Source organism: Pseudoalteromonas luteoviolacea S2607 (assembly GCF_001625575.1).
Lineage (GTDB): Bacteria > Pseudomonadota > Gammaproteobacteria > Enterobacterales > Alteromonadaceae > Pseudoalteromonas > Pseudoalteromonas luteoviolacea_E.
This window is the reverse complement of record NZ_AUXV01000008.1, coordinates 57,672-115,342: the sequence shown is the minus strand read 5'-3', so window position 1 is coordinate 115,342 and position 57,671 is coordinate 57,672. Positions and strand designations below refer to the sequence as shown.

Here is a 57,671-nt window from a genome sequence, read left to right as displayed (position 1 = left end):
AAGGATTTTATTATATAAGCTCAGATTAAGGTGCTCATTCTCTAGTGATGTAGATTGGTTATCTGCGAAATAGAATTGATTTGGAAGTTCAGAAACGTGATTAACAATATCTTGATGTTTGGCGTTTGCTCTATGCACATCCATACACAGGTTGTGCGCTATTCTGCATAACCAAGCAAATTCGTTTTCAATTATAGCGCTGGAGCGAGTATAAGCTTTAAAAGCTTTTTCACAGGTTTGAGCGATAACGTCTTCTATTTTATCACTATCATTCCTCAGCCAACGATAACAACAACTTAATAATTTCTCTTTATTTTCTAACCAGAGTCTCCAAAACTCACTATGTCCTTCTAGCTGCTTTTGTTCTGCTGCAACTAACTCCCCTGTATGTAACATCATTTCTCCAATAAAAAAATTTATATCGGAGGAAAGACGGGGTCTCAAAGGCTCTGTGAAAACAAAATTAACACATTTTGTAAACCATTGTATCTATAAGTACCAACATTTATATAAATAAATACAATAAATTAAAAGAAAAACATAATCCTACCATCAAAACAAGGTAGTAAATACTCTAGTTGAGATGAGTTTTCGTATGGCAAAAACCTTTAAAAGCAAGCTACCTCCTTGCTATCACCTCTAAAGAAAGTATAAAAACTCACACCATTATTTTCTGTAGTGTGCAAACTTAAGCGTACTTATTTAATCGATAAGATATTCGCTTCTATCGCACTCATATAGTCAGAGATATCATCACCTCTATGCGCAAAAGAAACCCTTAATTTTTGCCTATACGTGCTCACCACAACCGCTAAACCAGCAGGTGGTAAAGGCACGCTAAAGTTATAGACATCGACAATTTCATACTTTCCTACATGGCTCAAGTCAAAATCTACCACGCCTAAATTTGAAAGAATTACATTCCCCTTTAAAAATAACCGTTTATATATTCTAACTAACGTCTTTAATGCTGTTCTAGGTAGTAAGTTAATTGATAGAGCTTGAATTTCTTGTTGAGCTTGAAAGGCTCTATAACCTTCACGCTTAAGCTGTTGTAGATGTCTAGCATACTCGTCAACCCAATTATTACTTCCGCCAATATATGATTCAAAAACAATGACTAAATTGTTATAGGCGTATTCGAGCGGCTGCTTAGATATGTCTCTAACTGACATCGTTTCTAGCACACTTAAACTGCGATCGCAGCAAAGCGACTCACTCAATACATAATTAAGGGCGACGTTCACAGAGCAGCCACGCTGTTTTGACCATTCAACTAGGTTTTTTGTCGCCCTCTCTCCCAGATCGACATACTCCATCTGGCACTGATTTGAATTCCCCTTGCTCAATGCAACCTTTGAGCAAGGCCTGACTAAATTGCACACTAGCTGTTTAACCGCGGTTAGATAAGCTTTCGTGCCACAAGAATCAAATAGTGTTGCTTCTCGCTCAAAGCTATTATCCACCACTGCGATAGGCTCCGAATTAAGATAAGCACTCAGTTGCTTAAATAATAGGTAACCGCTACTCCCATCCGATGCGATATGCGATGATAGAATTAACAGAGCAAAATACTCTCTATACTGAATGCAAATAAACTTAACTGGCGATGAGTTGAATGGATCAACGATGTCTTTAAATAAATGATTGCGCAACGCACTGTGCCATAATTCAAAACTGTCGAATTCATCAGACCAATCTAAAAACTCCTTTTCGGGCAGTAGATGTGTGTCAAATTGCCAATAATAGCGCAAGCTTTTGCGTACAATTCGACTTTGCATAATTGGGTGAGTCTTGGCTATTTTGTCGATAGCCCCTGAAAGATCCCGTTGATCAGGGCTCCCCTTCAAAATAACTAAGTCACACGAATTACCGTTGTCATTGGCATCTGCCAAAGCTAGAAAGTTGAGCGCTCGCGCACTAAGTGGAATAAGAGGATATGGTTGTTTCATGGCAGTTCCTTTTTTAAAAACAAACATTAAACAAGAATTATTACCATGTCCACAAACTGTTGCCAATTCGGATATAAATTCAATTGCAATTGTAATTTTTTGTCTGTTTTGCGTATTAAGTAGTGTGACAAATTTTGTTCTAGCGCAATAAAATCGTCATGTAAATTCAATAATATGAGGCCAATTAAGATGTATCGTTAAGGACTAAAAATGGCATCAATGAATTTACACCGCGTCTACATTCCCACAAATGCACGAAATAATCACTATATTTTGGCTGAGTTTAAACCAGAAGAGTCGTTTTACACCTGTTTTGATGATATCGAAAGTGCCTACCAAAGGCTCGCAAGAAAATTGTTTGCCCTATGTGATGAGTTTGAGTTGTATAACGTACAATTGATAGTCAATGATAAACTACCTGTAGTTCGCTATCATGAAGAGGCTTACAACCTGCAAACCGATAAGCAGATTTTATTTTTCTATAACCCTAAGTACCATGAAGCACATAAAATCTACAGTGATAAAGGCCATAAAGCGCGTAAAATCCGTTTGTTGTTTCTTGCGACAGGTGATGAACTACGTGCAAATGCAGCCGCTTTTCATAGCAAAGTAAAGCGAACACTCGATGCGCTACAATCACAATACGCTGAGCTAGGTTTGCATTTTAGAGTTCGAGATCACCAACATCTCACTTATGATATTTTTTCTAAAATCAAAGGCCACAGGGAAACCTATGGATACAAGCTTCGCAGCCTATATCCAAGGTATCAAGCAAGAAACTGTACATTGCCAGAAGCGCACAGCGAAATAACTTATGTCAGTTTCTCAATCCCTATCACGCGCGCTATAAAAACTGAGTATCAACATCTATTGAGGCCCGGTGACTATGCGTCTTTTTACCAGTCGGTTGAAGATAAATTGCTGACAATGTGTAGTCAGTTGCAATTGAGCCATGTTGGCTTTGTTGCAGATGGCAGAATGCCGATTGTTAGAAGCAGTCAAATTGACAAATCCGATCACAATAGAGAGCTGCAAAAGTTGAGCTTTGATACCTCTTTGGAGGATGGGCAAACGCATACAATCTGGGATCCAAAACACTTGTGTGAAGCAATGCATTTTGTAATTGTTGCTAGCGATAAAGATAATAAAGATGCAGGGTACGGAAAATTTGTGAACAATGTTGAAACCATGGTGAGGCGATTTACCACTCAATTGCCAATAAACCCAGAAAAGCAAGATATAACAATGCGCTTCTTTCAGCATATTAGCTATACCTACTAAAGCCATCTCTGTTTATTCACCTGGGCAGTTCAAAATGCAACGACTTGTCCAGGTGCGTTTCTCTTTACATGAACCAAACGACTTTCCAATTCAGCAAATATATTGCCAAAATCTCCTTCTTCTGAGCAAATAAGTGCCCCCGAAAAACCAACGTCATCCAATAGATCTTGCTCAATAAGCGCTTGCTTAAAAGCAGCGAGTCGCTTCTGGAGCACGGCTTTTTTCATTCCTTCACACAAAATAACAAACTCTTCTTCACTCACCCTACACACTAAATCACCATCATCCCTAAATTGCTTTAAAATTAATTCAGCGGCAAGTTTGAGTTTAGCGTCTGTACTTTTATACCTCAGCTCTGAACTCCTGAGGCCATCTAGCTCTATGAGTGCCATGGCATAGTCTGCGGCACGATTAGAAACCACCTCAAATTGCTCAACAAAGTAACGCCGATTGTAAAGTCCTGTGCCAAAGTCTTTATAATTTAATAAAGCTGTTAAATTACTCTTAGAACGTCGGTAATAAGCCACCACTGCCATTAAGGTAATAACCAGTATTACGATGATTATATAGGCCTTTACTAAGTCGTGGCTTTTAGCTTGGTCATTGTTCAGGTTTGCCTCTATTCCAGTACCACCATTTGAAGAGGCGAGCTTAATCTTTTGTCGCTGTGCTTCTAACGCCCCCTGCGTTTCATATTCAACCTTGTTATTTGCCAAGGCATCATTTTCTTCCAAGAATTTAACGTAAGTCCGCAGTGAAGCGATTGTCTGAGGTAGGTCTCTTTTGGCTTGATAGACATCGGCTTCAATTTTTAAAGTTTGCCGTGTATACCGATTATTCAGTGAGTTCTGATAAGACTTTAATAATTCTTTAGAAGATGAAAGCTGCATCAATGCATTGTCGAACTGTTTAACTTCGGCATAAGCCAAAGCCAAGTTATTGTTTAAGACGATAAGATGCGCAGGGTTAATTATTGCATTTTCTTGAGCAGACTGAGCCTGCTTCAGATAATCAATAGCTTGGGAAAACTCTTTTTTACTTAAAGCGATTTTTCCAAGTCCCGAAAGCCCCCAAAACTCATATCGAGGCAAGTTTTTCGCGTGTGCGACTTCATGCATTTCTTGATAACAATGCTCAGCCTTATCATTCAGGTTTGCTCTGAGCAAGGCTAAACAAAGGTTATATTTTACGGGCAATCCATCTAGGATATTTGATGCTTCCAGCGCCAGATCCCTCGCCTGATAGGCATAACTCAAGGCTTTCACATAAAATTGTAGTGTTAAGTAATACGCCGTTAGGCTGTCATAAACCATTAATTTTGTAGTCCCGTCGATTTCAACTGCACTTCTCGAGATGTAGCTTTGCGCTGCCTGTAACGACTTGAGCGCTTGGCTATATTCTTCCCGCCATACAGCAATAATGGCTTCCATTGCATAGGTTCTGATCAGCAAATCTGACGCTTTTTGCTGAGTGAAACTCAACCTCGCCTGTTTGATATACTGTTTCGCTTTTTCAAGCTCTCCTTGCTCCACGGAGAAAAAGGCTCGATATAAATACCAATATCCAGAACTTAGACTCAAAGGACTTTCTTTTACATATAGTTTGGCGCGATCAAAGTGCTGTTTGGCAGCTTGAATATCGCCTTTAAAGAACGCTGAACGCGCCTTTAAGGTGAGCCAAAATGCTTGATTGACATACTCTGGTTTGTCTTGCGCTGTTAAGATTTCTAAAGGCGTTTTAATCGCTAGAGACTCGAATTCAAGCATCTGTTGCTTTGTCATAGCAACAGAAAAGCTTGAAAACATTAATAAAGACAAGATAATGAACGGTAAATTCAAAAAGTGAAATCCCAGCATTTTATACTAGTTTAAATGTAATCCTTTATTTTAAATTATACAATATTTGATGCGTTCACCTTGGCTGTTCAAGCAATTTCATGCTCACTGGTCACATTGCTTCGTTCTGCTGGCTTACTATTCTCTGCCAAATTTTGAGCATGGTTAAGCTGCGTTAATAGCACCCGTTTCTTATCACTAGGTAAGGCCATTTCATCAGCAATAAGCGAGAGCAACTGCTGATTTGTATTTTGCGCTATTGCCATGCTTTCTTTTAAATCTTTGTTTTGTTGATGCAGCTGTTCTGCTAAATCAGCTTGAGTAATTGTATTTTTAACTTGTTCTTTGGCTTTTTGGTCTGAGCTACCCAATAACTGATTGAATACATCAACTAGTCTATTTAGCACACTGTAAATCACATCTGCAGAAAAACCTCCTAATAGCGCAGCCAACGGTTTATGAAAGTCACTGATTGTTGGATTATTTTGTGCAAGATCAGCCGTGGGTATAAGTTCAGCAATCATCAAGCCAGCCATAAATCCCATAATAACCATAGACCAATAAGTTGAATCAAACTTTGGATCATAATTGCATTGGCGAATATAGTTACGAGATTTGTGCAAACACGCAAACGTAGCTCCTAAGCCTGCACAGCATAGCAAAAACAATTGATTCAACAGCAAAGTCTTTCCTTCAGAATTGAAGAGACCTTCATTGATGGTTTTTTGGTTCACTTCAGGGGAAATTGATAACCCAATAATTGAAAGTAAAAAGAAAATGGCCAATATGGACATATGCCTAACTAGCTTAACTGGACCTAGGAAGCGGATCCACCCTACTGATGTTGACTCTTTATCCATAATCGCTAGTGTGAGAGGCTTGGCTGGATAAACCAACACCGAAAGCTCTTTATGACATTTTGTTAGCTCAGATAACTCATGTTCATAGAACCCGATCCCTCCATCTACACTCTCGCCACCGGTCGCAATGACATCTTGCTTTCGTTGAAGTTGATAAACTGTGTTTGGCATGTAGCTGGGTATTGTTTTCCCCTGCCCTGACGCATAACGAATCATCACATCACACTCTATTAACAAGTGGCTTATGAAATCCTTTTGAGACATAGTCTTACCTATCAGTAAAATGGGAGATTGCGTTTATATCAGTTAACAATACTTAACTTCAAGTACATTTAGTTACGATTTCAAAAGAATTTTAGAGGTAAAAAGTAATAAAGGGGGATTTCTAAGAACAAATAAGTGTTTGGGAAAAATAACCTAATACGTTAATTTGAGAAGTACGCTCGGCTAACCGATGCGCCATTTGGAAAACGCGCCAACACGTTAACGACTTGTTTTCCCTAATGCAAGCTCACTTAAAATTGGGCTAACCTGATAATCAATATACAAAATAAAAACTAAAAAAGGCTCCATAAGGAGCCTTTTATCTGATTGGAAATCGTAGATTACCAGCCAGCTTTTTCTTTAAGTGCAGCACCGATCTCAGCTAGAGAACGAACAGTCTTAACGCCTGCTTCTTCTAGAGCTGCGAACTTCTCATCAGCAGTACCTTTACCACCTGAGATGATTGCACCAGCGTGACCCATACGCTTGCCCGGAGGAGCAGTAACACCAGCGATGTAAGATACAACTGGCTTAGTCACGTTGTGTTTGATGTACTCTGCTGCTTCTTCTTCAGCTGTACCACCGATCTCACCAATCATTACGATTGCTTCAGTCTTAGGATCGTTCTGGAACATTTCTAGTACGTCGATGAAGTTAGTACCTGGGATTGGGTCACCACCGATACCAACACATGTTGATTGACCGAAGCCAGCGTCAGTAGTTTGCTTAACTGCTTCGTAAGTAAGAGTACCTGAACGAGATACGATACCTACTTTACCAGGTAAGTGGATGTGACCAGGCATAATACCAATCTTACACTCACCCGGAGTGATAACACCTGGGCAGTTAGGACCGATCATACGAACGCCAGTTTCTTCAAGCTTCACTTTAACATCAACCATATCTAATGTAGGGATGCCTTCAGTGATACAAACGATTAGCTCGATGCCACCGTCAATCGCTTCTAAGATAGCGTCTTTACAGAATGCAGCTGGTACGTAGATTACAGTTGCAGTTGCGCCTGTCGCTTCTACAGCTTCACGTACAGTGTTGAAAACAGGAAGACCAAGGTGAGTTTGACCACCTTTACCTGGTGATACACCACCAACCATTTGCGTACCGTACTGGATAGCTTGCTCTGAGTGGAAAGTACCTTGACCACCAGTGAAACCCTGACAGATTACTTTAGTATCTTTATTAATTAGTACAGACATTATTTGCCCTCCGCAGCAGCAACTACTTTCTCTGCAGCATCAGTTAGTGATTCAGCAGCGATGATGTCAAGACCAGAGTTAGCTAGTACTTCACGGCCAGCTTCAGCGTTAGTACCTTCAAGACGTACAACTACTGGTACGCTTACACCAACTTCTTTAACTGCACCAATGATACCTTCAGCGATCATGTCACAACGAACGATACCACCGAAGATGTTTACTAGTACTGCTTTAACGTTGTCATCAGAAAGGATGATCTTGAACGCTTCAGATACACGCTCTTTAGTCGCGCCGCCACCAACGTCTAGGAAGTTAGCTGGCTTACCACCGTGTAGGTTTACGATGTCCATTGTACCCATTGCTAGGCCAGCACCGTTAACCATACAACCAACGTTACCGTCTAGAGCAACGTAGTTTAGTTCGAAGCTTGCAGCGTGTGCTTCACGTGCATCTTCTTGTGAAGGATCGTGGAATTCACGGATCTTAGGCTGACGGAATAGCGCGTTGCCATCAACACCAATCTTACCGTCTAGGCAGTGTAGGTTGTTTTCGTCAGTGATTACTAGAGGGTTGATCTCTAGTAGTGCGAAATCGTGATCGATGAACATGTTCGCAAGACCTAGGAAGATCTTAGTGAACTGTTTAATTTGAGCAGGGTTAAGACCAAGCTTGAAGCCTAGCTCACGACCTTGGTATGCCTGAGGGCCTACTAGTGGATCGATTTCTGCTTTGTGAATTAGTTCTGGTGTTTCTTCAGCAACTTGCTCGATTTCTACACCACCTTCAGTTGAAGCCATGAACACGATCTTACGTGAAGCACGGTCAACAACAGCACCAAGGTATAGCTCATTTGCAATATCAGTGCAGCTTTCTACTAAGATCTTAGCAACAGGCTGACCTTTTTCGTCAGTCTGATAAGTAACTAGGTTTTTACCTAACCAGTTTTCAGCAAATGCGCGGATCTCGTCTTTGCTATCAGCTAGCTTAACACCGCCAGCTTTACCACGGCCACCCGCGTGTACTTGACATTTAACGACCCACTTGTCGCCACCAATCTTACCAGCAGCTTCAACTGCTTCCTGAGGAGTGTCACAAGCGTAACCCTCAGATACAGGTAAACCATATTCGGCAAAAAGTTGTTTTGCCTGATACTCATGCAAATTCATGATGCTTTATCCAATTTTTTATACTAAAAAGGCTGAATATTTATGCAAATAATCAGCTATCCCAAATTGCGCCCATAGTATAGATCCCACGGCGTAGTAAGAAAACCCCAGTAAGACCAAAGGCGCAAAAAAAAAGCTGTATGTTGCTTTATTGCACTCATACAGCTTAAGATTTAATCTTTTGATTAAACGTCTAGAAGTAGACGTGTTGGATCTTCTAGTAATTCTTTAATTGTTACTAGGAAACCAACTGACTCTTTACCATCGATTTGACGGTGGTCATAAGAAAGCGCTAGGTACATCATCGGTAGAATTTCTACTTTACCGTTTACAGCCATCGGGCGTTCTTGGATTTTGTGCATACCAAGAATCGAAGACTGAGGTAGGTTAATGATAGGTGTAGATAGAAGTGAACCGAATACGCCACCGTTTGTGATAGTGAAGTTACCACCAGTCATGTCATCAACTGTAAGTTTACCGTCACGACCTTTAAGCGCTAGTTCACGGATACCCTTCTCGATTTCAGCAACTGAAAGTTTGTCACAGTCACGTAGAACTGGCGTTACTAGACCACGAGGCGTTGATACAGCAATACTGATATCAAAGTAGTTGTGGTAAACGATATCATCGCCATCGATTGATGCGTTTACTTCAGGGAAACGTTTAAGCGCTTCAGTTACCGCTTTTACGTAGAAAGACATGAAGCCAAGGCGAATGCCATGACGCTCTTCGAATACATCTTTATACTGCTTACGAAGATCCATGATTGGTTTCATGTTTACTTCGTTGAAAGTAGTAAGCATTGCAGTCGAGTTCTTCGCTTCAAGAAGACGGTTAGCAATTGTCTTACGAAGGCGCGTCATTGGTACACGTTTTTGTGTACGGTCACCAACAGGAGCCGCAGGTGCAGCCGCCGCTTTAGCAGGAGCCGCAGCAGGCTTAGCAGCTGGTGCTTTCAAGAACGCATCAACGTCTTCTTTTGTGATACGACCGCCTTTACCAGTACCTTTGATTTGTGAAGCATCAAGGCCCTTCTCAGCAATTAAGCGACGAACTGAAGGAGTAAGAACGTCAGCGTTCTCGTCAGATGCAGCAGGTGCTGCGTCAGATGCTGCCGGAGCTGCAGGTGCGCCACCTGCTGAAAGCTTACCGATTACTTGTTCGCCAAGTACTGTATCGCCTTCGGCATGTAGCTGCTCACCCATTACACCGTCTTCAGGTGCAACAACTTCAAGAACTACTTTATCAGTTTCGATGTCAACTAGGTTTTGATCACGGCTTACTGCCTCACCTGGTTGAACGTGCCAAGTTGCGATTGTAGCGTCTGCTACTGACTCTGGAAGTACTGGTACTTTAATGTCCACTTCTTTACCTTCTGATGCTGGCGCCGCTGCTGGCGCTGCTGGTTGTTCATTTGATTGAGCTGGTGCTGCACCGGCAGCACCTATTTGTGCGATTACTTGCTCGCCTAGTACAGTTGCGCCTTCTTCTTCAGAGATTGCAACAATTACACCATCTTCAGGTGCAACAACTTCCAAAACTACTTTGTCAGTTTCGATGTCAACTAGGTTTTGGTCACGGCTTACAGTGTCACCAACGCTTACGTGCCAAGTTGCAACTGTTGCGTCAGCAACTGACTCAGGAAGAACAGGAACCTTAATTTCGGTTGTCATCTCTTATTCCTTATTTCTTAATTGTTAATGCGTCAGCAATCAACGCGTTTTGTTCTTTAGTGTGGGTAGACATGTAACCACAAGCTGGAGCAGCAGAAGCCTGACGACCTGCATAAGTTAGTTTCGCTCCACTTGGGATAGCTTCCCAGAAATGGTGTTGAGAACAGTACCAAGCACCTTGGTTCTGCGGCTCTTCCTGACACCATACGAAATCTTTTACGTGCTGGTAACGCGCCATAATTTCATCCATTTCTTTGTGTGGGAATGGATATAGCTGCTCAACACGCACAATTGCGACGTTATTCAGTTCAAGCTTGCGACGCTCTTGTAGTAGCTCGTAGTAAACTTTACCACTACAGAACACAACACGTTCAACATTTTCTGGATTGATATCGTCAATCTCGTCGATCATGTTGTGGAATACACCATCAGAAAGCTCTTCTAGACTAGAAACCGCTAGCGGGTGACGTAGCAATGATTTAGGCGTCATAACAATCAGAGGACGACGCAGAGGACGTACAGATTGGCGACGAAGCATTGCATAAACCTGTGCAGGCGTCGTAGGAACACACACTTGCATATTATGGTCGGCACATAGCTGAAGGTAACGTTCCATACGCGCAGAGCTGTGTTCAGGGCCTTGGCCTTCATAACCGTGTGGAAGTAATAATGTCAAGCCACACAAACGACCCCACTTTTGCTCGCCAGAACTTAAGAATTGGTCGAATACTACTTGGGCACCGTTTGCAAAGTCACCAAATTGTGCTTCCCAAAGTACCAAAGAAGTAGGCTCAGCTGTCGCATAACCGTATTCAAATGCAAGTACTGCTTCTTCAGAAAGTACCGAGTCGTAAACTTCAAAAGTACCTTGCTCTGGGCTGATATTTTGCAGTGGCAAATATGTTGACGCATCGTTCTGATTGTGAACAACTGCATGACGGTGGAAGAAAGTACCACGTCCTGAGTCCTGACCAGTCAAACGGATGTCAGTGCCTTGGTCAACCATCGTAGCGTATGCCAATGTTTCAGCCATACCCCAGTCTAGTAATTTGTCACCCTTCGCCATTGCTTTACGGTCATCGTATATTTTCTTAACACGAGACTGAGCTTTATGGTCTTCTGGGTAAGTCGCAACCTTTTCACCAAGCTCTTTCAGCTTTTCTACAGATACACCTGTTTCATACGGCGTATCCCAATCATGGCCAACATACTTTGACCACTCAGAAGAGTGCTTAGTTTCTGGTTGGATTTCATCAACAACACATACGCCATTGTCTAGGCCGTTACGATATTCGTCTGCAAGCTGCTTTGCTTCTTCCGCAGACAGAACACCTTCAGCAACTAGCTTATCAGAGTATAACTGGCGCGGTACTGGATGCTTTTTAATCTTCTGGTACATCAGAGGCTGAGTCGCATTAGGCTCGTCTGCTTCATTGTGACCGTGACGACGGTAACAAACTAAGTCGATAACAACATCGCGCTTAAACTTATTACGGAAATCTAGAGCAACTTGAGTTACTAAAGCAACAGCTTCTGGGTCGTCTGAGTTTACATGGAAGATTGGTGCTTGGACCATTTTAGCGATGTCAGTACAGTATTCTGTAGAGCGTGTATCTTCAGGCTTAGATGTCGTGAAACCGACTTGGTTGTTAACAACAATTCGTACCGTGCCGCCTACGCCGTATGCGCGGGTCTTAGACAGGTTAAATGTTTCTTGAACAACACCTTGACCTGCGATAGCTGAGTCACCGTGAATGGTAATTGGCAATGCTTTTGAGCCGCTTGCACAATTTAAACGGTCTAGACGTGCTCTTACAGAGCCCATAACCACTGGATTTACGATTTCTAAGTGAGACGGGTTAAACGCCAATGCCATGTGAACATCGCCGCCCTTAGTGCCGAAATCAGAAGAGAAACCCATGTGGTATTTAACATCACCAGAACCTGCAGACTCGCCATATTTGCCAGCGAACTCGTCAAATAGCTCTTGTGGATTTTTACCTAATACGTTAACAAGTACGTTAAGGCGACCACGGTGTGCCATACCAATAACGACTTCTTCTTGGCCGCTCTCGCCTGCTCTGTGAACAAGCTCTTTTAGCATTGGTACTAACGCGTCGCCACCTTCAAGTGAGAAACGCTTTGCACCAGGGAATTTCGCACCAAGGTATTTTTCTAGGCCATCAGCTGCAATCAAGCCTTGTAAAAGACGTAGTTTGTTTTCTTTGCTGAATTGAGTCTGTGAGAAACCAGCTTCTAAACGTTGTTGTAACCAGCGTTTTTCTTCTGTTGATGTGATGTGCATATACTCAGCGCCAACAGAGCCACAATATGTTGACTTAAGCGCTGCGTACAAATCTTTTAGTTTCATTGTCTCTTTGCCACAGGCAAAAGAGCCAACATTGAATTCTTTATCGAGATCTACATCATCTAGATTGTGGTAAGCCAAGTCGAGCTCTCTCACTCGCTCTCGCTGCCATAAACCCAATGGGTCTAGGTTGGCATTTTGGTGGCCCCTAAATCTAAATGCATTAATAAGCTGCAACACACGCACTTGTTTTGCATCTGCCGCACCTTCTGCAGAAACTACTACTTCTCTGTGTTTGTTCTTAGCAAGCTCAGCAAATTGTGCTCTTACATCCGAATGTTTAATATCAACATCAACACCTTCAACTTTAGGTAGTTGATCAAACACTTCTCGCCATTCTTCTGGCACTGAAGCCGCATCGTCAAGATACGCTTCATATAAATCTTCTACATACGCAACGTTGCCGCCGTATAAGTGAGAAGATTCTAGCCATGCCTTCATCACACCTTCGTGCATTTATTAGCCCTTTTCTCTAGCGCAGAAACTTTAACTTAAACGAAAACAAGATGGCATGCCCAGCATGCCATCTTAAGATAATTATGCTTTAAACCGAACGGTTTAATAGCATAGATTTAATGTGTCCAATTGCTTTGGTTGGATTCAAACCTTTTGGACAAACGCTAACACAGTTCATGATACTGTGACAACGGAATACGCTGAACGCGTCATCAAGACCAGCTAAACGCTCTTCAGTTGCTGTATCGCGGCTGTCTGCCAAGAAACGATATGCATGAAGAAGTCCAGCAGGACCGATAAATTTATCTGGATTCCACCAGAAAGATGGGCATGAAGTAGAACAACATGCACATAAAATACACTCATATAGGCCATCTAGCTTTTCACGATCTTCAACTGACTGAAGACGCTCTTCGCCACCTGTTGGCTTATCATTGATCAAGTAAGGTTTTACTTTCTCGTATTGAGTGTAGAACTGACTCATGTCAATTACCAAGTCACGAATAACAGGAAGACCTGGTAATGGACGGATGATAATTTTACCTTTGCCATTCTTTTGTAATGCTGACAACGGAGTAATACATGCTAGGCCATTTTTGCCGTTCATGTTTACGCCATCAGAACCACATACACCTTCACGACACGAACGACGGAATGAAAGAGTAGAGTCTTGCTCTTTCAGCATTAACAGTGCATCAAGCACCATCATGTCACGCCCTTCTTCAACCTCTAATTTGTATTCCTGCATACGAGGTGCAGTATCTACATCTGGGTTGTAACGATAAACAGAGAATTCTAAAGTTGCTGTTGCCATCGTTGAACTCCTAGTACGTACGAGCTTTAGGTGGGAATGCTTCACGAGTTGTCGGCGCAAAGTTTACATCACGCTTGGTCATTGACTCGCTCTCAGGGTGGTACATTGAGTGACATAGCCAGTTTTCGTCATCACGATCTGGGAAGTCAAATCTCGAGTGCGCACCACGGCTCTCAGTACGGAAGTTTGCAGCAACCGCTGTTGAGTATGCAGTTTCCATTAAGTTGTCTAATTCAAGACACTCGATACGTTGTGTATTGAATTCAGTTGACTTGTCGTCAAGGCGTGCATACTGAAGACGCTCACGGATTTCTTTAAGCTCTTTCAAGCCATCCGCCATTGAATCACCTTCACGGAAAACCGAGAAGTTAAGTTGCATACACTCTTGTAAGTCTTTCTTAATTTGTACCGGATCTTCGCCTTTACCAACTTCTGACGTTTCCCAACGGTTGTAGCGTGCAAATGCCGCATCAACGTCGTCTTTAGAAGCTTCACCAGTCGATTCGAAGTCTTTCAGGTAAGAACCTAAGAAGTTACCCGCAGCACGGCCGAATACAACTAAGTCTAACAGTGAGTTACCACCTAGACGGTTTGCACCATGTACAGATACACATGCGATTTCACCTACCGCGAATAAACCTTCTACGATACGCTCTTTGCCGTTCACATCAACGTCTAGTACCTGACCGTTAACGTTTGTTGGTACACCACCCATCATGTAGTGACAAGTTGGAATTACCGGAATTGGCTCTTTAGCTGGATCTACGTGTGCAAAAGTCTTTGACAGGTCACAAACACCTGGAAGACGAAGGTTAAGCATTTCCTCACCAAGGTGATCAAGCTTAAGTTTAATGTGAATACCCCAAGGGCCCTCACAACCGCGGCCTTCACGAATTTCGGTCATCATTGCACGTGCAACAACGTCACGACCCGCAAGGTCTTTCGCGTTAGGCGCATAACGTTCCATGAAACGCTCGCCATCTTTGTTTAAAAGGTAACCACCTTCACCACGACAACCTTCAGTTACTAGCGTACCAGCACCTGCGATACCCGTCGGGTGGAACTGCCACATTTCCATGTCTTGCATGCCGATGCCAGCGCGCACAGCCATACCAACACCGTCACCAGTATTGATGTGAGCATTTGTTGTAGATGCATAGATACGACCAGCACCACCAGTTGCAAGTACTACGGCTTTAGACTTGAAGTAAACAACTTCGCCAGTCTCGATTTCGATTGCAGTAACACCTACAACATCGCCCTTGTCGTTTTTAACTAAATCTAGTGCGTACCATTCAGAGAATACGTTAGTTTTGTTTTTAACGTTCTGTTGGTATAGACAGTGAAGAAGTGCGTGACCTGTACGGTCAGCAGCAGCAGCTGTACGTGCAGCCTGCTCGCCGCCAAAGTGCTTAGACTGACCACCGAAAGGACGCTGATAAACACGGCCATTTTCAAAACGAGAAAATGGTAGACCCATGTTTTCTAATTCAGTAATAGCTTCAGGACCTGTTTTAGTCATGTACTCGATAGCGTCTTGGTCCCCGATGTAATCAGAACCCTTAACAGTATCGTACATGTGCCATTCCCAGTTATCTTCGTGAGAATTACCTAGCGCAACAGTAATACCACCCTGCGCAGATACGGTATGAGAACGAGTTGGGAATACTTTTGAAATAAGCGCACATGTCTTACCAGACTCAGAAATCGCTAGTGCTGCACGCATGCCTGCACCACCGGCGCCAACAACTACAGCATCAAATTCACGGACATTATATTTCACTTAAACACCCCACAGAACAAACAAACCAACAGCAACATATGCAAGTGCCATTAGATTCAATACAAAGCCTAAAACTGTACGCATTGTTGAGCACTTAACGTAGTCAGTCAGTACTTGCCATAGGCCAATACGAGTATGAACCATTATACAAATTAAAGTAATAATAGTTGCCGCTTTCATTGCTAGGTTATCAAATAGCCCAGACCAAGCTTCATACGTTAATTCAGGAGTTAATGCTAGGTAGCCAACAATAAATACAGCGTAAGCTGCAATAATTAATGCTGTAGCGCGAAGTGATACATAATCTTGTACACCATCACGTTTAAGAGTTGCTTGATTTAAGACCATATCCACACTCCACCAAGGATAGCCACGATTACCCATAGAGCGATTGCAATGTTAGCACTTGCATTGCCAGACTCTAATTCTTCCCAGTGCCCCATGTCTTGGATCATGTGACGGATACCGCCAATGATGTGGTAAGACAATACAGCGAAGGTGCCCCACGCAATAAACTTCGCAACAAAGCTTGTCATAAGCTCTTTTACAAAGTTAAAACCTTCAGGAGAAGAGAGAGATTCAGACCACGCCCAAATGACAAATGTCAGCGCGAAGAACAACGCGACACCAGTGACACGATGTAATATCGACGCCTTTGCCGTTGGCGGCATAGATATAGTCGTAAGATCTAGATTTACAGGTCTTTGCTTTTTCACAGTTACTTGCCCATCTTTGCTCGATTAGAGCTTCATCTACTTGTTTTTATCAACCCACTTGCACGACATGCACAAATGGCACACTCTAGATAAACCTGTTTAAACACTTAAAAGATCACTTGCCTGTAAAACTTCGATGTAAAAATAGGTTTACCCACAGACGACACGGTATAAAACCGTTGACAGTATATAAGGCTATCCGTGTTTTTACAATTCTTGTTTAGTTTCGTACGCTTGCGAATTAGCCAATGGTATAATATTTAATCTGCTTAGAATATTTATTATACATTTTTGCATAATTCTGAGAAAAATTGACTTTTCACCCCAATTATAAGTTACAATGATCTGAATTTGCTTAACATTAGTATCACAACATAACAATCAGAATGTTGTTATTTCATAGGAGATAAGATAGATGGCAGATAAGAAAGCCACAGTCCATATTGATGGGCACGATCCAATCGAACTACCGATCCACTCTGGCACAGCTGGCCAAGACGTTATCGACGTTCGTACGTTAGGTGCTCACGGCTTCTTCACATACGACCCTGGTTTCATGTCGACTGGCTCTTGTGAATCATCTATTACTTACATTGATGGCGCCAAGGGTGTACTTCTACACCGTGGCTATCCAATCGAACAATTGGCTGAAAACTCAAATTATATTGAACTTTGCTACCTACTATTAAACGGTGAACTACCAAACAAAGAGCAGCTTGCAAGCTTCTCTGAAGAAATCACACGCAACACGATGATGCACGAGAAAATCGCTGCATTCTTCCAAGGTTTCCGCGTTGATTCTCACCCAATGGCAATGCTTTGTGGTGTAGTTGGTGCTCTATCATCTTTCTATCACGATGACTTAGACATCTCAGATGCAGAACAACGTATGCGTTGCGCAACTAAACTAGTTGCTAAGCTACCAACTATCGCAGCAATGGCTTACAAATATAACGTAGGTCAACCATTTGTATATCCTCGCAACGACCTTAGCTACGCAGAAAACTTCCTACATATGATGTTCTCTGTACCAGCTGAAGAGTACAAAGTAAGCCCTGTTTTAGCAAAAGCAATGGATCGTATTTTCATGCTTCACGCTGACCATGAGCAAAACGCATCGACGTCTACAGTTCGTTTAGCGGGCTCTTCTGGCGCAAACCCTTATGCATGTATCGCAGCTGGTATTGCGTCACTTTGGGGCCCTGCGCACGGTGGTGCAAACGAAGCATGTTTAAACATGCTTGAAGAGATTGGTTCGGTTGACCGTATCGACGAATTCGTAGCTAAAGCAAAAGACAAGAACGACCCGTTCCGTCTAATGGGCTTTGGTCACCGTGTATACAAAAACTTCGATCCACGTGCGACAGTAATGCGCCAGACTTGTCATGAAGTTTTAGAAGAGCTGAACATTCAAGACCCACTTCTAGACGTCGCAATGAAGCTAGAGCAAATTGCACTAGAAGACCCTTACTTCGTAGAAAAGAAACTATACCCTAACGTAGATTTCTACTCAGGTATCATCTTGAAAGCTATCGGTATTCCTACAAGTATGTTCACAGTTATCTTTGCTATGTCGCGTACAGTTGGCTGGATTTCACACTGGAACGAAATGCTGTCTCAAGCAGGCCATAAAATTGGTCGCCCACGTCAGCTATACACAGGCTACACAGCACGTGACTATGAGGATCAAGGCGAACGTTAATCATCGCTTTGGCAAAAAAAGGGCTCAAGAGCCCTTTTTTTTCGGCTTTTTTTTAGTCACCAAGTTAATTTGTACGCATTTCTTTACATTGATAGCCGTAGAAATATTTTTCCCAAATTTAGTAAATCTCAAAGCTAGAGTAGATTTCTTGGCCAATATTTACCTCTTTTACATGCTCAACGCTTGCCAACACTGGACCCTGCTGCAACCAACTGGCAAGTTTGTCAATGTCACCTTGCTCACCATACACGACAACTTCGACACTTTTGTCTGGTAAGTTTTTAGCAAATCCATACAGTCCTAATCTCGTTGCTTGTTGCCGAGTGTGATAACGAAAGCCAACGCCTTGTACTACGCCTGTCACAATGAATCTTGAACTTTTCATTTAGCTGAACTCGTTGATAACTCAAATAACAAGCTTAGTTCCCAAATTACTGGATTTGAAGGTTTTGAAAAAGGAACAATTGATATGACCGAAAGAGCAAACCTCGAGATTTGCAGAGCTGCATGTAAAAAGGCCCCTATGGGGCCCTTTAGATTTAAAACTGCTCGAAAAGCTGCGTTTATTTAAAATTTATAAGCAAACTTAACGTAAACTTGACGACCTAATATACTATGCGTCTTGTTATCTACACCCATAGACTCTGAAGGCGCAAATGGCGCTTCTTCGTTTGTCAGATTAGAAGCACCCAGCGTTGCTGTCAGTTTGTCAAAACCAACATATGTCACGCTAGTATCGATTGTAGTCCAGGAGTCTATTTCAAACTTGTTTCCTGAGCTGTCAGCCAAATCGTTGTATGAATTAATGTAATTCACGCTGAAGTTGGCAATCCAATCATCAAGCGCCCAATCTACACGCGCATTCCATCGTAGATCAGGGTGCTGATACTCACCGTTCTCATCTATGATAACTGATACAGAATTGCCACTTTCATCTGTTCGAATTAGCTCTTCATCAAAGTTCAAGACATAGGTTACGTTATAACCAAACTTGAACTCACCCAAACCTTGCGTTTCGAGCCTGTACTCCAGATCAAGGTCAATACCATCCGTTTTGCGGCCACCAATGTTGACGAATGTGTCGTTGATTTGGCGAATTCGCCCTGGTGTGCTTCCAGTACTCGCTTCTCTTATTACCAAGTTTGGATCATCACCACAACAATCTACGATATCTTGTGCGCCAATTTTCTTAATTAGGTTGTCTTGATCATAGTTCCAGTAATCAACGCCTACACTAAAGTCGTCCGTAGCCTGCCAAATAACCCCAAGGTTATAGTTTGTTGACTCTTCCGGTTGCAGATTTTTGTTACCAGCCACTTGTGCCGTATATTCGAAAGGCTCACAGTCCAGTGGGTCTTTAGTAATGACACAACGATCTCTATCGATTACGCTTGGCGATTCATCAGTTCTACCAAGGTGGAGTTGAACGAGAGAAGGGGCTCTGAATGCCGTGCCCCATGAACCTCGCACAACAATTTCTTCGAGCGGCGTCCAGCGGAAAGCAACTTTTGGATCAGTCGTATTACCAAAGTCGCTGTAATCCTCATACCTTAACGCTAGCTGTAGTTCCAAGTCTTCAGTAGCTGGCACAATAAATTCAGCAAATAGTGCTGTATTATCTCTATCACCATTTGCTTGCGTCGCTTCTGTTCCAAAAATTTCGTTGTTTAAATACTGGCTATCAGGATTGTCTTCAATTTTTTCATAGCGGTGTTCTAAACCAAATGCAGCAGCAACATAACCATCACCGAATTCAAATAGCTCGCCCGAAATTGTCGCATCGAATGACTGCATGGTAGACGCGCCGTAACGCGTGGTGGTTGTCTCTATTTTATCGAGTGCTGCTTGACTGTTTTGACTAGGTTCAAATGGGTTCCACTCTCCACTGTCAATTGCCGCTTGAGCTCTTAATTTATTTGGGAAGCCATCGAAGCCTTTTTCAACTGCACTTGAACGAATCGCTGAATAGGCAAACTCCCAATCCCACTCCTTGAACTCGCCGCGCATACCCATAACCGCTCGGTAGTATTCTGAGTCCACATCCTTTTTACGATTACCAATATCAACCGTACGACGACGCATTGAAATATCTACGCCATGTAAGAAATGGTCGGGCAATGCAGCAAGTGGATGATTAGGATTATCGCCAGCCATGGTTAGCTCTGTAAAGCTTGGGCTAGCCGCCCCCTGAATGAAAGTAGAAGTATGTTGCGCAGAAAACTCCGCGAACCCCTCTACTCCATCCATAATTTCTTGAACGCCATTGTAGTTAAAGCTAATACGCTCAGTGGAAGGAATGAGAGTCATATGGGGTGCATAATCGTATCGACAAATATCACCGATGATCATATTTTCCGGGCATTTATCGTTGCCCCAAACGTCTGCAAAAATGGTTTGTCTAACTTTAGTACCATCATCTTCAACACGCGTCACCGGTAAGGCTTCCCATTGTGCATCTGTAAGTTGGCTTCTTACCACTTCAATACTGCCAGGAAATCCAGAAGAACTTAGCGCGTTATTACCACCTCTGAACCTTTGGTCGGCTGTAGAGGCGTAGTCGCGGTCCGCATAAAATACATCTCCACGCTTGAAATAATCTATTGAAAAATTGTGATGCCCTTTATCTGTTGAGCTTCCCCAAAGTAACGTGAAGTTTTCTTCTTCAGCGCCACCATCCGCAGTGTCGGAAATTTTACCCGCAACTTCAAAGCCATCGATGTCATCGCGCAGGATAATATTAATTACACCTGCAACCGCGTCCGAACCATAAGTCGCTGACGCACCATCTTTTAAAACATCGATTCTCTTTACTGAAGAAACAGGAATTGTGTTTAAGTCAACGAACGAGGTTTCAATATCTTTTGCAAATGGACTTACTGCGACACGACGACCATTTATCAAAACCAGAGTGGAAGAAGCTCCTAAGCCGCGTAGCGCAACACTTGAACCACCATTAGCGGTATCGTCACTTGAGTTACCCTGTGTACTAAACGTCCCAGCACCTGCTACTGGTAGTTTTTGCAGCGCACCAATTAGATCTGTAGAACCCGTAGCGGCAAGATCACCTGCCGAAATAGTCTGTATAGGTGATGGTCCTTCTAAATCTGATCGCTTGATATGTGACCCAGTCACTTCAATACGTTCAACCTCAGATTCATTCGCATTTGCTACACTTGCTCCCCCAAGCAATGCAAAACCCACTGAAGATGCTATTAGCGTAATCCCCTTTTTCATTATCTTTATTCTCCGTAGTGTATAAAACATCTTTTTAACTTTTATAACACACTAAAAAAACAATAAAAACAACAAAAACCCTTAAAGAATTTACATTTAATCAATTACTGCGTTTGTATTTTCAACAACTTTGGTCTGGAGGACATAGGAATAGCGGCTTTTACGGAATTTGAGCAAAAAAAACCCAGCTAAATAGCTGGGCTTTTTTCATTTGTAAACTTGTTAGATAGCAGTATTTTTAACTTCTTTAACAAATTGTTTTACTGGTAAATTATTACACTTTAAGTTTCTAGCTTGGCTGCGGTATTTGTGCAAACTCGCAACACCTTCTTTAGCTGCCTTCATGCATAGCTCAGTTGCTCTAGATGTGTTTTCAGCAACCAACTTAGCTTTAACTGATTGTTGACTATTTTGCACACGTTGATGAGCTTTCGCGAATGTACGAATATCTTCACCATTGCACTCTACTGATGGAGAAAAGCGAGAAACGAACACACCTTGTTGCGCACCAAACTTGCGCGCTGCGCTTAGACCTTGGTTTGCAGCAATCTCACATACCTTGGAAATTGTAGACGCGTCGCTTGCTACAAAGTTCTGGCTACCGCCAGCAAATGCAGAAGTTGAAGCGATAGTAATAAGAGTAGCAATTGAGAGAGACTTAAACATAATTTACCTCGAAAGAACGAATTGGTGCGCATTATATAGCCAACTTAATCCTTGTAAATGGCAAATATAAACTTTTTTGAACATTTAATGAGCTATTTACATACCTATAAACTCATGCTTCAAACCTGCTAAATTTTTCTCCTTAATTAACAAATCTTCGTATCAGGAAACATACTTTTTTCCCCTATAAGACGGACATAATGATACACTCCCACATTATTCACTCTCTAAAATTAAAATATGAAAGTTATCTCATTCAATATCAACGGCCTTCGCGCCCGCCTACACCAATTACAAGCCATCATAGATAAACATCAGCCAGATGTGATTGGCCTACAAGAAATTAAGGTACATGACGAAGCGTTTCCCGTAGAGGACGTAGAAGCAATGGGCTATCACGTTTATTTTCATGGGCAAAAGGCACATTACGGTGTTGCTTTGTTATCAAAGGCGCCTGCTAAATCCATTCAAAAAGGTTTTACAACTGATACAGATGAAGCCCAGAGACGTATGATCACGGGAACGTTTGAGAGCCCAAATGGTAATGACGTTACGGTAATGAATGGCTACTTCCCACAGGGAGACAATATTAGTCATGAAACCAAATTCCCGTACAAGCGTCAGTTTTATAAAGATTTAATGACCCACCTCAATACTTATGAAAAACCAGATAGTAACCTTATTGTGATGGGGGATATCAATATTTCACCAACTGATAGCGATATTGGTATCGGTGAAGCAAATCGCAAACGCTGGTTAAAGACAGGTAAATGTTCTTTCCAGCCAGAGGAAAGAGAGTGGCTAAAAACCCTGATGGACTGGGGTTTCAAAGATACGTTTAGAGAGCTTACGCCAGAAGTAGAAGATAAGTTTTCGTGGTTTGACTATCGCTCAAAAGGCTTTAATGACAATCGAGGCTTGAGAATTGACGTCGTTTTAGCCACTGAAAATCTCATGAAAACATGTCAAGAAAGCGATATCGATTACGAGTTGAGAGGAATCGAAAAGCCTTCTGATCATGCTCCAATCTGGGCGACTTTTGAAATCTAACGGTTAATTATTACTTCACATACATTTGGATGTTAACGCATGACAACATTTGTGTTTGCTTTACTTGCATTCGTACTCAGTTTGGACAAACAACAGTACGAAACGCTAATAAAGACCCCACAAAGACAAATTGGTGTTCTCAGTTGCGCTCTTGTGATGGCGTTATTATGGCAGATAAAAGCTGGCATTTTACCTAATTTGAACATCCATATATTGGCCGTAACGACGGTAACTTTAGTGCTTGGCTGGCGGTTGTCCTTATTGAGTACATTGCTGGCCGCAATACTTTGCTATTTTTTTGCATCCTTTGAGGTAAGCTTTTTTTCCTTTTGGTTACTAAACGGGATCCTACCCGTTTATCTAAGCTATGCATTGTTTGTATTGTGCTATCACTATTTACCTCGACATTTTTTTATTTATATTTTTGTTTGTGCGTTTATTTCAGCAGGCTTAGTTGCTGCAATTAAAATTATTCTATCAGCAGCATATTACTGGTCTATTGGCCTGTACGACTGGTACGTATTGACGAGCAATTATATGTTTTATGCCGTGATCATGTGGTTTCCAGAGGCTATGCTAAATGGTATGGCTGTGACACTCTTGATCACTTATCGCCCCCAATGGGTGCGAACCTTTTACGATAAGGAATACCTAGATAGATGACTGTAGAATACCGTTGTCCAATATGCTCTGAGCCACTTGTCCCAACAGGCAACAGTTTAGGGTGTACTAACCGTCATCAGTTCGACTTTGCAAAAGAAGGTTATATAAACCTACTTCCGGTGCAATTTAAGCGCTCAAAGCAGCCCGGAGACAACTTAGACATGGTGCAAGCAAGGCGTGCTTTCTTTGCCACTCCTCACTATCAGTTTTTACAACAGTCATTAGCTAAACTCGTCGCAAGTAAACAGCCAAAAACAGTCATTGATTTGGGATGTGGAGAAGGGTTTTATACGCAAGCAATCGCTAATGAGCTCAATGGAAAAGCATCAATTTATGGATTAGACATCAGCAAACCAGCGATAAAATACGCTGCCAAACGCTATGATAACCCTAACTTTAGTGTTGCTTCCAGTAAAGATGCGCCGTTTAAAGACGCTTTGGCCGATGTTGTGTTGAGCATCTTTGCCCCTGTTTTTGACAAAGAATCTGCAAGGCTTTTGTCACCAGCAGGGACATTGATAATAGTAAGTCCAGGCCCTCATCACCTATATGAACTAAAACAACATATATATGATGATGTGCGTTTACACGAATCACCAGATTGTCCAGAAGGATTTATTGAAACGGAACAGACATTGTTCCAAGAAGTGCATTCAGTTTCGACTGATGTCATATTTAATTTGATTAAAATGACGCCTTTTGCTTGGAAGTTTAAGGAGTCTCACTTTGAAGCATTATCAAGCAAAACCCATCACGAAATCACTCTGTCATTCTTGGTCACCCAATTCAACAAAGCACATTCTTAATAAAGTTACGCTAGAAACTAGATTAAAACAGCTTTGAGTGTTAAACAATTCATGCCCGATTAGCGTTATTCGCTATATCGGGCATTTTATTGCGTTAAAATCGAGTTACGTTTCACTTAGACACAGAAAATTCGAAATTCAACGTATTTGGTTTTTGTAACTTCCAAACAAAGTCTAAACCTATGTCTGGGTACCCTATTATCACTTGATTTATCTCTCTCACGATACTGCCGTTTTTCATGATTTGCAGCTGGACATTGTACTCCCCCCCTAGTTCCGCAATATCATAATTTACGACTTTCCCCGCTAGCCTTTCAGAGCCAATAGACCAAACGAAGCTTATATCTGATGCGATTTCGCCTGTAGCTTGCAATTGTATCGTCCGATTGTGTTGGCTCGAGCTTACTTCAATATTAGAAGTTGGATTATTTATTATCAGCTCCTTGCTCACCGTAAACTCTGCACTTTCATTCACTATTAGCGTTAAACTTGCAATATAGGTGCCTGAGCTATCGTACGTATGCGAAACAGTTGGCGTCTCAGTTGAAGCAGTCGCCCCGTCGCCAAATACCCAATTATACTTTAAGTTTTGTCCCACATCTTCATGTTCTGCGGTAAATAGGCAAGTATTCCCTTCAATCGAGCAAGATAAAGCCAGCTGTGGGTTTTCAATATAGTCCAACAGCAAAGGGGCTTGCTTAATCACAACGCCATTTCTCTTAACAACGAAGCTCACTTGGGATGGTTTTTCAGGCAAATTAATCATCGTTCCGAGTGCTTCATATTGATATTCGACACCGTCAATTATCAACACGACGTCATACCCGTCAGGAATGTCTTGCGCGATATTAAACGTAAAGTTCATATTCTGTTGTGTTACTTTTATGTCTAACTCCGGAGCTTCGTGTAGCGCTATATTTTGTTCATAAGTGAACTGAGCCGCTCCATTATTTGCTGACATCAATACTGTTATCGTATGCTGTCCATACCCTTCAAAGTCGTACTCAAAAGCAGATAAATCACTGCGCTCAAATGTATCTCCGTTGATTTCCCAAGTGTAAGTCGCGCCAGCCACTTGATTGTCATAACTTAGACTCAGTTGACACGTGGTACCATTTTGCACGCACTGAATACCAAAATTAGGTTCATCCATTACCGTTACTTGCTTGTTAAAGCGATTTACTTCTTCACCGTCTCTTAGCAATACTAAGCTCACTTCAGTGCTTTCAAGCATCTGCTGCGTGTAATTATAATTATCCGTGTCAAACTGTTGTCCATCAATCAACCATCGAAATGAATGAGCATTACTGTACTGATGAGGAATTTCAAAGTTAATCGAGCGGTTATATTGCTCATAGGTAAAACTCAAGGCTGGGGCCACATATTCACCATCTAAGTAGGCAAACTTTACATCAACCGTCTGCGTTCCTATCTCGTTTGAACAGGCTGAAGAACTACTTTGTTCTGCGACAACTAACCGAATTATTGCCGGCCCTTGCTTTAATTCACCAAAAGGCGCTTTTGGCAATACTATTTCATTTGTTATGTCTGCTGGTAAAGTTATCTCTTCTGCATCGAAATACCCATTACGGTCCAAATCAATATAAGCCTTAATTTGCAACTGGCTAATGTCTAGAGGCAACTGAATTTTCAAAGGTGATTGTGAGTATACTGCGTCGACCAGCTCAACATTTCCGTAGCCATCAGTTACTTGCACTACTTCACCATTTACAGTGAGAGTATTAATATGCGACCCAGCTGCGTTTTCAGGCTTGCAAACGGCTTGCTCAATTAGTGAGGCTATCCGATAGCTCTCTAAGGTTGAGCCGTCATTTAACTCTGCTTGCCAATGCAACTCGTGGTCCCCTTCACTTAATGTGATTTCTCCTTTTGACGCATCCGACCAAGTACCTTGGGCGTTGGGTGTCCACTCAAATAAGGTCTCTTCACCTTGGCGTAAAACCAGTTTATCAACTGTATCACCTGTCAAACGTGCATCTGATATGTCATAAGAAACTTGCTCAAATAGACGCTCTATAGAAACCTCTAAAGTAGTCGCCCTACTATCTTGTGGAATCAGTCCAACTCTCTTAGCCAGTGCTGATATCTGCTGCTTGTCTTCAACATTAGCCACTTCGATAAGACATTGAGAAGCCTCTAACATACCTGTTGTTTCATTAAAACAGGCAGTCATCGCCTTGATAACTAGACCATAGGCTCTTTCAACACTCCATCCGTCGCTGGTCGCAATTAAATAGAACAGCTTGTTAAATGCACCCGCCCTTTGATGCGAGCCTGTCACACTTTCAAAGTCTCGATAGTCATCAATGCTGACGCCGTCTCTACGAGGTTGCTTGAGAAATCTAGAATACGCATTTCTAAGACGCGCATCCCAACCGATTGCCCAAAAATATTCACCTTCTTCAGATAGCTTCGCAAAAATGGGGGTTTGCAGCCAATTTGAATCTGACGGCTCTGGTTGTAAGTGTCTGTAATAGTGGTCTTTAACGGCAATTGCCGTAATATCCGCAAAACTTTCATGTAAAGCACTTCTTTGTGCTCTAGTGCCATCTTGGTCGCCGATATTGTCTACATCTGAAATAATATTGCCTGTGTTCCACTCTAAAATTGCATGCCCAATCTCGTGTGCCACAATGTCAATAGAGCTTCCGTGGGGGAATGGCGCCCCTCTAAAACCACTCGCGTAATTAGTAAACTCCCCATCCCAACTACTTTGACTAATATGCCCTGAATCTGCTCTTTGCTTAATTACGTTCAGACAATAACTTCCCTCAGTGGGGCATCGCTCGCTTTGTTCTGGATAAAGTTCAGAAAAGTGACCGTATAAGACCTGAGCTGTTACGCCCGCATAGAAATGCGCGTCATTAACAGCCTTAAAAGCGCCTTTAGCCAAGTAGTAAATGTATGGATCTCCCTCAATACCATGGCTTTCAGTTACGCCGGTAGAGCAGTCGTAAGAATGAGGTGTTGCGCTGCTTCCATAATAGGTCTCTACTAGATGATTGCTGTATACACATTGCCCATTGTCTAATTTAATGACCATTGGATAGCCCGCAAATTCAGAAAAAGCCCCTTCCTGCTCAGTTCTAAAATAGAGATTACTGATAGTAGGTGCTATTGGGTAATATAATTGTGCAAGTGGGTGCTCATTTGGCAGAGTCGTATTTTGACATTTCTCGCTTGCCATATTAGGAGACTGATGACAATTAAAGCCGACTTTATAATTACCTGTGGTCGTTGCTACCGCATAATAGCTCTCAGTATGTGGACTTAGAAACGATGCGGTTGCATTAATATCTTCAATAACTTTAAGTGAAGCTGCATCTAAAGTTATAAGCCTTCTCTGTTTTTTATTATCAATCAGTTCTAACTTATAAATAGGCGTTAAATTGCCAAGTTTATTTTTGGAAATATACTGTTTAATATTTCTAATTTTCGCATTTTCAAGTGCATAGCTCTTTACAATCTCCGCAGACAGATTATCAAAATCATGAGGATATGCTTTTGAGATTGATTTATGGTTCAACAGACTAGGTCGCAAATCGTTATCACCAAGCACACTACCTGATATAAGTTTTCGACCAAGATGATCAACACGTATCACTAAATCACTATCTTGTACTTTAATACCTCGCCAGTAGAGAGCGTAATGCTCAAGCCGCTCGCCTTCGGAAATTTGCACCGATTTAGTTTGTTTATAATTAAACACAGATGAGTTATTAAGAGCTCCCGAATTTGAAACACCAGCCGGGAGTATGTGATTGATTTCATTTTGAAATTGATTTGATGATTGACTACTCGCTGCCGAGAAGCAAGCAAATAGTGCAACGACACTTCCTAGTATGCGCACTGCCTAGTCCTTATTTCTTTAAGTTAACCTCTATTTTACACAACTAATTATTATGTTCTACATCCACTCATTTAAAAAAATACTTTTTATCTATCCCACTATTTGAAATCGAATACTAGGCAAACAAATTAACCCGATTTTTCGCACAATATAGTTCAAGTAAATTAGTTTATATATCCATAATATATTCATTGGTATAAAAAAAGCTGGCATAAAGCCAGCTTTTTTAAGGGGTTACTGATTACTTAGTTTCTAAACTATTCAGGTAGTCAGCGTGCCACTCTTGAGGAATACGCTCTAATGCTTCTTCTACCGTTTCCTTGTGAGTTTCTAACTCGTTTTCTGTCTGCATTGCAAGGTCACCAACAGAAACACCGTTTGCAAACATGACAAAAGTTTCGCCTGCGTCTTGCTTACCATTTACACGTGCAAGTTTAAGGTTATATACATTGTCTTTGTAATCAACCTTCTCAAACTTAGTGATTTTAGCAGGACCTTTCGCTGTTTGAATTACATCACCTTCAGCGACATTTAATGCCCATACAGCCTTACCGCCTTCACGCACTAGAGGGTGAGACTCAGTTAGAGTAAGTGTTTGGCCATGCTCAGTTGTTAGTTTAACCATAGGTAAGTGCTCTACACCCACCGATACATCAACAACTTTAAGCACTTCAGTATTGTCTGGTTCAAACTCACTTGCACCAAGTACAAGATCACCGACATTGAATGTCTCGACCGCTTTAGACTGCTTATTCGGCATCAAGATTTGCGTACCTTTTGCTAAACAACTGAAAGAGAACTGAAGTGGCGCTTGGTCATAACGAGCCATGTCTTTTGGTAGTTCAGGCGCTTCTTCCGATGCAATGATGTAAGAAGTATAACCAGTAATATAGTCATACTCTTCCTGCGTCGCACCGAAGTAAGTCATTGCGTCTTGTAAGTTACCCATCCAGTTAACTTCAAGTGCAATGTTCATGATCCAATATGCATCAGCGCGACGTTGGAAAATACCTGGACGTGCGAATAATGCAGCTTCACGAGGAATATCCCAGCTCAATGTAGTTACTGGCGACCAAGTCGCTTGGTCAAAACGATAGTCAATTGTGAAATACTGCTCAAACTTCGCTTTCATGTTTGCATTGTGCAGCGATAACTTATCGTGGAAAGCTTCTTTTGATTGGATCATCACATCTGTAGGTGGCACATTTTGTGCGCCTAGTACTTCATCTTCTTCAAATAAAACTCGAGAAATGTACGTCGGTAATGTGATGCTGCCTTTAAATGGAATTGTCACGTGTGGAATATTGTTGTAATCGCCACCCGCTTGGACCATAGGATAGTCACAATCTCCGTAGTCACGGTTTAAACAAACCATGATAACGCCGTCTTGACCCGCAACATTCTTTTTGTTTGCATCTGCTTTACGGAAATCTTTTGGATGTTCCACAACATGTTGGAATGCGTCAACTTGCGCAATACCAACACCAGCTGCAGCTTCAGCGAAATCAGCTTTAGCCATAACCATTGGAGCATTCGCAGGGCGATTGTTAATTGGCAAACCGAGTTCTTTTGCTAGCATGCCTAGGATTGCATGTTTGTCATACTTAACATCAATCTTTTTCAGAACCTTAGTTCCATCTGCGAACATAACGTAAGCAGTACCTTTACCATAAACCTCTTTAGCGCGCTTAACATGCTCGTATGCGCTTTCAACTGTCGCTTCACCGCCTAATACTTTACGGTTCAAGTTCGCTCCACCATCACCAAAGAAACGTGCAGTTTGTTGAGTTGTGATTTGCTCACCTTTCTCATTAACCAATTTGATAGATAGTACCGTAAGGTTCGTTGCTTTTGGTTCAGCATTTAACAAACGAATTTTGAACAGTTTTGAAGCACCTTCACCAACGATGTTGAAACCTAGGTGGCTAAAGTAAGACTCTAGTTCAGCTTCCGTTGTATCACTACTATTATAACTTCTTACAAAACGCGCATCTTGCACATCAATTTTTGCTTGAGGAGTATGAAGCTCTTTGAAAAGCTGTGGACTGTTTTTATCATTCCAACCAGCTTCTTTGAAAATTTTCTCCATCTCAGCAATTGCTTCTTTACTATCTGGGTCTACATACTGAACACCATCTTGTACATTAAGACCTTGAACGATAGGCGTGCTTACTTTTTTAGTTATTGGTTGTTCGAATGCAGCGACAGATCCAAATGCCAATGCCGAACTAACAGTAAGCGCTAAAAAGCTAAGTTTCATTTTATTCTCCTTAATTTATATATTACTTCACTATTTTAAATTGCATGCTGTCCGCACCTTCTTGCGGAACGCATGGTACTGCTGAACTACCTTGTTCGTCCGTGTATGCAACAACACAAACGTTTACTGACTTACTTGATAAACTCAATTTTGAGCCATACTTATTTCTTTCATGCGCTTCATATACACCATTTTTATTTTCATCTACCCAGAATTCCATTCTGATAGACGAATTGGCGCTACTTGTCGCATCGACTTCAATCTTATTAACACATCCTCTGCTGTAGTCATATGCGTGATTAATAATGTGATTATCACGTATTCCTCGTATCGTTTTCGTAGTCCAGCAACTATTCCACCAGCCGTATTTCATAGTTACATCAAGGCTGTTAATGGTAACGACATCAGGTGGCGTCACGTCTTCAAGTACAATTGTCTGTTTAATGGTATGAATCGCGCCATTGGGCAAGGTTAAAGCCATATAAATATCATGTGTGCCAAATTGGGCGAATGTATAATCCCAAGGCCCAGACATATCCTGTGGCTGATGCCAAACACGCTCAACATTCCAACGTAAATCCGTGATATTTAGCGTACCCAACTGAGGTGTAAGCGTAACTTTTAGAGGGTCATCTTGAGATACGTTTACGTCAAAAGAAACGCCATCAGGTAATGATTCCACATAAACACGGTTAGCCGCTGTAAATCGTGCATTTGCGCTATCCAAATACAAATCTAAGGTGACATCAAATTGACCGTATTCTTTATAATCAAACGCGAATGTTTCGTTTGTATAACGTGTCGTTTGAGTATTAGAGCTGTCTCCGAAACTCCACAAGTAACGTGGTGAAGCTGTCAGAACATCATGTTGTACAGAGAATTGGCATTGAGTCTGTTGGACGGTACAGCTGAAGCTTAATCGTGGTGATGCTACAGGTGTTACATCTTGCTCGGTAGTTTGAACCACTTGACCGTTTGATAGCAGATCAACACGTACCGCGGTTGTTTCCGTCATCTGGCGCGTGATTGCAGCCTTATCTTGTGCAACTTGTTGACCATTGAAGTACCAGTTATACGTTGGGTTTTCTACACCAGTGCTCGATGCCGTCAACGTAATTGAGTCATTCACTTGCTGATGTGTGAACTCTACAGTCTTAATATCGCTGCCTTGAACAAAGTCAACAAGCAGATCAACCACTTGCCCTGTCGCAGTTTTCGCACAACCGCTTTGTTTTGCATCGTCAATTCGGATACGAAGCAACATTGGACCCGCAGCTATATGCTGGAAGTTGCTGAAGTCAAAATTAACATCAGTAGTTACATTGCTCTGTGACAGCAGAAGTTCGTTACTAAGTAGATCAGTCTTCTCTTCAAAAACGCGATTGCGGTTAAAGTCAGCATACACATTTACATGACGATTATTTAATTGTGCATCAAATTGAGCCATAAACTGGTTTAACGAATAAACTGGCTGCTGCAATGAAGCAAATGTATAGCCTGAGTTTGCAATCACATTTTGACCGTTCACGGTTAAACTGGAAAGTGCAAGGTCAGCTGTCTCAGGTACACACCTTGGCGAGTCAGCACCGTAAACAATGCGATAGGCATTCTTTTCTTGCCCGTTCGTCAATCTTACCTTTAGCTCAATGACACTTTCACCGTTGTCTAACATCACGTTGCTGCTTTTCACTGATGAGTAGCTTCCTTGACCGGTATTTTTGGTCCAGTCTACTTGTGCAACGCCATTAACTAGCACTTTTAAAGTGTCAACCTGGCTATTGCTAAAGCTACGATCTGTAATCTCGTATTTTGCTTCGTCTAATAGTCTCGTGACATCAAACTGCAAGTTATTAACCCCTGAGTTGCTTGGCGTCACACCAACTTGCTGTAGTAATGTGCTAACTAAAACAGGATCATTCGCTTGTCTCACTAAACAGTAACCAGCATGGTCGATGTCGCTATTTGAATTGAAACACTGCTTTGCTGCGCTAAGTACTAGTTTGTATGCTTTTTCAATATCCCAACCATTCTGATTACTCAGAAGATAGAAAAATTTACTAAGTACACCTGACTTCTGGTGCGGACCAGATGCTTCCTCGATATCTCGGTAATCATCAACACTGATTAGATCAAATCTAGGAAAGTTGATGTAACGTGAAGGCGTGCCATTAAAGTTACGATCGGCTGCAAACCACCATTTTTTTGCTTGGTCATTTTGCCATGACAGTCCAAACGGCGTGTCTTGGAAAGCATCAGCAGTGGGCTGCAAGTGCTTGAAAAAATAATCGCGCGCTGCAATTGTCGTCATATCCGAAAATGCTTCATGTACAGCCGACTGCTCACCACCACTGTATTGTAAATCACTATTCCATGTTAATAATGCATGGCCGATTTCATGGGATACGATATCGAATGAGCTACCATGAGCAAACTGGCCAAAAGCATTACCACCGGCAGCTAAATTTACATAAGTTCCATCCCAACTACTGCTATAAGTTTGACCATCGACAGAATAGTTAACACGGAGCTGCATTTGGTTAATGCAGTATTTCGCATCCCAAGCAGGACATAAAGACGTTTGTTCTGGATATAATTCAGACAAATAGTCCACTGCCATCTGCATTGTTACGCCAGCGTATAAGTGAGCATCGTTTTGCGGTTGAAAAGCCCCACTGACAATGTATTTATAAAGCATATTACTGTCGTCATAGCTCTCTTCATTACCATTTGGACAGTCATATGAATATGTAGTGAAATCTTCCGGCGCAACATTTCGCTCCGCAATGATGGTATTTACTAATTCGTTGCGTAAATAACATTTACCTTGATCGACTTCCACCACCATTGGATATCCCTCGAACGCTGTGAATGACTTCGACTGAGCGTTACGATAGACAATATTATTGGTCGTAGGCGGTGTTGGGAATTGTGCATCAATTCTTGGATTAGTTGGCGGCACAAATTGGCTGCATTTATCAGCTTTATTGGTTACCAAATCAGTACCCGGCGCATGAACACAATTGATGCCCATGGTCGCGTTACCTGTAAATGCAGGTACAGCTTGGTATTGAGTAGCTAGTGCAGGCAGAGCGGCTATCGCCAAGCTCGCAGCACAAGTTAGGTGTTTCACACTATTCTCCTTGTAGAATATTTTAAAGCGGTTGTTCTGATATAACCGTGAGTTGTTTTGTTGTTAAGTTAAGTAAGAACTGGGCAAAATATCCCTGCCTAATTCGCTCATATAAAATAAATTCGACATTTTTTAAGTGATACGTGGCGTTGCTCGTTTGCAATGTGACACCGTTGTCAAAAGTAGCCCCATAGTGGACTTGAAAAGTATCACCAGAACGATCGTCGGCTATTATCCCAGCAACAAATCGGTCGACACCTTGAGCAAGGTCCACATTTATTGCACTTCCTGGCGTCACGGCTTGAATTTCTAGTACATTAGGTTTGGAGTTGCCTACCACCGATTGCACATTACGAAGCTCCGAAATTCGCATCAATGTCGATGCATCGTTCTCAAAATGAATCGCATCGTTACCTGTACCTCCATCAATCAGCCCCACGGGTAACTTGAGTTTGAACGTGTCATTACCACTGCCTCCGTGGTACTCTCCCGATCCCGAGTGCGCAATCAAAACGTCATCCCCATCTTCACCAAAGAGCTTATCTTGCCCTTCTATACTCTTGAGCGTATCGTTGCCCTCTCCGCCAAACAGCATCTCGTTACCGTGCGAATCGTAGAGGTGATCATCCCCCTTTCGGCCTTCAATTCGAGAGATGCCAAATGCTGGAATAAGTTGATTATTTTGGTCATTGCCCGCTAAGACTTCGACACCTTCAATCTGTGTCGTCAGTGCGATAAGATTTAACCCACCACTCACTTGGATTGTGTCTGTACCTGGACCACCATATATTTGATGTCGATTAAACCCTGCATCATCCATCAAAAATGTGTCATCTCCATATCGACCATCCATTAAGTCTATGCCTGATGAATTGTAAAAAGTGTCGTTTCCCCAATCACCATCAATTAGGTCGTCGCCGTTTTGACCATACAAGTGATCATCACCATCACCACCAGAAATGACATCGTTCCCATCACCGCCATAGAGCTTGTCGTCGCCAAAATTGCCGTATACATAGTCAACGCCACTGCCGCCATCAAGCGTATCATTGCCGTCATCTCCAAAAAGGTGATCATCGTTTGCACCACCATAAAGGTTATCGGCACCCTCACCACCTTCTAACGTGTCATTTCCAGACTCACCATACAGTTTGTCGTCCCCATGATCGCCAAATAGCTCATCATCATGGTTACCGCCGTAAAGGAGGTCCTTGCCATCTCCTCCCCACAACTTATCTTTTCCATCACTACCAAGAAGCTCGTCTTCACCAGCGCCGCCATAGAGTAAGTCGGCACCTATGCCACCGTCTAAATAGTCATCTCCTATAAAAGCCGGACTTTCATCGCCTCTTAAAATGTCATCTCCACTTTCACCAAAGAGCGTGTCATTCCCATCACCCCCTTTGAGTTCATCATTGCCAGAGCCCCCTTTCAGAATGTCTGTTCCCTCTCCCCCTGAAAGTAGATCTTTTCCTTGGCCACCAAAGAGCTGGTCGTTCGCGCTGTCTCCATATAGTTTGTCATCTCCCTCATCACCATGAACAACATCGTCTCCTTGACCGCCACGCATATTGTCATTGTCTTGACCACCATATAAAGTATCCGCGCCGCTCTCACCAACCATAGTGTCCTCGCCACTACCACCTATGAGCTCATCATCACCTTCACCGGCGATCAATATATCGTTACCTTGACCACCATCTAGTTTGTCATTACCTGCATACCCAATGATTTCGTCTGTCCCATTAGTACCAATGAGAGTATCATTGCCATCCGTACCCTCAATCACCCCCTGAATAGTCAGAGCACTAACATAATTACTAACTAATCTAACGTCTCGGGTATACACATATGGCGTTTGGCTTATTTCAAATGGCAGTTGCTCCAAACTCCTCGGAAGACCCGGATCCATTGCTACTGTGGCGAGTGTTAACATAACTATCGACATAATTATTTACTCCACAGTTTGGTCAATATTACGGACTAACAACACAGCAGGACCACTGCGGCTAATCGCCCATGGTACTAGCTGTGTACTCGAGGTACTAAGTGCTAATAAACCAGCCGAACTTCCACTAGATGCGGTTGTTGAAGTCCACACATAGTTGAGTCGATCTGGCAGCTGCATAATAAGCTTGGCATTTTCTGCTTCGCATTCATGCGCAAATAAACTAACTAACTCTTTTACATTGGGTAACCGCCAATCACTGTGCCCTTCAATTGTGGCGCTAGTCGCAACTTCCAATGCCTGCTTGCCCGTCACTGAAAAGCCACTTTGATTGTCGCTAAGACAGGTTTTTGTCGTTGGGTCTATGACGCAGTCCATCCACATCAAACGGTGCTTGTTATCCAGTAAAATTTGATTATCTGCTTTATCAAATCTTATCGGCGCGTCGTTGGGACAGCTGGCGTTTGCGATTGCCTGTCCGCTCACTAATACACTTAAAACGAAAATCAACTTATCCATGTTTATTGCTCCGCTACCAGTAAAAATTGCGCATTTTCTTCTGCGCTTTTCCAAGTACCATTGAGTTCTTCGCCATATACTAAAAACACGTAGTATTTCTGCTCTTTTGTCGTTGACGTTCTCAAGTTCAATACACTAGGCGTGCTTGTTAACTCATCGTTACTTAACCAAGCAAGTGTAGAATTTTGCTGGTTAACACTTAACACTGATAAAGCTTGATTAATGCTAGGTAACTTCCAATCTTGTTTACCGCAAAGGTTTTTCGTATTTAAGTCTTGAATCACTGCATTAATCGAACAATTTGAGCCCATACAATTCGCGTCACTCAAAGGGAGCTTTTGATCTAATGGATATGAGTTGGCAGACTTCAGAAGCCACGTCAGTCCCGAAACATTGTCTTGCAAGCAATGTGCATCGGCAGCAAAATTCTCTACAAAATGACCTTGTTCATTTAAAAATATGAAATCGAAGCCATCTGGTCCGCTACCTAGTTTGATTAAATTCGGTACAGAGTCTCTGCCATGTTGCGCATCAAGACCTTGTAGTACACCGTTAGAGGATTGGCTGTGCCAATTATCACTATCATCAATCAGCCTCTTGTCACCGGTATCGTTTAGCACTTTGACTTGGAAAGTATTCACTTGGGTTTCGTGCGAAACACTTACACCGTTACCCAAGTCGACTTCTAATTCAAAGCGATACTCCTGAGGCAACGCATTCGCGATAAAGCTTGGCGCAAGCGTAGTGCTGTCATCTAATGTGACATTACTTCCAAGGCGTTGATGCCAAGTTATATTGCGAATAAAAGACAGCGGAACATCCACATTCGCAGTCAGAGACACCTTGCTTTTTGCATAACGTTTCATTGCATGTTCAAAGGTAATAACAGGCAATTTTTTAATACCTACATCTACGACTTGCTCATTTAAATTGCCGTGTACGTCTGTTGCGATTAGTTTCAAACTCGCAGTATCGTTTGTGTCAGAATTCGCTGTAAGTTCATATTCCCCTTCAGCTGTTTTTTGGACTTGCACTAGCGCCGGAGTCAAGTTGTCTAATCTGAAATCAAACATTTCTTGCTCAGGCTCAGACACATTAACAATCAATTTGGTCTTTTCTGTATTCCACAATGTAGCTGTCGAGAGTTGATGTGACAGTTGCGGGGGCAGATTAGGCTCAATAGTAATATCAAACTCTTTTTCTAATATGGCTTGTTGATCGTTTGTTGTTATTTCTGCTTTGACAGCAAGCGTTGCCTTTGACGCCACATCTACGTTTTGCGCCAATAGAGCTACATTATTTGTTGTTTCATTCTGTAATGTAATTGAACTAGCAATTGGTGGCGTGACAACGCGCCACGTATAATTAATCTGTGCGTCAACAGGAAGGTTGCTGACGTTAGCTTGAATACCACCACTGATGAGTGCCGTATAAGCGGTATCAAACTCTAGCGATAGCTCCGGTTGAGGTAAGGCTGTACCCAGGGATACATTTTTCGTTTGCACATACTGCCATCCATTTTGTACGTAAACCGCATTAACCAGTAATGCATCTGAACCAGAGTAACGCTTAGTTACCTTCAAGGTTACTATATCGCCATTTGGTGTTACCTTTAGGCCCCTGTCATTGCCAAATTCATCAGCGATTACCCAGTCTACACGTGTGCCAGCTGGTAACCCCGTTATTGTATAGTCGGCTGATTGACCTTTACTTAGTTTTGCTGGCCCTTGTATCGTTACGTCTACTGGTTGAGGTTTATTCTGCTTGACCTCAATTTCTAGATCAGCAATATCATAGTTCCATCCGTCAACACCAAAAGCACGTATAAAAATATACGAATCTGCGCTAGCAGGACTTAAAGCAAGTTGTAGTGTTTGTTGCTTATCTCCTGTCGTATATATTTCGCCGTTGAAAAACGACTGTTGCCATTCAATCTGCTGGTACTTTTCACTGTCAACCACGTTGAACATTACTGCTTCACCAGGCTGGATATATTTAGGCCCATGGACTTCTAATGCTTGAGTTTGAAAACCCAACGCAAGCACAAGCGGAAGCCATAAATGCTTCATACACATAGAACTTTCCTTATTAAAACCTGAAATATAAGCAGAAGCTGTGTTACAGCTTCTGCTATTTTGGTGGGACTTGACTTAGTTAGCCTTGAAAGTTAGGTACTTGTCTTTCGGGATATAAGTGATTTCGTTAGAGCGCTCAGTGTAGAAACGGCTCTTATCACTATAAAATCTGCTGTAGTTACGACGATTGTCCAGAGTACCAACTACCCAACCAATCGCACAACCCCAAGGACCGAAGCTACAACCAACTTGTTTTGCAGCGTCTGACCATGCTTGGTGTTCAGCATCATTTAGAGGTGCAGCAGTGATACGTGGATAAACACTGTCCATTACACCGAATGCAATTCTACGCATGATTGCTTCTTTAACAGTCGCTTTCATGTCCTCATCCCAGTACTCGCTGAAAGGAGGGTTGATGAAGTTAACTTCAAAGTCTTGCGTGTTTTTAGTCCACTCATGGAAGCTGCTCTTACGCTTCTTCCAGAATAGGAAACCACTTGACTTGTTAGAAGTCATACGGCTGATGATACTATGCGCTTTGTACTTAGCTTCATAGCCAAACGGTACTTCGATCAACCATTGTAGACGTAGTGAAGGCTGAATGTATGTATCCATTTTAGCAGCAAGTTCACTTTCAGTTACGCCATCATTTTTAAGCTTACAAGCGCCGTGAAGGTTTGTTGCAATACTAGCACTTGAAGAACCGAAACTACCGTAAACGAGTGCATCAACGTCGTTTGGATTGATGTTGTTCATGTACGCGCCTTCTTCGGTAGATTTCTCTTCACCGTTGTAGTTTTCGTACAAGTTATCAAACCCTTTTGGCTTATAGCTGATCAGCTGTCTAGGAAGCGTCACGCTGTGAATTGGCGTGATGTTGTTCAATGCTGAATCACCAGTGCTAGCATACGCTGGGCTCATGTTAAGAACGAATTCAGCCGCAACCAATGGCATTGGTCTCCAAGACGTAAGCTGTGGAATATTCGTGTTTAAACGACGAATACTTTCAACATGTGCGTCATAATCAAGCTGATAGATGATTTTGGTGTTCGCACCATACATCGTCGCTAATTCAATGTAGTTTTCTTTAGCGCGTTGCTCAATATTATCTGCATAAGTCTCATAGCGCATAACACGCTCATCGATCTCAAAAATCTGCTCTTCAAGACCGTCAATCTCAGCAACTAAACGATCTATTTTGTATAAAGAGATATTGTTTGCTGAACGATAGTCGTCATAGATACGTTTTGCTTCATAATACGCGTCTTCAGTTGCATAACGTGCATCAAGACATTCTTGCGCTGACATTGCGCCGCTTCTTAGACAGCCGCTATATGCACTGAAACGGTTCGTGTATTCAAGTAAAGCCATTTCGTATGACTGCTTGAACACACCGTATTGCCAGTAATCAATCTGAGCTTTTAGTGCTGTAAGCTCAACATTTGATTGAATTTTCGCATCAACTAAAGGTTCGCCATCTAGCTGAAGTTGAAATGCTTTTTCACGCCAAACTTTAGAGCGAGTCTGTGAAGAGTCAAACTCTGATTTAGCGTAATCAAGGTTACTACAAAACGAAATGCCCTGTGTTTCCACATATCCGCCAAGAGATGCTGTCCCCAAATCAGGCGGCGCAACGTAAGCCGTTTTACAATTTTGGCTAAACATTACATCTGCACCACCTGTATTCACTGTGCTACCAAACGAGCAATCTTCACGTAGGCTAGGTAGTGCCATTGAAGTTGCAGGAATTGATAGAACCGCCAGTGCTAAAATAGATTTTTTCACTGTATTCATCCTTATATTAGTATTAAGCGAGTCCTTGGACCCAATGTAGTGATTTATTGAACTTCATGTTCATTTTTTACTGCATTTGTCATCGCATCGATTTCTCGTTGCCATTCCTTCCTTGATTCTCTTCTCTTTTCTAATGTTTCAGCGACGGTACTGCGAACAAAGTTTAAGTCTTCTTCGTAGGCGTTTTCGCCATACTTTTCATCAAACTCAGCTTCAATCCTTTTCAGATCTAGTTCACCAATACGCTTAATTACTTTGTTAAGGTGGGTATAAGTACGCTTAAGCGACGCAATATCTTGTTCGCTTAAGTTACTTTGATTGATCATTTCAACTGCTTGGTTTTTTTCGAGCTGCTCTCGAATTAAGTCATACTCCCTCTCTAACTCTCGGAGGTCGTGTAACTCTTCCAAAGGACGTAGTGGAAAATCAAAAACGGAAGCCTCTTTATCCAAAGAAGCCAAACCAGACTCATCAGATAGCGAAAGTTGCTCAGTTTTGACTGGCTCCTCTGGCTTACTATTCGTTTCAGTTTTTGCATTTGAAGTTTCTAAAGATGGTTTATCATTTAGCCCAGAAATCTCATTTTTTGAGTTGTTATTACTGGCTGAATAATAATTTTCATAGCCAATCCATGCTGTGATTACAGACGCTACTACTACAACAGATACCACATATGATTTAACTTTCACCGCTCACTCCTTGAATCATCCCAGACATCATTTATGAGAATTAAAAATTTAATATGTTATTTTTTGAGTAAATTGCCTAACAAATTATAAACATTACTTTTGCCCTCAGATCAACCTTTTTATCCACTTTTTTTCACTTTTGATTTACACAATTAAAATAATATAAACTTAATTTTTGTTTAGCTTCAGTGAAATACTGTTGTAAACATTGCGTGTAAAAGTTGTCGACTCGCGCACTTATTACGGATAATATGCACACTAAAGAAGGAATTAAGGAATAAAAAATGATTCTAAAACGGAACTTTTGTATTGGATTTATGTTTTTGTCTACATTGATAAACACACCCAATGCCACTGCTAACGAGTTGACCTACCAATGGGAATTTGGCGATGGTAATATCAGTACAGAAGAAAACCCAAATCACCAATATACAACCCCTGACTTTTATACGGTCACGCTAAAAGCCTTTGCAGATCAAAACCTAAGTTACAGCAAGCAATATGAGGTAGATGCTGTGACACCTGCAATAAAGTCACTATCACTCAATCTTCCTGAACGTATTGAGCAAGGCAAAAGCGCACTGCTTTCTGTAAAATTAGAATCGGATTATAATCTCAATTTAGATTACAAATGGACTTTACCTAATGATAAAGTTGTAAATGGAAGCAGCTCTGAAGTCGTATTTGAGAACAGCGGAGAAAATAAAATTGCGCTTACAGCATATTTTAAGGAGCGCCCCGTATCTGAACAGAGCATTACTGTTAACGTATTAGGGGCTACAGAACCAGATCCCACTCCTCCCAATCAAGGTGAAGATAGCTCTGGAGGCTCTCTATTTTGGATATCTTTCATGTTGATGGCAGTCTTACGAACGCGTAGGAAACTAAGGTAGCGCTATACTTTTTTGCGCGTCATCTTTAAGACTCCATGACGCGCCAAAAAATTACCGTACAATGCTTACAAATTTTCTTTCGTAAATGCTTTGTCCATTTTCTCGAACATGTCTCTTAATAACTTAGCAAGTTCGCGATAAGTTGGCTTTCCTGCGCACACAGGCCCCTCGTAGCCTTGCGCAACCATTTTTTGATATAGATCGCGGTACCAACTTGATAAAGCTGGATTTAAAGACGTTTCACAGCGCTTACCTAACCAAAGCAGCCCCTGAACAGGTAAGGTTAAGAAAAAAAGCGCTACGGCAATTGATTGAGGTAAATAGTCCATCCCTAGCTGACTGGTTTGCAAAAACACGGTAAATAACGCCAAAATTGGCATCGTTTGAAGCGCCAACTCTGTTGCCTTAATGACCCGAAACTCTGGAAACAAAGGCGCTAATTCTTTACGCATTGGCCACTCTTTGGCGTATTGACGACCCAGTTGCACTTGTGAAATAAGACTTTTCTGCATCATAACTCCTAGGTGCTAACTTTTATCTAAAAAATAAGGTAAAATCGCAGTCATACAAGTCAATTATACCTTAGTATTAAGCATAATGCCGATTTAACTTCTCATTTAGCTTAATACGCAACTACTCTTATTGTCAAAACGGAAAGTCATTATGTCATCGTCGCATGTTTTGGTCCTCAATTGTGGCAGCTCTAGCCTCAAATTCGCAATCATTGACTCAAGCTCTGCACAAGAGCATTTATCAGGGTTAGCCGAGCGCTTAGGTGAATCTTCACCTCAAATTAAATACAAATTTAACGGTGAAAAGCACGTGGTCGCCTTAGCCAGTGGTGACGCACATGAAATCGCCATTAACAAACTCGTTGAGTTAGTAAAAACATTAAAACTGGACCAGCAGCTCGTCGCTGTTGGACACCGTGTAGTACACGGTGGCGAGCATTTTACACACTCAGCACTTATAACTGACTCTGTTTTAGAAGCGATAAAACAAACAGCAACACTTGCACCTCTTCACAACCCTGCAAATTTGCTAGGTATTGAAGCAGCGAGTGAAGCCTTCGCGACGCTTCCTCAAGTTGCCGTTTTTGACACCGCATTCCACCAAACAATGGACCCTACAGCGTTCCTATATGCCCTGCCGTATGAGTTGTATAAAAAGCACAGTATTCGTCGCTATGGCTTTCATGGTACTAGCCACTACTACGTATCGGCACGAGCAATCGATCTTTTAGAGCTTGATGGAAACCCTTCAAAAATAGTAACTGCACACCTTGGTAATGGTTGTTCAGTTTGCGCGGTGAAAGACGGTAAATCGGTTGACACCAGCATGGGCTTAACGCCACTTGAAGGCCTTGTGATGGGCACTCGAAGTGGTGACATCGATCCCGGTCTATTTGCCTATTTAGTTAACCAATTGGACTACACCGCCTCTCAAATAGACACACTATTAAACAAAGAAAGCGGGCTGTTAGGGATTAGCGAGCTTTCGAATGATTGCCGCACGATAGAAGAAAGTGCCGCTGACGGACATGCTCAGGCCCAACTCGCACTAGACATTTTCTGCTATAGGTTAGCGAAGCAAATCGCCAGTTTTGCCGTACCATTGGGCGGAATAGATGCGTTAGTCTTCACTGGCGGTATTGGTGAAAACTCTGATGTTATTCGCGCAAATGTCGTAAAACAACTGGAATTCCTTGGTTTTACTCTCAGCGACGAACAGAATTTAGCCGCACGTTTTGGCAACGAAGGCGTAATCACTGAACTAAGCGCTTCTCCAAAAGCAATGGTTATTCCTACCAATGAAGAGCTAGTTATTGCCCAAGACGCTGCAAAGCTCGCACAGGAGCAATAACTATGAGCCGCAGAATAATGCTTATCCCTATTTCTACCGGGGTTGGTCTAACATCCGTTTCTGTCGGGCTTGTCCGTGCGCTGGAACAAAAAGGCGTGAAGGTTAACTTTTTCAAACCTATCGCACAGCCACGCAATGCCGATGTGGGGCCAGAAAAATCATCGCTTATCATCAAACAGGGCTCTTCCATTGAACCGCCAACACCTTTTGAATTGCACTATGCAGAGCAAATGATTGGGGATGGTAAAGGCGATGATCTTTTAGAAGAAATTGTTGAGCGCTTTGAAGGCTCTGTTCAAGACGATGAAGTCGCAATCATAGAAGGTATGGTACCAACCAGAAAACAACCTTATGCAGGTAGGGTTAATAGGGAAATTGCTCAAACTTTGGGAGCAGACATAGTGTTTGTGTTGACCCCAGGTAACGATAGCAATGATCAACTTGAAGATCGCCTTGAAATTGCCTCTGGAAATTATGGTGGCATTGACCATGCAAGAGTGCTTGGTTGTATTTTCAATAAAGTCAACGCACCTTTAGATGAAGATGGCCGAGCCAGAGCAGATCTAGTTGACCAACACGAGCCTGAGCAATTAGAAAACGAAATGAATCGCCTAGCGTCATTGCCGATCTTCCGTAAACACCCTTTTATGCTATTGGGTACAATACCTTGGGATTTTGATCTCGTCGCCCCACGCGTTCGAGATCTCAGCGAATATATGCAGGCTGAAGTGATAAACGAAGGTGATATGGCGCACCGTCGCTTACGACGAGTCACGTTTTGTGCAAGAACCGTATCTAATATCCTAAATCATTTTACGCCAGGCGCTTTATTGGTCACCCCTGGCGACCGCTCAGATATTCTCGTCGCGGCTTGTTTGTCAGCAATGAATGGCACTAAGTTAGGCGCTATTTTACTAACCGGCGGGTTCAAGCCAGAGCCTCGTATCATGGAGTTGTGCGAACAAGCCATGAATACGGGATTGCCAATCCTTGCCACTGAGGCTGATACGTGGAGAACCTCATTACTGCTTCATAACTTTAATATGGAAGTTCCGGCAGATGATGAACAACGTATCGACAAAGTAAAGCAACACAATGCAGACCATATTGACCCAGATTGGTTAGATAGCCTATCTCAAGGGGTTGCTCGTACCAGAAAGCTATCTCCACCAGCCTTTAGGTACATGTTGACTGACTTGGCTAGACGCGCTGATAAAACCATCGTTTTGCCTGAGGGTAATGAGCCGCGAACAATTAAAGCAGCAGCCATTTGTGGTGAACGAGGCATTGCTAAAACTGTACTCTTGGGTGAACACGAGGAGATTCAACGAATTGCGGCCCAGCAAGGTGTTGTTCTCAATGAAAATGTAACAATACTGGACCCTAGTCAAGCGATCGATCGGTATATCGCACCAATGGTAGAGCTGCGTAAAAATAAAGGCCTAACAGAGGTTGTTGCTGCTGAACAACTTCAAGACAATGTTGTATTAGGTACTATGATGCTCGCTGAAAGTGAAGTCGATGGACTGGTTTCTGGCGCCGTAAATACGACAGCCAACACCATTCGACCTCCTCTACAGCTGATTAAAACCGCTCCTGATTCATCGTTAGTGAGTTCTGTTTTCTTCATGCTTTTACCTGATCAAGTGCTTGTTTACGGGGACTGCGCAATAAACCCTGATCCATCTGCTGAGCAACTTGCTGATATCGCAATTCAATCGGCTGACTCAGCCGCAGCATTTGGTATTGAACCTAAAGTTGCCATGATCAGTTATAGCACGGGCACATCTGGTCAAGGCGCGGACGTCGATAAGGTTCGAGAAGCAACAAAGCTCGCTCAGCAAAAGCGTCCTGACTTAGATATCGATGGGCCTTTACAATACGATGCAGCTATCATGGAAAATGTCGCGCGGAAAAAAGCGCCAAACAGCAAGGTTGCAGGTAAAGCAACTGTCTTTGTTTTCCCTGATTTAAATACAGGTAATACAACTTACAAAGCAGTACAGCGAAGTGCTGAACTCATCAGTATCGGACCTATGCTACAAGGTATGCGTAAACCGGTGAATGACCTTAGCCGGGGCGCTTTAGTCGACGATATCGTGTACACCATTGCGCTTACAGCTATTCAAGCGGCCCAGCGCCATTAATCTCGAGTCCTAACTTGCTGAAGAGAGGAGAATTATCTTCTCTCTTCACAAAAGGGTTTCTTTTCATCATGCTTGCCTATACTATGAATAAGTCGATGCTGTTAGAGCGCAAGTATGTCAAAACAAACGCTACAAATACTACAACAAGACTTTACTATCCATAGTTTAGATAGCGATGCGGGTATTCCTGCTTGCGTGCTAAACTCAGACATCTTCTTTATCGCAAAAACAGCCGAAGAATTATCAATTGTATGCCCATCGCATGTTTCAGTACAAAGCTTTGCCGCTGAGCCCTATTGGCGCGCTATCGAAATTATCGGGCCTCTTGGCTTTTCACTCACAGGAATTATGTCAAATATCTCTGGTGTTTTAGCGGCAGCAAACGTGTCTATATTTTCAATTTCAACCTACGATACTGACTACATACTGGTAAAAGAGCAGCAATTGAATAACGCTATTCAAGCACTCAAAAAAGACGGTTACCTTTTCGTTTAATGATATTTTCAACACCAATCAAATACGCACCGATAACGCAAATTGCGAATCCATTACTACACATTGCCAGCCCTTTTTCAGGCAAGGTAATGCCTTTAAATCACCATCCTGTGCAGTTATTTTCAACTGGAGTTTTGGGTATTGGTGTCATGGTAACAACCAATCAAGCCCTAATGCTGGCACCGTGCAAAGGTAAAATCATTAGGACAACTCAACAAGGCTGCGAATTTGTTATTCGCGCGGAGTCTGGGCTTCAGCTTCTTATCCATTTACATATCCCATCTGAATATAAAAAAATGGAAAACCTATTACAGCATAGCGTTGGCAAGAAATCAGTGTGTTCAGGCGACGTCCTATGCTACTACGATGTCCCACAAGACACGCCAATTCTTGGCTCACTGATAATTCTCAATGCGGACAAATTGGGGCCGTGTTATTATCCTCTCAATCAAGTCAACGCGGGCAAAGATCCGCTTATAACATTAGCAAGAGCATGTAAATTATGAGTATAGTTTTATACGGTATTCCAAACTGTGACACGATAAAAAAAGCAAAGAAATTTCTTCAACAAAACGAAATTGAGTTTGCGTTTCACGACTACCGTAAAGATGGATTAACACCGCAAATGTTGGATGCATTCGTTGAACAGCTGGGCTGGGAAGCGGTGTTAAATAAGCGCGGCACAACTTTTCGCGCACTAAGCGATGAGCAAAAGCAAAACCTCAATGAGACCACTGCCAAGCAGCATATGCTTGAGTCTCCCGCTATGATAAAACGTCCAATACTCGACGTTGATTCTACGCTACACGTTGGCTTTAAAGCGGATCAATATCAAGAGATATTTAAATGAGCCAGTCAGCCCCTTTAAGTGACGTGATTGAGCTCGCATCGGCGTTGATTCAGCGCCCTTCTATCACCCCAGAAGATGCGGGCTGCCAACATTTAATCAACGCGCGTTTAGAAAAGCTTGGGTTTAATATTGAAGAGCATTTCTTTATCGATACCCTAAACACTTGGGCTAGAAAAGGCACTGAAGGGCCACATTTTTGTTTTGCTGGACACACTGATGTTGTGCCAGTTGGTAACGAAAAAGATTGGCGTCACCCACCGTTTGCAGGCCTAGTCGAAGACGGGATCTTACATGGGCGTGGAGCAGCCGACATGAAAGGCTCTCTTGCTGCAATGGTCGTCGCAACCGAGCGATTTGTTAATAAGCACCCAGACCATGAAGGGTCGATCAGCTTTTTAATTACCTCAGATGAAGAAGGCCCCTTCATTAACGGGACCACGAAAGTAGTTGACCTGCTAGAAGCTCGAAACGAAAAGATCGATATGTGCCTAGTTGGTGAACCTTCTTCAAGAGATACGCTAGGCGATGTGGTAAAGAATGGTCGAAGAGGCTCATTAACGGGACATTTAAAGGTTAAAGGCATCCAAGGCCACGTAGCCTACCCCCACCTTGCTAGAAACCCTATTCATGAAGTTGCCCCTGCACTTGCAGAGTTGAGTTCAAAACAATGGGATACAGGAAACGCGTATTTTCCGGCCACCAGCTTTCAAATATCGAATATTCATGGCGGAACTGGGGTTGGCAATGTGATCCCTGGCTCGGTGGATATTCAGTTCAATTTTCGATTTAGCACGGAGTCAACGGTTGAAGTACTTCAACAAGGTGTTTTGGACATCTTAAATGCCCATAACTTAGACTTTAGCTTAAACTGGACGGTGAATGGCTTACCATTTTTGACTGAACCCGGAGATCTTTTGAATGTAACGCTTGAGTCTATTAAAGAAATCACTGGCGTTAATGCAACACCTGAAACTACAGGCGGAACTTCAGATGGTCGCTTTATCGCTCAAACAGGGTGTAAAGTCATTGAGCTCGGGCCTTTAAACAAAACAATTCACCAAGTCGATGAACAAGTATGCGCTAAGTCGCTTGACGACTTAGCTTTGATATATGAGCGCATTCTAGAAAAGTTATTGGCCACTAAGTAATGAACGATTTGCAACTTCAAGCTTTAGGCCTACAGTGTTCGCATTTAATCGATTTTAGTGGCAACCAAATACATCGCCGCCTTAAATCAGATTTGGATGGTTTAATGCAAGCTGCAAAATCATCGGGTTTTGATTTTGCAATCGCCTCTGCCCACCGTGACTTCCATCGCCAAAAAGCAATATGGAACGCCAAGTACAGTGGCCTCAGACCTATCTTGGATCTTGATAATAAAGCCGTTGATACCAGCGGTTTTAGTAGTAAAGCCATGATTGAAGCCATCATGCTATTCTCAGCGTTGCCCGGTGCTAGTCGGCATCATTTTGGGACTGATTTGGATGTTTACGCTACAAATTGCTTAACCAACGGGCAATCTTTACAGCTTGAGCCTTGGGAATATGAACAAAGCGGTCCATTTTATGAGTTTTCAGCATGGCTCGATCAGACGATGGGCGAATTCGGTTTTTATAAACCTTATGATGTTTATCGAGGTGGCGTCGCCTGTGAACCTTGGCATATTAGTCACGCTAAGCTCGCAAACGAAATGTCGGTGAGTATCGATGCTGCTGCAATAAGTGAAGCAATTTCACAGTACGATGTCCTAGGTAAAGAGAGCATTATTAACAACATGGGTGAGCTCTATGAGCGCTATGTAATAAACGTTGCTAGTAGCACTGTAAAATAAAATATGCCCCATTTTAATTTGGGGCATATTTTAAGTAGCTACTGCCTATAACTGTCAAAGAAACGTTTCATCGACTGCAGTGCAGGCTCTAGTTCATCTTTATGCGGCAAAAATACAAGGCGGAAATGATCAGGAGATGGCCAATTAAATGCTCGACCATGCACAAGCAGAATTTTCTCTTCTCGTAATAGGTCAAGCATCATTAATTCATCATTTTTTACATTGAAGTGTTTAGTATCAAATTTAGCAAAAGCATAAAGTGCACCTTTTGGCTTTACGCAGGAAAGCCCTTGAATATCATTCAACCCTTGCCATGCTATATTTCTTTGTTCGTATAACCGTCCACCAGGTAGTAATAGATCATCAATAGATTGAACCCCACCTAGGGCTTGTTGGATTGCAAATTGTGCGGGCACATTGGCACACAACCGCATAGAGGCCAACATATTTAGACCTTCGAGTAAGTCACGCATAGCCGATACCTTGCCGCTCGCAACCATCCAGCCCATGCGAAGTCCAGCCGCACGATACGTTTTAGCTAGCCCATTAAAAGTAATAACTGGTAAATCGTCACACAAAGAGCCAATTGAAAAATGCTCTGCCCCATCAAATAAAATCTTCTCGTAAATCTCATCGCTCAAAACAAGCAAATTATGCTCTCTGGCTATATCAATTAAGCCTTCAAGTAATTCTTTACTATATACCGAGCCTGTTGGATTATTTGGGTTGATGAGCACCAGAGCCTTTGTTTTACTCGTGACTTTTTCACGAATATCTGCCAAATCAGGAAACCAATCTGCACATTCGTCACACATGTAATGTACAGGCACGCCACCCGACAACCTAACCGATGCAGTCCACAACGGATAGTCCGGAGCTGGTATTAAAACTTCATCACCATCGTTTAATAGTGCTTGCGTCACCATTTGAATTAATTCACTGACGCCATTACCAATAAAAATATTATCTACGCTTAAATTCGGAAAGTCTTTCTGTTGGTAATATTGGTAGACTGCAACTCTCGCAGAATATAACCCTTTCGAGTCACAATACCCTTGTCCTTGACGGAGGTTACGAATGATATCTCGATGCATATCTTCTGGCATATCAAAACCAAATGCGGCAGGGTTTCCGATGTTTAGTTTGAGTACCTTTACCCCTTCATCTTCCATTTTCTGAGCCTGACTCAATACAGGCCCTCGTATGTCGTAACACACTCCCGTTAATTTATTACTTTTATTTATTTTGTTCATCAAATATCTCCCCATTCCTTGGCTAGCATACCCATAACGCAAAGATTTGAAAAGCGTCTAAGAAGTGTTAATTACAGGAAATATAGAGATTTTTATGATTAACAAGACAAGGGCCAAACCCAACGTAGACTTTGGCCATGCAAAATTGATTTACAGCATAAAATAATAGTTTGAGTGTCGAGAGTTAAACGCTGGATGTAATCCAATGCTGTAACTTTGATTTTGAAGCAACAACTTGCTCGCTCAAATTATCAATTTCGGCTTTTGCTGTTTCGACTTCATTTGCGAGTAATGCCATTTCTATTTTTCTTGCCACATCAGATAGGCTCATTGCACCAAACTGTGCTGCATTAGACTTCAAGCTATGTGCATTCCTTGTAGCGGCTTCTAAATCCGAATTTATGGTCATTTTAACTTCGTTTTCTAACCGCTCAAACTCAGTTAAACAGAACTCTAATGTGTCGCTAAATTGATCTCCCAAAAGAGACTGCATGTTTTCCAGGCAGGTTTCGTCAATTATCGTGCTCATAAAAATCCTTTACAGTAGTGGAACCCTTACACACCCTTTCTTTACTATATGCTAGCTAAGAGTCGTCACAAGGGCAAAGATAACCACAAAAATATGTTAATATACCCAACACTTTAACTCGCACTGGCCTTTTATGAAAAGAAGTACCTGCAAAAATTGCCACTTTTCTGTAAAAACTTGTGTATGCGACCACATATCGAATGTGCTCGCGAACAAAACACACCTAGTTGTATTACAGCACCCCTCTGAGGTTACCGCGGCAAAAAACACGGTGAGGTTGCTTAGTTTGCAACTAAAAAACATTCATGTCTTTGTTGGAGAGACTCCAAGCGATTTCGTCGACGCACAAGCCATTGCGAAACATAATCATTGTGCACTTTTATACCCAGGAGAAAATGCCGCCTCCATAGAAAATACTACCTCCGAAGAAACAAGAATTGATTATTTGTTTGTGCTAGACGGGACGTGGAAAAAAACACACAAGTTGGCAATGTTAAACCCATGGCTCAATGAGCTCCCACAAATCTCATTCAATAGTGCGCCTAAAAATCAATATAAGATCAGAAAAGCAGAACAGAAGTATAGTTTGTCTACTTTAGAGGCGTGCGCTTACTTCTTAACTGTTTATGACGGCATAGACCCAAAACCACTCTACAAATTACTGCAAGGTATGATCACTGAACAAACCAAATTTATGCCGCCACATGTAAGAGAACGGTATTTAGATAATGACGACTCGGCTTAATCGGCAATTTAAGCGCAGTGGACCTGACTACCGGTTTGGAGATCAGGTTTGCTTTGATGAAATAAAAGCCACATTTGGCTTTAAGACCATCATATTAGGTAACTGGGTAACTAAACAAGAACAACACGTTGCTGCAAATTTAATATATGATGCGCTCGCAGACCTTGCACAAATTTTATCCTTACCTCCTCAAGCAATAGGTTTAAGGCAGACTTTAAATTTAGCATTTGGCAGTGGCGGACAAAAAGGCGTGCAAGCGCATTATGAACCAGGCCGACGAACTTTGGCATTAGCAAAAAACGCTGGTGGTGGTGCACTAGCACACGAATGGTGGCACGCATTTGACCATTATATATGCAAGCATTTGTTCGAAACCTGTAACGCGTCTGATTTTGCATCCTCCGTTTGGTTAAGAGACCCCCCTAACCTCATTCACCCTCTCAATCACAAGCTCAGCAATATATATAAGTCAGTTTTACTGAGTGAGGATGCGAAACAACCAAGTTCGTATTTCAGTCGTTCAGTCAAGTTAGATAAGCAGTTTGGCCGTATATACTATAGCTTGCCAGAAGAGTTAACCGCGCGAGCCTTTGAATGCACAATAGCCTATCAAGGCACAATTGAAAATGAGTTCCTCGTTTCGGACGTTAGAAAATCAAAGCTGGAGATGTCGGGCGGGTTTTTATTATCACATGAGCGTGATGTACTCTCTAAAATACTCCTTGATTACTTTAAAACTCTCGGAGACATTTTGCATACTCAGCTCCTCTCACAAAATTAAACCGAGCTTTGGGTGTCTACATAATCGACAAACATAGAGTCGATAATAAATTACCTCATTGAAACGTAAATCTTTTCATATAATATATACATAGCGTATCAGCGTACTCCATGCACACGCCAGATTATGAGCTATCATTAGCAGTCTTTGCACTGGCACAAGAAGAAGGACCATAAGGTGAGTTTTTTAAGGCAATTTCACTCTATCGTGTCAGATCAGACACTTTCTACAGACCAGAAAATACAATCTTTACTTGTGTTTGGTTTAGAAGTGTTTTCATTGGAAATTGCTATTGTGAGTAAGGTTGTGGACTCAAGCTACGTTATATTGTACGTGGAGTCAGACAATCCGGACCTCACACCAAAATGTCGCTTTGATTTGGGCAACACATACTGTACTCATACGCTCAAAGCTGACAAGGCACTATGTTTTCACCATGCTGGTGACAGTGTAATTTCTACTCATCCCTGCTATTCAAACTTTCAACTAGAATCATACATTGGAGCACCGATTAGAGTTGGAAATGAAACGCTAGGTACCGTCAATTTTTCTTCTCCAAAGATCAGCGAGCCATTTACTTTAGAGCATATTGACTATGTAGAGCTGTTCGCTCAGTGGTTAGGCTCTGAGTTTGCTCGGCGCAAAGCAGAGGCGGTGTTGCATGACAATTATAAAACATTAGAGAAAATGGAAAAGGTAGCTTCCATAGGAAGTTGGAGATTAGATTTAGAGACTCAGCATTTATTTTGGAGTGACCAAGCAAAACGAATTCATGATTTTCCAGATCACGATACACCGACATTGGATTTATGGCTCTCACTCTTTGAATGCGACGATTACAAACAGCAATTTTTGCGCTCACTGTCTGATGCTGAGTTAACAGCTAAGCCTTGGGAAATAGAGCTAAAAGTAAAGACAGTAACGGGCAAGTGCATATGGGTGTCTTGGCATGGCGAGACTCAATATGCCGATGGAAAGTGCACCTGTTTGTTCGGCTCAATTCAGGATATTACACAGTCTGTAGAACTTCGAGAAACGCTCAAAGAGCAGCGCCGTGAAGCCGAGATGCTACTGGATGAAAGAAGTTACTTTTTATCTAAGATAAGCCATGAAATGAGAACCCCGCTCAACGGTATATCAGGACTACTTATCAATTCTCTGGACGAAATAAATCCCGAGATCAGAATGGAGAACTTGCAATTGGCTCTGCGCAGTGCCGATATACTATTAGGCCTTGTGAATGAAGTGCTAGACTTTTCGAAAATCTCCCAAGAAGGACTGACCTTAACCCCCCAGCCCACAGATATTTCCATAGCAGTGTCTGATGTGGTTGAGCTGTACAAACAGCTCATTAAAAACCCCAAAGTAAAGTTTGAGACCAATATAAAACTTAGCTCAAACTGCATGGTACTGTGCGATTCAGTTAGGTTGAATCAAATACTCACTAATTTATTGAGCAATGCGCTAAAGTTTACCACGCAAGGGGCCATCCAGTTGTCCGTTGAGTCTGTCGATACTCACTCCGGAATTATGCTCCATATATTAGTCTCCGACACTGGAATTGGCATGTCTCAAAATAGCCTAAACACTTTATTTCAACCATTTAAACAAGGTGAAAAAGAAGTCGGCAGCCAATACGGTGGGACTGGGCTTGGTATGTCCATCGTTAAAGAGCTCGTAGAGATCATGAATGGCCGTATTGAAGTTAAAAGTACACTTGGTAAAGGGAGTCAGTTTAAGGTTTCAATCCCTTTTGATACAACCTCGGTACAAATAGCAGAAGCGTCTCGCCAAGATAGCGCTTTTGACGCATCGAAACTTAATGTACTTGTTGTTGAAGACAATGAAATTAACCAAAAAGTGATGGAAGCTTACTTACTAAAGTTTAACGTTACTTCAGACTTTGCCAGTAATGGCGAGATTGCTCTTGAAAAGTGCTCAGCTAAAGCATACGACTTGGTTTTTATGGACAGCATCATGCCCGTCATGGACGGGCTGACAACCACCAAGAACCTACTACAGCAAAAACTTTTACCCAGCCATGCCCACATTGTCGCGTTGACCGGTAATACCTCTGAAGAAGATAGAGCAGCTTGCGAACTTGCAGGCATGAATGACGTGCTTTCAAAACCAATTGGTTTAATGCCGCTCGCTGAGACGCTATCAAACTGCCTAGAAAACCTCCGTGAACACAACAAAGTTTAGAACTCGGTCACGTATTGTTTATTGTGGTGTTCGCTAGGACGTTAAATAATGAATAACGTCCTCTACACCAGTCATTCTTTTTAGCCACACTTTATAGTCTTCAAATGGCAAAGGACGAGAAATAAAATATCCTTGCCCTATATCACATTCAAAGCTTTGTAGTTGCCTATAACTACCTTCGCTTTCAACGCCCTCAGCAACTACGATTGAGCCCAAGCTGTGCGCCATGTCACAAGTTGCCTTGCAAATAGTTTGGTTTGTTTTAGAACTCTCCAAATCCATGACAAAACGTTTGTCTACTTTTAATTTATCAAACCCAAGTTGACTTAGATAAGCCAAGGACGAATAGCCAGTGCCAAAATCGTCAATGGCAACTTTGATACCAACACTTCGATAGTCAGTTAAACTATCAAACAACATGGTTTCATTCTCTACGGTGGCAGACTCTGTTACTTCAAGCACAATTTGAGATGGAATCAGTTCATAATGATTAATTAATTCAATCAATTGCACTGTCAACTCTTTTCTTCCTACATCTCGCCCAGATATATTCAAAGACAATGTATGCGAAGGCAACAGTTGAACTAGCTCTGCTTGCTGCTTTAGCCCAGACTCAATAACCCACTCAGTCAATTCATAAATAATACCTGACGACTCGGCAATTGGAATAAATTCACTGGGGGGGATCACCCCCAATTCGGGATGATGCCACCGCAGTAATGCCTCTGCACCATACACACGTCCTGATTTCAAGTGCAGCTGAGGCTGTAGATATAAACTTAGCTGCTTTCGTTCAATGGCAACTTTTAATGCAGAAGCAATTTTTATACGCCGCTGAGATACAATCGAATTTCCAAAATCAAATAACTGCCATTTATTAGTGCCTACAGGTTTAGCGGCCATTGCTTGCATTGCACATTGGATGAGAGAATCAGCACTGGCTGCATGGATCGGGTTACTTGCCACACCAATTTCCAGTTGATCTACGAGTAAATCACCTCCAAAATCAATGCCCTCTTCAAAGCTGGCTGATAAAATACAAACAAACTGCTCTACTTGACTAAGCTCAAACTTACCGATTAACACCACCGCAAACAAAGAATCATCAAGCCTGTAAATAGAGGAATGACTTTTCAAATCTTCCGCTATAACAACGTTTCCATAAGTGTCTAGCTGCTCCCCGACTTTTATGAGCAACTTTTTCAAATGCGCATTGGCGTAGTTCCATCCCATATTTAAACGTATTGTTTGTAACACAAATGGACGAAACAGTAATAATGTATGAGGTTTACTTTCTTTGTCCAAGGCCTCTAGACTTTGCTGCAACATATATCGGTTTGGCGCACCAGTGTCTTTGTCATGGGTGGCATAGAACATCAACTTTCTTTTCTTGTTTTTATCATGCCAGTACAAATAACAGGCCAACATCACGACATGAAGCGTTATCAATAGGTGGCTCAAGAGAGATTCATCGACGGGAATGAAGATCCCAAATTGATTCACAAAGATTGACGCTTTTAAAGCAAAAATAGGCAACCAAGTTAGCACCAAAACCAGTACTTCATCTTTATGCTCACCATACTGACTTTTTAAAACAACCGCATATAAAATGCAGCAAATTAAGCTTGCAATGACATGAAAAACAAGCGAGTTCTGTGCATTGAGGGGCGCAATGAGTACAGCCAATGCCGCTATAAACCAAATAGATGCTGTGACTAATTTGGTATATTGCCCATCAGCCCTTTTCTCAACCATAAAATGATATAAAAACAAAATTGCGAAAATGAGCGAAAGTAAAAAGATTTGACTGTGAAAGGTGGCGAAATACCCTACCATATCGTTTGGAAATAAAAGCGTATTAGCACCATTATAAACTCCGCTTTGAACGCTTATACACACAAAGTAAGCCGCCAAAGACCCGAGTCCTTTGCGAGATTGGCCTAAGGCCATTAGTAATACAAAAAACGCAATAAAATAGTGAACACCGCTACTGGCCCCTAGAATGAAAAGCCGTTTGCTCAATACTTGGCGATATTCACCCGAAGACATTACTGACAGCGATAACATGCCGCTATATTTGGCATGTACTTGAATATACACTTGTGCAGGTTGTCCATCATCAATTAAGGCTTGATGAGGCAATATACTTTGCTCTGCCGATGTATAGCCAATCATGGGTGACGCCAGCACATAGTCAACGACAGAGCCCGCGACTACTCGATACAGTTTAACATGCCCCTCTATCGGGCTTGTAATGGCAACTATCTGCCGATTTTTATCATCGCTACTAACCTTAACCCAAACGGTTTCCCCTTTATTGAATTTCGTTTTTGTATCGATAGAACTAAAGTGGCTTTTACGATCAATAACAGCATCAATTGAGAGCTGATTGGATGTATCAGCAAAGCGCTCAATAGTATAACTTCCCTGAGCAGCCTCAACTTTTAAACAACCCGCCAACAATAAAATGATAAAGAGCTTCACTGTTATAAACCACATACCCACCTCCTTGAGTAAGTGATTAAATTAGGATCAAACTGTTTTGGTCAACGCCTCGTAGACAAACTCCACGTTCATACTATATGACGCCAGAATTTACACCTAGAAATAGGTACTTACTGTATTAACCCAAACCGCTTAACTCAATTATGGAAGCTGTGGTGATAATTACCAGCTATTAGGAAAAATAATGCGTTTTGAGGCAGTAAAAATGACTAATCATCTGTGATAACGATCTCGACACCATTACTGTCATGAGATTGTAGGTGCAGCATACTGCTAATCAATTGCGCACTGTATACATAGTGTTCGCTAATAGGCAGCTCTTTGTCAATTAGGTTAGCCCCCTGCTCTGACTCTTCCCGAATTTGAATATCCAAGGGAATTTCTGCCAACAATGGTACTCCATGGCGGGCAGCCAATTGGTTTCCGCCATCCTTGCCAAAAAGGTGGTTTTTTCCACCACAGTGCGAGCAATTGAAAAAGCTCATGTTTTCAATCAAGCCGATAATTGGCAAATTGACCTGCGAAAACATTGCGATACCCTTTTGAGCATCTGCCAAGGCCAAATCTTGCGGCGTTGTTACTATGACTGCGCCACTTGCAGGGATTTTCTGCGTCATAGTAAGCTGAATATCCCCAGTACCTGGAGGCATATCTACGATCAAATAGTCTAACTCCCCCCAATCCGTTTCATTGAGTAACTGGCTCAACGCTTGCGATGCCATTGGACCTCGCCATACCGTGGCATTCTCCGCTGGTACCAGATAACCAATGGACATCGTCTTTAG

44 protein-coding genes (2 of these 44 cut by a window edge) are annotated in these 57,671 nt (G+C 42.1%); 16 read left to right on the top strand and 28 right to left on the bottom strand.

Annotated features, from left to right (window positions below; translation table 11 throughout):
- Together N480_RS07395 and N480_RS07390 are read right to left on the bottom strand one after the other, a co-directional pair.
- Window positions 1-399 carry the 5' portion of an RNA polymerase sigma factor gene (locus tag N480_RS07395; RefSeq protein WP_081231790.1) on the bottom strand. It extends 183 nt beyond the left edge of the window, so 399 of the gene's 582 nt are visible here — the first part of the coding sequence; its start codon is at window positions 397-399; its stop codon lies beyond the left edge, outside the window.
- Between the two features lie 299 nt (window positions 400-698).
- On the bottom strand, window positions 699-1,952 hold the full coding sequence (locus tag N480_RS07390) for a hypothetical protein (protein WP_063371877.1): 1,254 nt from the start codon (window positions 1,950-1,952) through the stop codon (window positions 699-701).
- Between the two features lie 210 nt (window positions 1,953-2,162).
- On the opposite strand from N480_RS07390, the gene N480_RS07385 reads away from it, so the two are divergent.
- The gene (locus tag N480_RS07385; RefSeq protein WP_063371876.1) at window positions 2,163-3,233 is read left to right on the top strand and encodes a DUF3083 family protein; all 1,071 of its coding nucleotides are present in this window, start codon (window positions 2,163-2,165) and stop codon (window positions 3,231-3,233) included.
- 29 nt (window positions 3,234-3,262) lie between these two features.
- On the opposite strand, the gene N480_RS07380 is transcribed toward N480_RS07385, so the two are convergent.
- The 10 genes from N480_RS07380 to sdhC form a co-directional block, all read right to left on the bottom strand.
- Window positions 3,263-5,071 carry a diguanylate cyclase domain-containing protein gene (locus tag N480_RS07380; RefSeq protein WP_196761465.1) on the bottom strand — a complete coding sequence of 603 codons (1,809 nt, stop codon included), beginning with the start codon at window positions 5,069-5,071 and terminating at the stop codon, window positions 3,263-3,265.
- Between the two features lie 86 nt (window positions 5,072-5,157).
- Window positions 5,158-6,192, bottom strand: a complete 1,035-nt coding sequence (locus N480_RS07375; protein WP_063371874.1) for a hypothetical protein — start codon at window positions 6,190-6,192, stop codon at window positions 5,158-5,160.
- Window positions 6,193-6,533: 341 nt separating this feature from the next.
- Complete coding sequence (sucD, locus tag N480_RS07370) at window positions 6,534-7,406, bottom strand: succinate--CoA ligase subunit alpha (RefSeq protein WP_046356227.1); 873 nt, start codon at window positions 7,404-7,406, stop codon at window positions 6,534-6,536.
- The gene (gene sucC / locus N480_RS07365; protein WP_023399327.1) at window positions 7,406-8,572 is read right to left on the bottom strand and encodes an ADP-forming succinate--CoA ligase subunit beta; all 1,167 of its coding nucleotides are present in this window, start codon (window positions 8,570-8,572) and stop codon (window positions 7,406-7,408) included. The genes sucD and sucC overlap by 1 nt, the downstream gene beginning before the upstream one ends.
- A gap of 185 nt (window positions 8,573-8,757) precedes the next feature.
- Complete coding sequence (gene odhB, locus N480_RS07360) at window positions 8,758-10,245, bottom strand: 2-oxoglutarate dehydrogenase complex dihydrolipoyllysine-residue succinyltransferase (RefSeq protein ID WP_063356397.1); 1,488 nt, start codon at window positions 10,243-10,245, stop codon at window positions 8,758-8,760.
- Window positions 10,246-10,255: 10 nt separating this feature from the next.
- Entirely contained in the window at window positions 10,256-13,069 is a 2,814-nt protein-coding gene (gene sucA / locus N480_RS07355; protein WP_063371873.1) for a 2-oxoglutarate dehydrogenase E1 component, read from the bottom strand.
- 88 nt (window positions 13,070-13,157) lie between these two features.
- On the bottom strand, window positions 13,158-13,883 hold the full coding sequence (locus N480_RS07350; protein ID WP_063356399.1) for a succinate dehydrogenase iron-sulfur subunit: 726 nt from the start codon (window positions 13,881-13,883) through the stop codon (window positions 13,158-13,160).
- Window positions 13,884-13,893: 10 nt separating this feature from the next.
- Window positions 13,894-15,666 (bottom strand): succinate dehydrogenase flavoprotein subunit, encoded by a 1,773-nt coding sequence (gene sdhA / locus N480_RS07345; protein WP_063371872.1) that lies wholly within the window; start codon window positions 15,664-15,666, stop codon window positions 13,894-13,896.
- Window positions 15,667-16,014, bottom strand: a complete 348-nt coding sequence (gene sdhD / locus N480_RS07340) for a succinate dehydrogenase, hydrophobic membrane anchor protein (RefSeq protein ID WP_063371871.1) — start codon at window positions 16,012-16,014, stop codon at window positions 15,667-15,669. It lies immediately after the preceding gene.
- Window positions 16,005-16,382 carry a succinate dehydrogenase, cytochrome b556 subunit gene (gene sdhC, locus N480_RS07335; protein WP_155732779.1) on the bottom strand — a complete coding sequence of 126 codons (378 nt, stop codon included), beginning with the start codon at window positions 16,380-16,382 and terminating at the stop codon, window positions 16,005-16,007. The genes sdhD and sdhC overlap by 10 nt, the downstream gene beginning before the upstream one ends.
- Before the next feature lie 415 nt (window positions 16,383-16,797).
- Between sdhC and N480_RS07330 the strand changes: the two genes are divergently transcribed.
- Window positions 16,798-18,084, top strand: a complete 1,287-nt coding sequence (locus N480_RS07330) for a citrate synthase (protein WP_063371869.1) — start codon at window positions 16,798-16,800, stop codon at window positions 18,082-18,084.
- Window positions 18,085-18,202: 118 nt separating this feature from the next.
- Here N480_RS07330 and yccX read toward each other — a convergent pair whose 3' ends face one another.
- From yccX to N480_RS07315, 3 genes are all read right to left on the bottom strand, one after another.
- Window positions 18,203-18,469, bottom strand: coding sequence for an acylphosphatase (gene yccX, locus N480_RS07325; protein WP_063371868.1), 267 nt, complete (start codon window positions 18,467-18,469; stop codon window positions 18,203-18,205).
- Between the two features lie 182 nt (window positions 18,470-18,651).
- Window positions 18,652-21,318, bottom strand: a complete 2,667-nt coding sequence (locus N480_RS07320) for a TonB-dependent receptor plug domain-containing protein (protein ID WP_063371867.1) — start codon at window positions 21,316-21,318, stop codon at window positions 18,652-18,654.
- A gap of 222 nt (window positions 21,319-21,540) precedes the next feature.
- Entirely contained in the window at window positions 21,541-21,984 is a 444-nt protein-coding gene (locus N480_RS07315; RefSeq protein ID WP_063371866.1) for a hypothetical protein, read from the bottom strand.
- Between the two features lie 240 nt (window positions 21,985-22,224).
- On the opposite strand from N480_RS07315, the gene xthA reads away from it, so the two are divergent.
- The 3 genes from xthA to N480_RS07300 are packed head-to-tail and all read left to right on the top strand — an operon-like array spanning window position 22,225 to window position 24,503.
- Window positions 22,225-23,034 carry an exodeoxyribonuclease III gene (xthA, locus tag N480_RS07310; RefSeq protein WP_063371865.1) on the top strand — a complete coding sequence of 270 codons (810 nt, stop codon included), beginning with the start codon at window positions 22,225-22,227 and terminating at the stop codon, window positions 23,032-23,034.
- Between the two features lie 39 nt (window positions 23,035-23,073).
- Window positions 23,074-23,697 carry an energy-coupling factor ABC transporter permease gene (locus tag N480_RS07305; RefSeq protein ID WP_063371864.1) on the top strand — a complete coding sequence of 208 codons (624 nt, stop codon included), beginning with the start codon at window positions 23,074-23,076 and terminating at the stop codon, window positions 23,695-23,697.
- Window positions 23,694-24,503, top strand: coding sequence for a putative RNA methyltransferase (locus N480_RS07300; RefSeq protein ID WP_063371863.1), 810 nt, complete (start codon window positions 23,694-23,696; stop codon window positions 24,501-24,503). Before N480_RS07305 ends, N480_RS07300 begins: the two co-directional genes overlap by 4 nt.
- Before the next feature lie 112 nt (window positions 24,504-24,615).
- On the opposite strand, the gene N480_RS07295 is transcribed toward N480_RS07300, so the two are convergent.
- The 8 genes from N480_RS07295 to N480_RS07260 form a co-directional block, all read right to left on the bottom strand.
- Window positions 24,616-28,374 (bottom strand): PKD domain-containing protein, encoded by a 3,759-nt coding sequence (locus tag N480_RS07295; protein WP_063371862.1) that lies wholly within the window; start codon window positions 28,372-28,374, stop codon window positions 24,616-24,618.
- Window positions 28,375-28,615: 241 nt separating this feature from the next.
- Window positions 28,616-30,634: a Hint domain-containing protein gene (locus N480_RS07290; RefSeq protein WP_063371861.1), complete on the bottom strand. Its 2,019-nt coding sequence runs from the start codon at window positions 30,632-30,634 to the stop codon at window positions 28,616-28,618.
- A gap of 22 nt (window positions 30,635-30,656) precedes the next feature.
- Window positions 30,657-33,764 carry a M4 family metallopeptidase gene (locus N480_RS07285; RefSeq protein ID WP_063371860.1) on the bottom strand — a complete coding sequence of 1,036 codons (3,108 nt, stop codon included), beginning with the start codon at window positions 33,762-33,764 and terminating at the stop codon, window positions 30,657-30,659.
- A gap of 22 nt (window positions 33,765-33,786) precedes the next feature.
- Window positions 33,787-35,712, bottom strand: a complete 1,926-nt coding sequence (locus N480_RS07280) for a calcium-binding protein (protein ID WP_063371859.1) — start codon at window positions 35,710-35,712, stop codon at window positions 33,787-33,789.
- 6 nt (window positions 35,713-35,718) lie between these two features.
- Window positions 35,719-36,231, bottom strand: coding sequence for a DUF1566 domain-containing protein (locus N480_RS07275; protein WP_063371858.1), 513 nt, complete (start codon window positions 36,229-36,231; stop codon window positions 35,719-35,721).
- 2 nt (window positions 36,232-36,233) lie between these two features.
- Complete coding sequence (locus tag N480_RS07270) at window positions 36,234-38,300, bottom strand: DUF1566 domain-containing protein (protein ID WP_196761464.1); 2,067 nt, start codon at window positions 38,298-38,300, stop codon at window positions 36,234-36,236.
- An 81-nt stretch (window positions 38,301-38,381) separates the two neighbouring features.
- The gene (locus N480_RS07265) at window positions 38,382-40,091 is read right to left on the bottom strand and encodes a hypothetical protein (RefSeq protein WP_063371856.1); all 1,710 of its coding nucleotides are present in this window, start codon (window positions 40,089-40,091) and stop codon (window positions 38,382-38,384) included.
- A gap of 53 nt (window positions 40,092-40,144) precedes the next feature.
- The gene (locus tag N480_RS07260; RefSeq protein ID WP_063371855.1) at window positions 40,145-40,789 is read right to left on the bottom strand and encodes a hypothetical protein; all 645 of its coding nucleotides are present in this window, start codon (window positions 40,787-40,789) and stop codon (window positions 40,145-40,147) included.
- Window positions 40,790-41,073: 284 nt separating this feature from the next.
- Here N480_RS07260 and N480_RS07255 point away from each other — a divergent pair, with 284 nt between their 5' ends.
- The gene (locus N480_RS07255; RefSeq protein ID WP_063371854.1) at window positions 41,074-41,682 is read left to right on the top strand and encodes a PKD domain-containing protein; all 609 of its coding nucleotides are present in this window, start codon (window positions 41,074-41,076) and stop codon (window positions 41,680-41,682) included.
- Between the two features lie 65 nt (window positions 41,683-41,747).
- Here the strand turns inward: N480_RS07255 and yfbV are convergent, their stop codons facing one another.
- Entirely contained in the window at window positions 41,748-42,194 is a 447-nt protein-coding gene (gene yfbV / locus N480_RS07250) for a terminus macrodomain insulation protein YfbV (RefSeq protein ID WP_063371853.1), read from the bottom strand.
- 151 nt (window positions 42,195-42,345) lie between these two features.
- Between yfbV and N480_RS07245 the strand changes: the two genes are divergently transcribed.
- The 7 genes from N480_RS07245 (at window position 42,346) to N480_RS07215 (ending at window position 48,868) form a co-directional block, all read left to right on the top strand.
- Window positions 42,346-43,545: an acetate kinase gene (locus N480_RS07245; RefSeq protein WP_063371852.1), complete on the top strand. Its 1,200-nt coding sequence runs from the start codon at window positions 42,346-42,348 to the stop codon at window positions 43,543-43,545.
- Window positions 43,546-43,547: 2 nt separating this feature from the next.
- Window positions 43,548-45,692 (top strand): phosphate acetyltransferase, encoded by a 2,145-nt coding sequence (gene pta, locus N480_RS07240; protein WP_063371851.1) that lies wholly within the window; start codon window positions 43,548-43,550, stop codon window positions 45,690-45,692.
- A gap of 114 nt (window positions 45,693-45,806) precedes the next feature.
- Entirely contained in the window at window positions 45,807-46,187 is a 381-nt protein-coding gene (locus N480_RS07235; RefSeq protein ID WP_063371850.1) for an ACT domain-containing protein, read from the top strand.
- On the top strand, window positions 46,187-46,693 hold the full coding sequence (locus N480_RS07230; protein WP_063371849.1) for a PTS glucose transporter subunit IIA: 507 nt from the start codon (window positions 46,187-46,189) through the stop codon (window positions 46,691-46,693). The genes N480_RS07235 and N480_RS07230 overlap by 1 nt, the downstream gene beginning before the upstream one ends.
- Window positions 46,690-47,037 (top strand): ArsC family reductase, encoded by a 348-nt coding sequence (locus N480_RS07225; protein ID WP_063371848.1) that lies wholly within the window; start codon window positions 46,690-46,692, stop codon window positions 47,035-47,037. The genes N480_RS07230 and N480_RS07225 overlap by 4 nt, the downstream gene beginning before the upstream one ends.
- Complete coding sequence (gene dapE / locus N480_RS07220; RefSeq protein ID WP_063371847.1) at window positions 47,034-48,185, top strand: succinyl-diaminopimelate desuccinylase; 1,152 nt, start codon at window positions 47,034-47,036, stop codon at window positions 48,183-48,185. The genes N480_RS07225 and dapE overlap by 4 nt, the downstream gene beginning before the upstream one ends.
- On the top strand, window positions 48,185-48,868 hold the full coding sequence (locus tag N480_RS07215; protein WP_063371846.1) for a M15 family metallopeptidase: 684 nt from the start codon (window positions 48,185-48,187) through the stop codon (window positions 48,866-48,868). Before dapE ends, N480_RS07215 begins: the two co-directional genes overlap by 1 nt.
- A 38-nt stretch (window positions 48,869-48,906) precedes the next feature.
- Here the strand turns inward: N480_RS07215 and N480_RS07210 are convergent, their stop codons facing one another.
- Entirely contained in the window at window positions 48,907-50,121 is a 1,215-nt protein-coding gene (locus N480_RS07210; protein WP_063371845.1) for a pyridoxal phosphate-dependent aminotransferase, read from the bottom strand.
- A 184-nt stretch (window positions 50,122-50,305) separates the two neighbouring features.
- Complete coding sequence (locus N480_RS07205) at window positions 50,306-50,650, bottom strand: Hpt domain-containing protein (RefSeq protein ID WP_063371844.1); 345 nt, start codon at window positions 50,648-50,650, stop codon at window positions 50,306-50,308.
- A gap of 133 nt (window positions 50,651-50,783) precedes the next feature.
- On the opposite strand from N480_RS07205, the gene N480_RS07200 reads away from it, so the two are divergent.
- The 3 genes from N480_RS07200 (at window position 50,784) to N480_RS07190 (ending at window position 54,381) form a co-directional block, all read left to right on the top strand.
- Window positions 50,784-51,395, top strand: a complete 612-nt coding sequence (locus tag N480_RS07200; protein ID WP_063371843.1) for a tRNA-uridine aminocarboxypropyltransferase — start codon at window positions 50,784-50,786, stop codon at window positions 51,393-51,395.
- The gene (locus N480_RS07195; RefSeq protein ID WP_331245794.1) at window positions 51,379-52,176 is read left to right on the top strand and encodes a CLCA_X family protein; all 798 of its coding nucleotides are present in this window, start codon (window positions 51,379-51,381) and stop codon (window positions 52,174-52,176) included. The genes N480_RS07200 and N480_RS07195 overlap by 17 nt, the downstream gene beginning before the upstream one ends.
- A 177-nt stretch (window positions 52,177-52,353) precedes the next feature.
- Window positions 52,354-54,381 carry a hybrid sensor histidine kinase/response regulator gene (locus N480_RS07190; protein WP_063371841.1) on the top strand — a complete coding sequence of 676 codons (2,028 nt, stop codon included), beginning with the start codon at window positions 52,354-52,356 and terminating at the stop codon, window positions 54,379-54,381.
- 33 nt (window positions 54,382-54,414) lie between these two features.
- Here N480_RS07190 and N480_RS07185 read toward each other — a convergent pair whose 3' ends face one another.
- Both N480_RS07185 and apbC read right to left on the bottom strand, forming a co-directional pair.
- On the bottom strand, window positions 54,415-56,880 hold the full coding sequence (locus N480_RS07185) for an EAL domain-containing protein (protein WP_063371840.1): 2,466 nt from the start codon (window positions 56,878-56,880) through the stop codon (window positions 54,415-54,417).
- A 215-nt stretch (window positions 56,881-57,095) separates the two neighbouring features.
- A protein-coding gene (gene apbC / locus N480_RS07180; RefSeq protein WP_063371839.1) for an iron-sulfur cluster carrier protein ApbC crosses the window boundary here: on the bottom strand, window positions 57,096-57,671 show its 3' portion. Its footprint extends 498 nt past the window's final position; only the last 576 of its 1,074 coding nucleotides appear in the window; the start codon falls outside the window, past its right edge — the gene reads right to left on this strand; it ends in the stop codon at window positions 57,096-57,098.

Bases quoted from the DNA above. Each gene is read 5' to 3' on its own strand.
- N480_RS07320 (WP_063371867.1), bottom strand. From the start codon at position 21,318: ATGAAAAAGGGGATTACGCTAATAGCATCTTCAGTGGGTTTTGCATTG.
- N480_RS07205 (WP_063371844.1), bottom strand. From the start codon at position 50,650: ATGAGCACGATAATTGACGAAACCTGCCTGGAAAACATGCAGTCTCTT.
- dapE (WP_063371847.1), top strand. From the start codon at position 47,034: ATGAGCCAGTCAGCCCCTTTAAGTGACGTGATTGAGCTCGCATCGGCG.
- N480_RS07230 (WP_063371849.1), top strand. From the start codon at position 46,187: ATGATATTTTCAACACCAATCAAATACGCACCGATAACGCAAATTGCG.
- N480_RS07215 (WP_063371846.1), top strand. From the start codon at position 48,185: ATGAACGATTTGCAACTTCAAGCTTTAGGCCTACAGTGTTCGCATTTA.
- N480_RS07315 (WP_063371866.1), bottom strand. From the start codon at position 21,984: ATGTTTAAGTCTCTCTCAATTGCTACTCTTATTACTATCGCTTCAACT.
- N480_RS07225 (WP_063371848.1), top strand. From the start codon at position 46,690: ATGAGTATAGTTTTATACGGTATTCCAAACTGTGACACGATAAAAAAA.
- N480_RS07330 (WP_063371869.1), top strand. From the start codon at position 16,798: ATGGCAGATAAGAAAGCCACAGTCCATATTGATGGGCACGATCCAATC.
- yccX (WP_063371868.1), bottom strand. From the start codon at position 18,469: ATGAAAAGTTCAAGATTCATTGTGACAGGCGTAGTACAAGGCGTTGGC.
- xthA (WP_063371865.1), top strand. From the start codon at position 22,225: ATGAAAGTTATCTCATTCAATATCAACGGCCTTCGCGCCCGCCTACAC.
- N480_RS07185 (WP_063371840.1), bottom strand. From the start codon at position 56,880: ATGTGGTTTATAACAGTGAAGCTCTTTATCATTTTATTGTTGGCGGGT.
- N480_RS07390 (WP_063371877.1), bottom strand. From the start codon at position 1,952: ATGAAACAACCATATCCTCTTATTCCACTTAGTGCGCGAGCGCTCAAC.
- N480_RS07290 (WP_063371861.1), bottom strand. From the start codon at position 30,634: ATGAAACTTAGCTTTTTAGCGCTTACTGTTAGTTCGGCATTGGCATTT.
- N480_RS07235 (WP_063371850.1), top strand. From the start codon at position 45,807: ATGTCAAAACAAACGCTACAAATACTACAACAAGACTTTACTATCCAT.
- N480_RS07375 (WP_063371874.1), bottom strand. From the start codon at position 6,192: ATGTCTCAAAAGGATTTCATAAGCCACTTGTTAATAGAGTGTGATGTG.
- pta (WP_063371851.1), top strand. From the start codon at position 43,548: ATGAGCCGCAGAATAATGCTTATCCCTATTTCTACCGGGGTTGGTCTA.
- N480_RS07255 (WP_063371854.1), top strand. From the start codon at position 41,074: ATGATTCTAAAACGGAACTTTTGTATTGGATTTATGTTTTTGTCTACA.
- N480_RS07300 (WP_063371863.1), top strand. From the start codon at position 23,694: ATGACTGTAGAATACCGTTGTCCAATATGCTCTGAGCCACTTGTCCCA.
- odhB (WP_063356397.1), bottom strand. From the start codon at position 10,245: ATGACAACCGAAATTAAGGTTCCTGTTCTTCCTGAGTCAGTTGCTGAC.
- N480_RS07200 (WP_063371843.1), top strand. From the start codon at position 50,784: ATGAAAAGAAGTACCTGCAAAAATTGCCACTTTTCTGTAAAAACTTGT.
- N480_RS07305 (WP_063371864.1), top strand. From the start codon at position 23,074: ATGACAACATTTGTGTTTGCTTTACTTGCATTCGTACTCAGTTTGGAC.
- sucC (WP_023399327.1), bottom strand. From the start codon at position 8,572: ATGAATTTGCATGAGTATCAGGCAAAACAACTTTTTGCCGAATATGGT.
- N480_RS07275 (WP_063371858.1), bottom strand. From the start codon at position 36,231: ATGGATAAGTTGATTTTCGTTTTAAGTGTATTAGTGAGCGGACAGGCA.
- N480_RS07195 (WP_331245794.1), top strand. From the start codon at position 51,379: ATGACGACTCGGCTTAATCGGCAATTTAAGCGCAGTGGACCTGACTAC.
- N480_RS07245 (WP_063371852.1), top strand. From the start codon at position 42,346: ATGTCATCGTCGCATGTTTTGGTCCTCAATTGTGGCAGCTCTAGCCTC.
- yfbV (WP_063371853.1), bottom strand. From the start codon at position 42,194: ATGCAGAAAAGTCTTATTTCACAAGTGCAACTGGGTCGTCAATACGCC.
- N480_RS07210 (WP_063371845.1), bottom strand. From the start codon at position 50,121: ATGAACAAAATAAATAAAAGTAATAAATTAACGGGAGTGTGTTACGAC.
- sucD (WP_046356227.1), bottom strand. From the start codon at position 7,406: ATGTCTGTACTAATTAATAAAGATACTAAAGTAATCTGTCAGGGTTTC.
- sucA (WP_063371873.1), bottom strand. From the start codon at position 13,069: ATGCACGAAGGTGTGATGAAGGCATGGCTAGAATCTTCTCACTTATAC.
- N480_RS07280 (WP_063371859.1), bottom strand. From the start codon at position 35,712: ATGTCGATAGTTATGTTAACACTCGCCACAGTAGCAATGGATCCGGGT.
- sdhD (WP_063371871.1), bottom strand. From the start codon at position 16,014: ATGGTCTTAAATCAAGCAACTCTTAAACGTGATGGTGTACAAGATTAT.
- N480_RS07385 (WP_063371876.1), top strand. From the start codon at position 2,163: ATGGCATCAATGAATTTACACCGCGTCTACATTCCCACAAATGCACGA.
- N480_RS07270 (WP_196761464.1), bottom strand. From the start codon at position 38,300: ATGAAGCATTTATGGCTTCCGCTTGTGCTTGCGTTGGGTTTTCAAACT.
- N480_RS07350 (WP_063356399.1), bottom strand. From the start codon at position 13,883: ATGGCAACAGCAACTTTAGAATTCTCTGTTTATCGTTACAACCCAGAT.